The sequence below is a fragment of the Streptomyces sp. DSM 15324 genome, from assembly GCF_001514285.1.
In the GTDB taxonomy this organism is placed as follows: Bacteria; Actinomycetota; Actinomycetes; order Streptomycetales; family Streptomycetaceae; genus Streptomyces.
Map to the genome: position 1 here is coordinate 1 of NZ_KQ949038.1, position 57671 is coordinate 57671.

The 57671-nt window shown below is 70.1% G+C and carries 44 protein-coding genes; 23 read left to right on the plus strand and 21 right to left on the minus strand.

Going from position 1 to position 57671, the window contains the following annotated elements:
• Positions 1–231: 231 nt before the first annotated feature.
• From AQJ58_RS36170 to AQJ58_RS36185, 4 genes are all read right to left on the minus strand, one after another.
• The gene (locus AQJ58_RS36170) at positions 232–1203 is read right to left on the minus strand and encodes a TniB family NTP-binding protein (RefSeq protein ID WP_067258497.1); all 972 of its coding nucleotides are present in this window, start codon (positions 1201–1203) and stop codon (positions 232–234) included.
• A 116-nt stretch (positions 1204–1319) separates the two neighbouring features.
• On the minus strand, positions 1320–3422 hold the full coding sequence (locus AQJ58_RS36175; RefSeq protein ID WP_067258192.1) for a Mu transposase C-terminal domain-containing protein: 2103 nt from the start codon (positions 3420–3422) through the stop codon (positions 1320–1322).
• On the minus strand, positions 3419–4129 hold the full coding sequence (locus AQJ58_RS36180; RefSeq protein WP_067258195.1) for a TnsA-like heteromeric transposase endonuclease subunit: 711 nt from the start codon (positions 4127–4129) through the stop codon (positions 3419–3421). The genes AQJ58_RS36175 and AQJ58_RS36180 overlap by 4 nt, the downstream gene beginning before the upstream one ends.
• A 210-nt stretch (positions 4130–4339) precedes the next feature.
• Positions 4340–5734, minus strand: coding sequence for a TniQ family protein (locus tag AQJ58_RS36185; RefSeq protein WP_067258198.1), 1395 nt, complete (start codon positions 5732–5734; stop codon positions 4340–4342).
• 213 nt (positions 5735–5947) lie between these two features.
• On the opposite strand from AQJ58_RS36185, the gene AQJ58_RS36190 reads away from it, so the two are divergent.
• Positions 5948–6532: a hypothetical protein gene (locus AQJ58_RS36190; RefSeq protein ID WP_067258201.1), complete on the plus strand. Its 585-nt coding sequence runs from the start codon at positions 5948–5950 to the stop codon at positions 6530–6532.
• Complete coding sequence (locus tag AQJ58_RS36195; RefSeq protein ID WP_067258203.1) at positions 6526–7950, plus strand: hypothetical protein; 1425 nt, start codon at positions 6526–6528, stop codon at positions 7948–7950. Before AQJ58_RS36190 ends, AQJ58_RS36195 begins: the two co-directional genes overlap by 7 nt.
• A 99-nt stretch (positions 7951–8049) precedes the next feature.
• Here AQJ58_RS36195 and AQJ58_RS41975 read toward each other — a convergent pair whose 3' ends face one another.
• Complete coding sequence (locus tag AQJ58_RS41975; RefSeq protein WP_234360408.1) at positions 8050–8334, minus strand: hypothetical protein; 285 nt, start codon at positions 8332–8334, stop codon at positions 8050–8052.
• A 596-nt stretch (positions 8335–8930) separates the two neighbouring features.
• Positions 8931–11294, minus strand: a complete 2364-nt coding sequence (locus AQJ58_RS36205; protein WP_079079437.1) for a Helicase associated domain protein — start codon at positions 11292–11294, stop codon at positions 8931–8933.
• A gap of 147 nt (positions 11295–11441) precedes the next feature.
• On the opposite strand from AQJ58_RS36205, the gene AQJ58_RS43600 reads away from it, so the two are divergent.
• The 13 genes from AQJ58_RS43600 to AQJ58_RS36265 all read left to right on the plus strand — a co-directional run bounded on the left by AQJ58_RS43600 (position 11442) and on the right by AQJ58_RS36265 (position 29130).
• On the plus strand, positions 11442–11627 hold the full coding sequence (locus tag AQJ58_RS43600; protein ID WP_159056374.1) for a hypothetical protein: 186 nt from the start codon (positions 11442–11444) through the stop codon (positions 11625–11627).
• Positions 11628–12563: 936 nt separating this feature from the next.
• Positions 12564–13523: a hypothetical protein gene (locus AQJ58_RS36210; RefSeq protein WP_234360409.1), complete on the plus strand. Its 960-nt coding sequence runs from the start codon at positions 12564–12566 to the stop codon at positions 13521–13523.
• Between the two features lie 66 nt (positions 13524–13589).
• Positions 13590–14501, plus strand: coding sequence for a hypothetical protein (locus AQJ58_RS36215; RefSeq protein WP_067258213.1), 912 nt, complete (start codon positions 13590–13592; stop codon positions 14499–14501).
• A gap of 8 nt (positions 14502–14509) precedes the next feature.
• On the plus strand, positions 14510–15535 hold the full coding sequence (locus AQJ58_RS36220) for an ImmA/IrrE family metallo-endopeptidase (RefSeq protein WP_067258214.1): 1026 nt from the start codon (positions 14510–14512) through the stop codon (positions 15533–15535).
• A gap of 146 nt (positions 15536–15681) precedes the next feature.
• Positions 15682–15963: a DUF3892 domain-containing protein gene (locus AQJ58_RS36225; RefSeq protein WP_067258217.1), complete on the plus strand. Its 282-nt coding sequence runs from the start codon at positions 15682–15684 to the stop codon at positions 15961–15963.
• A 247-nt stretch (positions 15964–16210) separates the two neighbouring features.
• Complete coding sequence (locus AQJ58_RS36230) at positions 16211–17527, plus strand: anti-phage 6A-MBL system MBL-fold protein (protein WP_234360410.1); 1317 nt, start codon at positions 16211–16213, stop codon at positions 17525–17527.
• A complete protein-coding gene (locus AQJ58_RS36235) occupies positions 17524–20061 on the plus strand; it encodes an anti-phage 6A-MBL system cap2_3 protein (RefSeq protein WP_067258222.1) in 2538 nt (845 codons plus the stop codon). Before AQJ58_RS36230 ends, AQJ58_RS36235 begins: the two co-directional genes overlap by 4 nt.
• Positions 20058–21158, plus strand: coding sequence for a patatin-like phospholipase family protein (locus AQJ58_RS36240; protein WP_067258224.1), 1101 nt, complete (start codon positions 20058–20060; stop codon positions 21156–21158). Before AQJ58_RS36235 ends, AQJ58_RS36240 begins: the two co-directional genes overlap by 4 nt.
• 220 nt (positions 21159–21378) lie before the next feature.
• Positions 21379–22482 (plus strand): hypothetical protein, encoded by a 1104-nt coding sequence (locus AQJ58_RS36245; RefSeq protein ID WP_159056375.1) that lies wholly within the window; start codon positions 21379–21381, stop codon positions 22480–22482.
• Positions 22483–22647: 165 nt separating this feature from the next.
• The gene (locus tag AQJ58_RS36250) at positions 22648–23520 is read left to right on the plus strand and encodes an endopeptidase (RefSeq protein WP_234360411.1); all 873 of its coding nucleotides are present in this window, start codon (positions 22648–22650) and stop codon (positions 23518–23520) included.
• Positions 23521–23555: 35 nt separating this feature from the next.
• Positions 23556–28037: an AAA family ATPase gene (locus tag AQJ58_RS36255; RefSeq protein WP_234360412.1), complete on the plus strand. Its 4482-nt coding sequence runs from the start codon at positions 23556–23558 to the stop codon at positions 28035–28037.
• Between the two features lie 112 nt (positions 28038–28149).
• Positions 28150–28464 carry a hypothetical protein gene (locus tag AQJ58_RS36260; protein ID WP_067258234.1) on the plus strand — a complete coding sequence of 105 codons (315 nt, stop codon included), beginning with the start codon at positions 28150–28152 and terminating at the stop codon, positions 28462–28464.
• 51 nt (positions 28465–28515) lie between these two features.
• Complete coding sequence (locus AQJ58_RS36265; protein ID WP_159056376.1) at positions 28516–29130, plus strand: hypothetical protein; 615 nt, start codon at positions 28516–28518, stop codon at positions 29128–29130.
• Here the strand turns inward: AQJ58_RS36265 and AQJ58_RS36270 are convergent.
• Positions 29115–30341 carry a hypothetical protein gene (locus AQJ58_RS36270; RefSeq protein ID WP_067258240.1) on the minus strand — a complete coding sequence of 409 codons (1227 nt, stop codon included), beginning with the start codon at positions 30339–30341 and terminating at the stop codon, positions 29115–29117. The genes AQJ58_RS36265 and AQJ58_RS36270 overlap by 16 nt on opposite strands.
• Before the next feature lie 4 nt (positions 30342–30345).
• Positions 30346–31455, minus strand: a complete 1110-nt coding sequence (locus AQJ58_RS36275; protein ID WP_234360413.1) for an ImmA/IrrE family metallo-endopeptidase — start codon at positions 31453–31455, stop codon at positions 30346–30348.
• A 642-nt stretch (positions 31456–32097) separates the two neighbouring features.
• Between AQJ58_RS36275 and AQJ58_RS36280 the strand changes: the two genes are divergently transcribed.
• Complete coding sequence (locus AQJ58_RS36280) at positions 32098–33192, plus strand: hypothetical protein (protein ID WP_234360414.1); 1095 nt, start codon at positions 32098–32100, stop codon at positions 33190–33192.
• Positions 33193–33256: 64 nt separating this feature from the next.
• Here the strand turns inward: AQJ58_RS36280 and AQJ58_RS36285 are convergent, their stop codons facing one another.
• The 8 genes from AQJ58_RS36285 to AQJ58_RS36315 form a co-directional block, all read right to left on the minus strand.
• Positions 33257–35005: a UvrD-helicase domain-containing protein gene (locus AQJ58_RS36285; RefSeq protein WP_067258244.1), complete on the minus strand. Its 1749-nt coding sequence runs from the start codon at positions 35003–35005 to the stop codon at positions 33257–33259.
• Positions 35002–36885 carry an ATP-dependent nuclease gene (locus AQJ58_RS36290; RefSeq protein ID WP_067258247.1) on the minus strand — a complete coding sequence of 628 codons (1884 nt, stop codon included), beginning with the start codon at positions 36883–36885 and terminating at the stop codon, positions 35002–35004. The genes AQJ58_RS36285 and AQJ58_RS36290 overlap by 4 nt, the downstream gene beginning before the upstream one ends.
• Before the next feature lie 104 nt (positions 36886–36989).
• Entirely contained in the window at positions 36990–37136 is a 147-nt protein-coding gene (locus AQJ58_RS43605) for a hypothetical protein (RefSeq protein WP_159056378.1), read from the minus strand.
• A gap of 135 nt (positions 37137–37271) precedes the next feature.
• Positions 37272–38339, minus strand: coding sequence for a hypothetical protein (locus tag AQJ58_RS36295; protein ID WP_067258249.1), 1068 nt, complete (start codon positions 38337–38339; stop codon positions 37272–37274).
• 88 nt (positions 38340–38427) lie between these two features.
• Positions 38428–39573 carry an ATP-binding protein gene (locus AQJ58_RS36300; RefSeq protein ID WP_067258251.1) on the minus strand — a complete coding sequence of 382 codons (1146 nt, stop codon included), beginning with the start codon at positions 39571–39573 and terminating at the stop codon, positions 38428–38430.
• A gap of 34 nt (positions 39574–39607) precedes the next feature.
• Complete coding sequence (locus AQJ58_RS36305) at positions 39608–41833, minus strand: hypothetical protein (protein WP_067258254.1); 2226 nt, start codon at positions 41831–41833, stop codon at positions 39608–39610.
• Positions 41830–42543, minus strand: a complete 714-nt coding sequence (locus AQJ58_RS36310; protein ID WP_159056379.1) for a TnsA-like heteromeric transposase endonuclease subunit — start codon at positions 42541–42543, stop codon at positions 41830–41832. Before AQJ58_RS36310 ends, AQJ58_RS36305 begins: the two co-directional genes overlap by 4 nt.
• A gap of 187 nt (positions 42544–42730) precedes the next feature.
• The gene (locus AQJ58_RS36315; protein WP_067258257.1) at positions 42731–43741 is read right to left on the minus strand and encodes a TniQ family protein; all 1011 of its coding nucleotides are present in this window, start codon (positions 43739–43741) and stop codon (positions 42731–42733) included.
• Positions 43742–43976: 235 nt separating this feature from the next.
• Here AQJ58_RS36315 and AQJ58_RS36320 point away from each other — a divergent pair, with 235 nt between their 5' ends.
• A complete protein-coding gene (locus tag AQJ58_RS36320; protein ID WP_067258260.1) occupies positions 43977–46295 on the plus strand; it encodes a DEAD/DEAH box helicase in 2319 nt (772 codons plus the stop codon).
• A gap of 69 nt (positions 46296–46364) precedes the next feature.
• Here AQJ58_RS36320 and AQJ58_RS36325 read toward each other — a convergent pair whose 3' ends face one another.
• On the minus strand, positions 46365–46757 hold the full coding sequence (locus tag AQJ58_RS36325; protein ID WP_067258262.1) for a hypothetical protein: 393 nt from the start codon (positions 46755–46757) through the stop codon (positions 46365–46367).
• A gap of 662 nt (positions 46758–47419) precedes the next feature.
• Between AQJ58_RS36325 and tap the strand changes: the two genes are divergently transcribed.
• Together tap and tpg are read left to right on the plus strand one after the other, a co-directional pair.
• Positions 47420–49522, plus strand: coding sequence for a telomere-associated protein Tap (tap, locus tag AQJ58_RS36330; RefSeq protein WP_067258265.1), 2103 nt, complete (start codon positions 47420–47422; stop codon positions 49520–49522).
• A gap of 6 nt (positions 49523–49528) precedes the next feature.
• Positions 49529–50083, plus strand: coding sequence for a telomere-protecting terminal protein Tpg (tpg, locus tag AQJ58_RS36335; RefSeq protein ID WP_067258266.1), 555 nt, complete (start codon positions 49529–49531; stop codon positions 50081–50083).
• A 95-nt stretch (positions 50084–50178) separates the two neighbouring features.
• On the opposite strand, the gene AQJ58_RS36340 is transcribed toward tpg, so the two are convergent.
• The 3 genes from AQJ58_RS36340 to AQJ58_RS36350 all read right to left on the minus strand — a co-directional run bounded on the left by AQJ58_RS36340 (position 50179) and on the right by AQJ58_RS36350 (position 52176).
• Complete coding sequence (locus tag AQJ58_RS36340; RefSeq protein WP_062032346.1) at positions 50179–50370, minus strand: hypothetical protein; 192 nt, start codon at positions 50368–50370, stop codon at positions 50179–50181.
• A 148-nt stretch (positions 50371–50518) separates the two neighbouring features.
• Positions 50519–51169: a hypothetical protein gene (locus tag AQJ58_RS36345; RefSeq protein WP_062032349.1), complete on the minus strand. Its 651-nt coding sequence runs from the start codon at positions 51167–51169 to the stop codon at positions 50519–50521.
• A gap of 203 nt (positions 51170–51372) precedes the next feature.
• On the minus strand, positions 51373–52176 hold the full coding sequence (locus tag AQJ58_RS36350) for a hypothetical protein (RefSeq protein ID WP_234360415.1): 804 nt from the start codon (positions 52174–52176) through the stop codon (positions 51373–51375).
• Between the two features lie 435 nt (positions 52177–52611).
• Here AQJ58_RS36350 and AQJ58_RS36355 point away from each other — a divergent pair, with 435 nt between their 5' ends.
• The 4 genes from AQJ58_RS36355 to AQJ58_RS36370 all read left to right on the plus strand — a co-directional run bounded on the left by AQJ58_RS36355 (position 52612) and on the right by AQJ58_RS36370 (position 55881).
• Entirely contained in the window at positions 52612–52881 is a 270-nt protein-coding gene (locus tag AQJ58_RS36355) for a helix-turn-helix transcriptional regulator (RefSeq protein WP_067258270.1), read from the plus strand.
• Positions 52882–53051: 170 nt separating this feature from the next.
• Positions 53052–53915 (plus strand): DUF6083 domain-containing protein, encoded by an 864-nt coding sequence (locus AQJ58_RS36360; protein ID WP_067258272.1) that lies wholly within the window; start codon positions 53052–53054, stop codon positions 53913–53915.
• A 2-nt stretch (positions 53916–53917) separates the two neighbouring features.
• Entirely contained in the window at positions 53918–54394 is a 477-nt protein-coding gene (locus tag AQJ58_RS36365; RefSeq protein WP_199844768.1) for a hypothetical protein, read from the plus strand.
• Positions 54391–55881 (plus strand): UvrD-helicase domain-containing protein, encoded by a 1491-nt coding sequence (locus AQJ58_RS36370; RefSeq protein ID WP_067258504.1) that lies wholly within the window; start codon positions 54391–54393, stop codon positions 55879–55881. Before AQJ58_RS36365 ends, AQJ58_RS36370 begins: the two co-directional genes overlap by 4 nt.
• A gap of 196 nt (positions 55882–56077) precedes the next feature.
• Here the strand turns inward: AQJ58_RS36370 and AQJ58_RS36375 are convergent, their stop codons facing one another.
• The gene (locus tag AQJ58_RS36375; protein ID WP_067258277.1) at positions 56078–57118 is read right to left on the minus strand and encodes an NAD(P)-dependent alcohol dehydrogenase; all 1041 of its coding nucleotides are present in this window, start codon (positions 57116–57118) and stop codon (positions 56078–56080) included.
• Positions 57119–57671 lie beyond the last annotated feature (553 nt).

Below are 57671 nucleotides of genomic sequence, written 5' to 3' on the forward strand. Positions count from 1 at the left end.
TGACGCTCGAGGGAGGGCTTGTTGGTGTACGGGGCGGCGGCTGGCCTGGTGTGTTGCTGGTTTGTTGAGAGGTCGGGTGACCGGTTCCAGCGGGGAGGTCGGGGTGTGTGAGCTGGGGTTGTGTGTTGTGTGCTGAGCCTGGCTTGGTTCGTCGTAGGTAGCTCTAGCGTGAAAAGGGTCGGCTGGTGTTTGTGCTGGTCAAGGCTGTTTGTGCTGGCCGGGGTGTTGGGGTTAGCGACCTCGTGTGCGGGGGCGGTGGTGGGTTTCGGCGAGGTGGTCGAGGCGGATGGTGTCGAGTGATTGCTTGGTGATGCGTTCGGTGCCGTCGCAGATGGCGGTGATGGCGGCTTGGCGGATGAGTCGGGTGAGGGATCCGATGCGGCCGGCGGTGCGCTGGTGGAGGTAGGTGGCGTGGCGGGGGAGGGTGCCGTTTTTGTGGTGGGTGAGGTCGAGGTTGTTTTCGATGTCGGTGATGACGTCGCGGAAGGGTTCACGTGATCCGTGGCGGGCGGGGAGGGGGCCGCAGGTGATGAGGGTGGCGCGTCCGGCGAGCTGAGCGCCGCGGGTGCCGGAGAAGAGAGGTGTATCGGTGACGTCGATGCCGGCGTAGACGAAGGTGGCCCGGAGGCGTTCGGTGAGGTCTTTCAGGAGGTCGGCGGCCTGGGCGCCGGTGGTGGTGCGGGGGTTGAGGCGGTGGATTTCGTCGATGAGGACGAGTTGGACACCGGCTTGGCTGTAGGTGTGGCAGACGGCGTCGGTGATCTGGGTCTGGGTCATGCGGGTGGTGGTGGGGATGCCGAGGTAGCGGGCGAATTCGGTGATGAGGGTTTTCGCGGTGGCGCCGGGCGGGACGAGGACGTACGCGACGGGTATCGCGGCGTGTGCCGATCCGGGCGGTGTGGGGTTTTTGCGGGTGTGGGCGAGGTGGCAGGTGCGGCCGACGTTCAGGAGGGCGGTGGTTTTGCCGGCCGCGGCGGGTCCGGTGACGATCAGCGAGGGCCGTGCGGTGGCCTGTTGGTGGCGGCCGAGGATCATCAGGGTGCGGACCTGGGTGGCAAGTTGGCTGATGGCGGGGGTGCGGATGGTGACGAACGCGGAGTGGTAGGCGAGGCGTTCCTCCGGGCTGCGGGGTGGCTGGCCGGGCCGGGGCGGGGTGACAGGTTCGGTGGTGACGAATCGGTGCCAGCCCTGCCAGGTGGTCAGGGGCCAGGACGGCTCGGCCGCACCGCCGCCTGCGCCGGTGGCGGCGTTGTGGGCCCGGGCGGCGTTCGGACTGGTCTCGCCGGCACGGGTGGCGTGGTCGGTGCGCGGGCGGGGGGTTACCACTTGTCGGCTTCCTCGTGTGCGTCGTAGAGCCCGAATCCGGTGGCCGGGGCGAGGGTGTCGTCGTCGGGGAGGTCGTCGAGGTCGTCGATGCTGTCGTCCTCGTGCCGCTGCGCTGGGTCGTCGGCGCTCTGGCCGGTGTCGTGTTCTGGGCGGCGGGCTGTGGGGAGGGGGATGGCGGTGGTGCGGGCGATGAGGGCCTGTTCGGTTCTGGTGGCGTGGCCGCTGTGGACGCGGCGCATGAGCTGGTCGAGGGCGTCGGCGAGGTCGGCTTCGTACTGCTCTGTATCGCCGTGGTTGTCGTGCAGGGCGAGTGTTCTGATGTGCTGCCAGGTGTGGTCGTTGAACGGCTGGTGGACGTGGTCGCGGTGGATCCACGGGATCTCGGTCAGTTCGCCGTCGGGCAGGCGGATCCAGATCTGGCGGACGTCGTGGGGGTTGTGGTGGATCTCCCATTTCCCGCCGCGCGCCGTGATGGGGGAGGGCTGGCCGCGGTAGGGGGCGAGGAGGTCCGCGTCGTAGGTGCGGTGGTGGATGCGGATGCCGGAGGCGGTGATGGCCTGCCAGCGCACGGGCAGCAGCTCGAGGTAGTCGTGGCCGGTCAGCGGGACGGGGACGTGTCCGGCGACGGCGATGAGCGCGGCCCACATCTGGTTCGGGGTGAGGGCCTTCTTCGGCATCATCGGGTGGCGCAGGCCTTCGTGGGGGCGGTGGTGGTAGTGGACCAGCCATTCGTCGAGGAGGTCCTGCAGGTGGGGGACGCTGTAGCAGGCATCTTTCTCGGTGTCGGGGCCGCGGCGGGTGACGTCGGATCCGGTGTAGCCGGGCAGGTGCTGGCAGAACAGCGCGTTGATGGTGCCGAAGGCGCGCTCCACGATGCCTTTGGCGGTGGGCGCGAACGGCGGGGCGGGCTGGACGCTGATGCCGAGGGTTTCGCAGGCGGCGGTGAACGCGCGGGAGACGAAGACGCGGCCGCGGTCGACGACGATCGTCTCCGGCAGGACGACGGGCCGGGCCGCGGCGCCGGCCAGGCGTTCGTCCAGCGTGGCCAGCTGTTTGTGGGGGAGTGCGCGGGCGTGGTCCATGCGCAGGATGTTGGGCCAAGTGGGGCGGGCGGGGTGCGGGACGGCCATCTCCGCCAGCAGCAGGGCCGCGTCGACGGCTTTGGTCGCGCTGGGGCACAGGACGGCGGCGAGGATGGCGCGGGTGGCGACGTCGATGGCGATGGTGAGTTCGGGGCGGGCGAGGGTGCCGTCGTCGAAGAGGGCGAGGACGTCCAGGCGGGTGGTATCGATCTGGACCTGCTCGCCGGGCCGCAGCGCGGTGGTGGGGGTGAAGGCCCGTCCGTCGAAGCTGGCGGGAATGGCCCGGACAGGCCCGGTGGGCAGTTCGCTGGGGCGGGCGAGGGTGGTGACGAGCCGGTACAGCGTGGCCTGGGACGGTGCGGGCACCGTGCCAGGCCCGTGCCGGTCTTCCAGGATGTGGTTGATCAGGGGGAACAGACCGTTGATGGTGCCCTTGGAGCGGCCGCGCCGGCGGCGCAGCGCCTCGCGGACGGCGGCGACGACCCGTTCGTCGGCCCGCCCGGTGGGGCTGGGGGCGCGCGTGCTGCGGTGGTCGAGGAGCCCCCACAGGCCTTGTTTGCGGTAGGCGAGCCGCATGCGCTGGACCGTGGTGCGCGAGACGCGGCCGAAGCCGAGCGCGGTCAGCTCCTGGGCCTTGGCCTGCTCGCGCTGGGCCAGTGTGTGCTGCTCGGGGTCGTACTGCGGCCGCACCGCCCCGTCACTGCCCAGCCCGCCGGCAAGGCCGCATTCAACCTCTCTCACGTGCCGCTGCCAGGCCAGTGCCTTCTCGCGCGCCGCGGCGGGGGCGGTCTCGAACAGCCCCCACTGCGGGGCCGGCTGGGGCACCTCGGCCCCGATGACGGTGAAGCCGGGGTCGGCGAACAGGTGCCCGGCGAGTACGGCCTCACCGCCGCCGTCCGGGCCGATGAGGTGGATGTCCTGCCCGGCCAGGGCGACCACCTGCCACTTCACGCCGCGGAAGCGGACGTGAGTCCCGACCCTGAGCGCCGGTCGGGCGTTGCGCCGGGCGCTCACCTGCGGCCTCCCGTCCTGTCCAGGCCGTTTCGGCTCTGGGCCGGGCCGACCAGGACCTGCTCGTGGAGGGGGGTGTCCAGGTCGGTTGTCAGCTGTCTGTGCCACAGGGCGTGGAAGAGGGCAGGGAGAACCTCGATGGGGTCGCCGGCCGTTTCCGCGCCTTGGAGCAGGGGCCGGGGGTGGGCGAATGCGTCGAGGACGGTGGGCATGAGGCCGGGGCGGCCGGCGTTGCGAGGGTGGCGGTACCCGGCCAGCCATTTCAGATTGGCGGCGAGGATGTCGTCGAGCGGGGCGAGGCGCTGGTAGGTCCAGCCGAGGTGCGCGCATGCTTCCGCTACGGCCTCCGCGGCGTTCAGGGCGCGTTCGCCGCCGGCGTCGGGGTGGCTGGGGCAGTCGGCGAGCAGGGCGGTGCCATCGGTATAGCGGGCGAACAGCTGCGGAACCCAGGAGCGGACCTGTCCGCGGTGGTTGCGCCACAGCAGTCGCACCGGCCGGCCCGCCAGCCCGGTCACCTCCGGGGCGCGGTCCAGGACCATCAGCTGGAGGCGCATCGCGTTCGACCCGGCCGCCACGTGCCGTCCGGTCGTGGCCGACCACCACAGGCCCGGTCCCCACCGCCGCCCCGGGATCGCCGGGAACGCGGAGACGGGCGGTAGGCCCTCGAAGGCCACTGCCAGGGCCGCGTCCGCCCATCTCTGCTGGACCATCTGCCCGAGAGGGTCGAGGAAGACCGCCTCGAAGCCGCTCCCACACGGTGCGGCACGCCCTGGCTGGCCCCCGGGCCGGGTTTCTGCTGCGTTGATCACTCGCGCCAGCCAACTCCTGCCCGGCCGCGCGCGCCCGCGTTTTCAGTATTTCTGCCACCGACGAGTGTTGTTATCGGCCAACAGCCAACGCGCCCGCTACGAACACGATTCTCAGCCGCCGTCTTCCTGGCCGGCCGCGAGCATGGTCATCAAGGCGTCGGGAGACATTTCCGCCCACTGGGCGACCTCTTCCAGGGGCATCCCGGCGTTCACCGCGGCCAGGGCGGTCCGCTTCCAGGCATTGTCGATCAGGGCGGCGCTGTGGCGGAGGTTGCGCAGAAGCTGTTGGGCGACGTCGGCGGTCGGTCCAGTCTGCACCCCGCGCAACTGGAGCAGCTGTTCCTCGGCGCTCTCGATGGTGCTGGTGATCAGCGCACGCTGTTCGGCGGGCACCGCCGCGCGCCACATCCTTCCCGAGCCGGGCGCTTTCTTCTCCTTGCCCAGCACCCGCAACTGCCCGGCCATGGTGGCGGGCTGGTGTTCCTGGCGCAGCCACCAGGGGTCGTTGTCGTATCCGGGCGGTCCGCCGACCCCGCGGCGGATGCGGATGACGCTGCCCATCCAGGAGGTCAGCGGTCCGCCGTAGTCGGTCGCGGCCAGCGGCCCCAGCCACGGCCGGCCCACCCGCTCACCGAGCCGGCGGCAGAACATCCCGTCGGCGGGCAGAGCCCGCGGCCGCCCAGCGCCGCTGTCGGTCCACGCCAGCTGGGCCATGGCCGGGTCCAGCAGCGCATCGGCGACGGCCGCCACCTCGGGGAAGACGACCGTGTCCCGCCCCACGGTCCGCCAACGGTCCAGATCCGTCCCGACGTTGCCGCCTGCGACCTGGTGCAGGCGCTGCGGCCAGATCGTCTCCCGCTCCCAGTGCAGGGCCTGCTCCCACCACCGGGCGACCACCGCGTGCGCCAGCGCGAATACCCTCTCCGGCTCTGCTCCGGCCCGTGTTGCCCGCCGCGCCACCCCGGTCCACCGCTGCTGCGCCGCGGCTACTTCCGGCACACCCCGCACGTCCAGATACTCGTGGGGCTGATCGGCGTCCGCGTCCAGGAGCCACCGCCCGTGGCGGACACACACCCGCTGCCATCGCGGCGCGTACCGCACCACCCGCACGGCCGTCCCCGTACGCCGGGCCGTGCACAGGCGGCAGCCGAAGGCGACCGGCCCGGCGACCGCGCCGCCGGTCCGCCACGCCGCCGCCGGCACCCCGGTCTTTCCGGCCGACAGCTTGGAGTCCTCCTGTCCCCACGATGGCAACGCCCGCGCCAGCACGTCTTCCTCGACGCCGCACAGGCCTGCCAGGAGCTGCCGGCCGGGCGCGTTCAGCAGCACTTCGGCGTCGGCCCGTGCGCCCCCGCCGTCGTGGCCCGGCGGGTAGTTGCGCCACTGCCAGGACGACCGCAGCACCTTCGCTTCCATCCCGTAGCGGCCTGCGATGCGGCAGATTAGCGACGAGGTCGTCTCCCCCTGCAGGGGAGCTGTCCGCAGGAGGCCGGGATGATGGGTCACTCCGCCACGGTCTCGTGTTCGCCCTGCCGGGCGGGCGTTTTCGCAGGAGCCGGCCGGTCCTCGGCCCGTCGTCTGCTTACTTTTCACAGGCCGTGGGTCTCCCTTTCCTGGAGCCGGCAGGCGTCGGTGTGGCGGGGGATTGGCCCGTTCGAGCGCATCGTGATGATCCGATCGCACTAAGCTACGCCTGTGGTGGTTGGCGAAGATGCTCAGGTGAAGGGCTTCTCGGGGGCCCGCAGAGCCAAGCAGTGGCTCGAGGGCACGATGCGCATCTTCGGCGCGTACGCGAACACGGACTCGGAGTCCTGTGGCCGTCGGCTGACTCTGTCCTGGCCGTACGGAGGCCGGACGTTCTCCTTCGATCTGGGGGGTGCCATGCGCGGTGACCCCTACCAGAACGACATGTTCTGCGCGGAGGTCAAGAACTACGCGCAACCCAGCGACCAGGGAACCCAGTTCGACGAGTTTCTCGCCAAGTGCTACGTGGCCGCCCAGGCCCAGCACCATCTCAGCGATCACTTCATGTGGATCACCTGGGCACCGTTCCGGGCGAACTCCTGGTCCACCCTCAACTCACCTGACCAGGTGGAGACCGCGGTCCTTCAGCACAGCAGCCGTGTTTTCGGCACCAGCGACCCCGAGGAAGCCCGAAAACTTCTGGACGCTGAACTCGTCCGGTCGGTCGCCGCCCGTCTGTGGCTGATCGTGCTCTCGGACAAGCAGGAAACCCTCCTGCCGCTCAAGGACTGGGCAGCCATTGTCGCCGCCGAACTCACCCGCAGAGAGGGCTCGTGGTGAACATCGTCGAGCAGTCGATCTCCCAGGCCATGGACGAGCCCGACGACCGGTTGATGTTCACCCAGGTCAAAGACGTAGTCGCCCGGCACCTGCGCCGTATGGACCCCGGTGCAACCGTCACCAAGACCGAGTTCTTCAACCACACCCATGTCCCCGACATGGTCTTGGAATGGCCCGGCAGGCCCCGCACACCGCGCCGGTTCATCTACCTGCGCACCACATCCGACCAGCGCGAGCTGGAGGACGACCTGCAGCGCCTTCCCCGTGCCGACCGGCCGGTGCTCCTGGCGCTTGGCCAGCTGCCCACCGCACGGCAGCAAGGAGATCTTCCCTCGCTGCCCGGCAGCAGCACCGCGCTGCTCCTCGACGCTTCCGCGCTCGGCGCACTCCAGCCGGCCGACGACTCTCCCGGCATTCCCCGTCTGGTGTCCCGCTCCGTTCTCGAAGGCGGCCGCGGCACCCTCGACAAAGCGGCGACCGAGGAGTTCCTGAACACGGTCGTCCAGGGAGCCGAGGCCGCCCGTGCGGGAGAACGCGTTCCCACCCGCGACGCCGTCGACGCCCTCACCGCACGGATGACCACCGAGGTCGCCGACCGGATGTCAGCCTTCCTCGCCGCGCTCTGGCAGGGCGGCGGATCCACACTCGCCAGCTTCCCCGCACCCCAGCGAGGCGTCGGCCATCTCGACGAGACGGCCCTGATGTACCTCCTGGAATCCGAGGACATCACCGACTCCGCATTCTGGAACCGGGTCGTCCGCATGATCAGCCTCCCTATCCTGCTGCGCACCCCGGCCGCCGGCACCGGCAACCTTCAGCACCTGATGCGTGAGGCGATCCAGCTCTGGACCAGCCGCGTCTGCATGATCGTGCCCGGCATGGCTGACGCGGACATCAGCCCGTGGCGCTGGGCGGTGAAGGCCGGCCAGCTGATCCTGCAGACCCCGCGGTTCCATGTGCTCGTTGCCCAGGCCCGGCGCCAGCTCCCGCCCGGGCAGGAGCACGACCTGCCCCGCCTCGACGAAGTGAGGAACAGGGCCGACCGCTTCGGCATCCCGCTGACTTCTCTTCGAATGGTCGTGACGGACCGCCACGTCGGATACGGCGGCCCCGGAGACGACATCTCCCACGACGCCCAACTCGACGGCATCAGTGACGCGCTGGGACAAGCCGAGGGAGTCATCGAAGCCGATGCCCGCATCCCCTCCGGCGAGACTCTCCAGTGCCTGTTCGGCACCGGAATCGCCAGCGCCCGCGGCGCACGTACCCAGGTACCGCTGGACGCCCTCCTCGGCACGACAACGCGCCTGCTCTCCGATCTCTCAAGTGATGAAGCCGAGAAGATCACCCAGCTCCTCGGCGCCCAAGGCCCACCCCCCGACCAGCCATGGAGCCAGCCCAGCTTCGACGACGTATAGGACTTGCGCGGGGCCGCCGACAGCGCTGTGGGTGCTGTCACTAGCCGGTCGGCCGCCGCGGGTTCCAGTCCGGAGGCGAAAGTCCTCCCGCCCCCGCGTCTATGCGGATGCTGGTGACTGGTTGGCACTGTCTGAGCCAGCGGGTGGGGTCTCGGACGGTAGCCCGCCCGGTGGTGGGTCGGGTGGCGGCTGGGGGACGGAGGCGGGGGCTGTGGCCTGACGGTAGTTGATGATTGCCTGGATTCTTTTTTCGGGGTCGGTGATTTCGTCGAGGGCGGCTGCGAATTTTTCGTCGACGATGTTTCCTTTGCGCTGGCGGTTGTGGTCGAGGATCAGGCTGGTGAGGGGGATGGCGAGGTATGCCGCGATGACGATCGCTCCCACGGCCCACCAGGGCGCGCCGCCCAGAGCGCCTGCAAGGACGGCGGGGAGCCCGGCCAGGAGGCCGGCGACGGGTGCGAGGGAGGACGAGTTCATCGCGTGGATGCCCTTCCAGCACGCGACGGTTGGGCCGCCTCATGCCTGAACGAGTCGGCCTGGGCCGGCTGGGACGGAAAGAGGCGGCACGTGTGTGCCGGGGGGTGAGGGCATGCCGAGGGCCGGCGTCGCTGTGAGGCGGGCCGGTGGTGTTTTACGGCAGGCTTTTCACCACCCCGGGAGGGAATTTCATTGATCCCGGGGTGTGTTTCAGATGGCTTGTCTGGCGGTTTTTGCGGGGGACGTTTTCTTCGGCTTTTTGGGCAGGGTGGGCTATATGTATCAGCTAACAAAAAGAATGCTTATAAAGCCCCTGAGCCGATTCATCTGTCCTCTACCGCACCGCCTTTCTCTACTCGCTGGCCGCGTGCACCCTGTTGCGGGCACGCCAGACCTGCCCACCAGTATCGCCCATCGCGCCGCCTTCCAGAGCCTGTTCGGGAGCTTTCGTGGGCGAGGTCGTGCGCTTGGCGGTGGTTCGGGGCGGCGTAGAGGCGCTGAGCTCAGGGTTTCATGTCCGAACTGCTCCAGCCCTCGGTGAAGCTGGCGGTGGTGAGGAGGTGTTGTTGGTCGGGGTGGAGGGTGCTCCATTGACTGCGTTGGGCGTTGGCCCAGTGTTGGAGTGTGTCCGGGACGGGTTCGTTCCCGCTGGTCGTTGCGCGGTATTGCTGCCAGGTGCGGTGCCAGGTGTAGGGCCAGGGTGGGTTCCACCACGGGTCCAGGGCGGTGAGCGCCTCAATGGTGGTGGTGGAGAGGACGCCGGCGCGGGCTTTGCGGCGTTGCTGGCCCAGCCATCTGCCGAGGGGGAAGCTGTCTTGTCGGGTGTGCTTGTCCGGGGTGAGGTGGCCGTGTCGGGCGGCGTAGGCGCGTGCGTGGTCGAGTCCGGGGCTGGCGGGGTAGGAGCGTGTGGCCGGGGCGGGTTGTTCGCCTACGACAGTGTGGGGTGTGATGCCGAGGGCGGTCAGGAGGTCCTGCTGGCCGGGGTGGAGATGCTCCCAGGACTCCTGCTGGACACGGATCCAGCGGCAAAGGCCTCGGGGGAGGTTCGTGGCCGGTACGCCGTCGGCACCCGTAGCTGCTGTGCGGAGGCGGTGGTAGGCCTGCTGCCACTGCAGGGACCAGGGCGGATTCCACCACGGATCGATTGCGCTCAGGGCCTCGGCTCGGGTGGGGGAGAGGCGGCCCTGACCGGCGCGTCGTCGTTGCCAGGCCAGCCACTTCCCCAGTGGGAACCCGTCGAGGACGGTGCTGACGGGCGCGGCGATATGGCCGTATCCGGCGGCGTAGGCGCGGGCTTGTGCGAGCGCGGTGTCCAGAAGATCGGCCTCGGCGCGGGGAGCCGGTGGTTGGGCGGCTCGGGCTGTCTCGGCGGTGATGCCGATCTTGGTCAGCAGGCGGTGCTGCTCGGGGTGGAGTGTGCCGTAGCCGGTGCGCTGCCGTTCCAGCCAGTTGGCCAGCTCCTTCTCAAGGTCCGCAATGCCGGTACCGCCGCCGGCTGCGGACTCTGACCGCTCGCGTACGCGAGTCCAATGGCGTTGCCACTCCAAGGACCAGGTCGGGTTCCACCAGGGGTCGAGCGCTGCGAGGAGCGTGCTGACCGGCCATGTCCCGCCTGTACTGCGATGGTGCTCCTTCGCCTGGTGGCGCTGTTCGCTCAGCCACCGCCCCAGCGGAAACCCCTCAGGACAAGCTTTCAGGGGCGTGGCGAGGTGGCCATGTGCGGCGGCGTACGTGCGTGCGTGGGCCAGCCCGGGGCCCGTACCGCAGAGCTGGCCGATGATCTCGTGGGGGCAAGAGGCGGCGGTCTCGGCGGTGATGCCGATCTCCGCCAGCAGACGCTGCTGCAGCGGATGCAACTGCTTGTAGCCGGTGCACTGTACGGACAGCCATGTGGCCCAGCCGTCACTGCCGTCCGGCCAGCTCCCTTCTGCGGCCCCTTGGCGCCGGTCTTGGGCATGAGCGCGGATCAGGTGCCAGGTGCGCTGCCACGCCAAGGGCCACGGCGGGTTCCACCACACGTCGATCGTGTCGAGCACCTGAAGGTGCGCTGGTTCGTCCTGGCGGCGGGTGAGGCAACGCTGGGCAGCGAGCCATTTCCCGAGCAAAAACCCCTGGTGGGAGATGTTCTTGGTGGCCAGGGCCAGGCATCCGTGTTCGGCGACGAAGGCGCGCGCACAGGCAACAGCCATATCGATGCCCGCTGTCCGGCTCGTTCGGCGCGGGCGTGCGCTACCGGCAACCTGGGCCGTGATGCCGATGTCGGCCAGCAGACGGCGCTGTTCGGGGTGGAGTGAGCCGTAGTCGGTGCACTGCAGGTACAGCCACTCCCCGGTCAGCACGTGGGTGTCGGGGAAGCCGTCGGCGGCGTTGAGGGGGCCGTGGCGCCTGACGTGGTCGCGGGCGCGGTAGTAGGAGCGCTGCCACTTCACCGACCAGGGGATGTTCCACCACGGATCCACCTCCTTCAGGGCGGCGGCCTTTTCTTCGGGCAGGGCCAGGGCGTGGGCCTGCTGGTTGTGCACCCATTTCCCCAGGGGGAAGGAACCGACTCGGGTGTCGCGTCGGGTGGCGAGGTGGCCGTGCTGGGCGGCGTACGTGCGCGCGTGGGCCAGGCCGGCGGCGAAGGCCCCGTCGGCGTGCACGCTGTGGCCCCGCAGCCGTTTCTGAGCCGGCAGACCCTCTGTGCCCGCGGTCTGCCGACGCTGGTAGCCCGCGAGAACGTCGGCGAGAGGCCGGGGCCGGAGCGCCAAGGGGACCTGCCACAGCCGCTGTTCGTCGTCTCCACTGCCGCCCCCGTACGGATGCACTGGTACGTCCAGGCAAACAGCGGTCCGTGGGTGCAGGCGGCCAGACGCTCGGTGAGCCACGGACGCCGCAGGCGATGGCCCAGCTCGCTGGGCGCACAGGGCACATCAGCCAACCGGTAGGGGAGGTGACCACCACTGTCAGCCGCGACACGGAGCCGCCAGGCCGGGCTGGCCAGAAGCGTGGCGAGGGCGACGGTCTCGGGGTAGGTGACCAGATCCCGCGCCAGGATCCGCCACCGCTGCGGATCCTCGCCCGCGGGCATGGCCGCCTCCAGCCGCATCGGCCACAGGCGCTCCTCGGGCCACTTCTGCGCCCACCACGAGGCGGTGACCGCCTCAGCAACCTCGAACGCCGAAGCAGCGACGGGGGAGCGGCGCAGCAGCCTGCGGTGATCGGCCTGCGCCTGGACCACCTCCGGGCATCCGGCCAGCCCCACGACATGGCCTCCGCTGCCGGGCACGCTCATCAGCCAGCACCGGTGGCGTGGGCAGACTCGCTGGTGCGCCGCCAGGTACACGCGGGCTGGTGCAACGCGACCGGTCCGCGCAGCCACACAGCTCGGGCACGCCGGACCCCAGGCAGCAACCGTCTCCACCCCGTTGTGGAGCCGCGCCGCCGGCCTCTTCCCCGAGGGGCCCAGCGGTTCCTCCCGCGTCCAGGCCGGCAGCGCACGGCGTATGTCCACCTGCGGCACACGGCACAGCGCCGCGACCCGGTTGTGAGTTCTTGGGTTCCGTCCGTTCGCTAGACAGCCGTGGGCTGCTGTCTCAGGTCTGAGCTGGAGACTTCGTGGTGTGGGCGACGTGCCGTCTGAACAGCGCAGATTGTGATAGGTGAACTCATGGCCAGTGGTGCGCAGGGCTGTGGGCTGAGCGTTCGTGAATGAGCTGGAATCTCGGAGATATCCCGAGAATCCTTATGGCTCTGGCGGCATTTGTGCAGGTCAGAGCGGCTGTCTATGTCGTGCACGTTGTGCTGTTCAGCACAGCATGCAGGCGCTCAAGGGGCCGGGATCCGCAGAAAGGGTCCGCAGGCCGCCTGCAGTTGTGGTGGCTTGTCCGATTCGCCGATGGGGCTGGCGCCTCAACGCGGGTGTGCTCGGCCCTTCTTGAGGCGCATGCGATCGCCATGCCGTAGGCGGCTCATCCTGACTACCCACGCCTTCACGGTCCCGGGTTCCTGGCGAGGTGTCAGGGTGCTTACTGGCTGCGGGGGTACTTCCTTGGTCTGACCGGCGCGTGTTGCCTGGTGTGGGGGAGGTGACAGGTGTATGCAGGCAGGAAGCCTGGGGGGCTACATGTTCTGGGTGGATCGGGGGTGTGCCGGTAGTGGGTGGCGCGTACGAAGAGCTGTCGCAGACAGGTCAGTTGGGGTCGGAGACGTTCGAGCTGCTACGGCGTCTGGTGCATCAGGTCCGCCGGTCGTCGGGGTTCCCTCCGCCCGAGGGGTATGCGGAGTGGAGTGATGACGCGGCCTACGACGTGATTACGGCCATGCTGACTCGTGAGGGCGCCGGGCAGCGGTTCGTGACCAGTTGCTTCGTCCAGGCCGCCGACGAGGCTTCGCTGGAGCGGCTGTTCCTCGCGTCGATCAAGAACTTCCTCATCGATGAGGCGAAGAAGACGCCGCGGGGCAAGCTGCGGCGCCGCATCGCCCGGCTGATGGGCGCCGACGCCTCCTTCTGCCGGATGCCCGGCTCCCCGCCGCGCTGGATGCTGAGCGAGCACCCGGAGGGCGCGGTATGGCAGGGCGATCCGGATGATCTCGTTGCCGAAGCCTGGCGCGTGCGCGGGGTGGGGATCACTCGCTGGAACCATTCCGGGCCGACCCCCGCGCAGACGGTCCATGCCCTCATGGTCATCCTGACGCAGGTCCTGCGGCATGCGCGGGGCGCGGTGCGGGAGGAGGACCTGGCCAAGGTCCTCGAGTCCCGGTTCGAGCTATTGGCGCCGGCACGCTCCAGCTCTCTCTTCGCCGACGAGGAGGCACTGGCCGAGCCGGGCGAAGCGAGCACGGTGACGGAGGCCGACGCCGCGGCAGCCGGGGGCGGCGCCGCCGACATCTGGCAGCGGCTAACCGCCAACGAGCGGCAGCTGCTGCCCTACCTGGACGAAGGCGCCCATCACGCGGCGCAACTGCTGGAGGTCGGGCTGGCTCAGGCCGAGGCTGTTCTGGCAGGCCTGAAGGCAAAGCTCTGGCTTGCCCTGTCGGACGACAGTGACCGGACGGCAGTCATGGGCGCGCTGCTGCGTCGCTGTGCGGATCCGCCCCCTGAACCGCCCGTGTGACGTCGTCCGTACTGAGTGGGAAGAGAATGCGCTGATGGACCACAGCCACAGAGAGGGGGAAACAGGATGAACGCTGCCCACAGCAGTGCCTATGAACGACTGGTGGCCGCCGCGGCTGGGCTGAAGGTCCCGGACGCCGTCCGGGAGGTCGCCACCGCGCCGCCGCGGGATCCTGAACCCGGTCAGATCTGGCGGGCCGTGTGGGAGCGCACCATCCAGCTGCTGGTGATCACGGCGGTGGACGACGACACGGTGCACGCCATCCCGGTCTCCTTGGAACGCTACGCCGACGCCAGCACGCTGCTGCTGCCCGCCGAGGCCTCCACGCTGGAGCAGCCGCTCGCCCTGTGGTGGGGATTGAAACAGCCGGTGCCCTGGTGCGTGCTGGACCGTCAGGTCAGCCAGCTGACGGTGCCTCTGGCTGCCTCCCTGCACCCTGATCTGCCGCACACCGCGCCGCCCGGGGCACGCTGGGGCAGCGCCCCGCCGTCACCCGCCGTGGCGGATGCTGAGTACCGGGGTGTCTTGACGGATACCTTGGCGAGGCTGAGCGCCGCACGCTGGATGCCGGAGGGATCCGGAGCCCTGCCGCAGCTGCTGCAACAGCGCGGTGTCACCGTGGCGCAGCTCGGCGCGCAGCTGCAGCTGCCACCCGCCCAGGCCCTGCCGTTGTGGCGCGGCCAGTACCCGCTCACTGCCGACCAGGCCGAGAAGCTCGCCGTCTTTCTCGGCCTAGGGATGGACGAGGTCCTCGCTGCCAATCCCGCACTGCCGCCCGCCGTGGTCAGCGAGCTGAACCGGCCGCTGCGCCGCAGCCAGCTGCGGGCCCTGGCCGCCCGGCATCTCGAAGACGAACACCGGGCCCGGCTGCGTGCCGCCTACGGCATCGTCACCCTGGCGGCCCGGCAGGAAGACCGCACGCACATTAACTGGGCGGCGCGCACGGACGGCTACTTCGAGCTGCGACTGGGTCAGTAGGGGTTGCCGTGGTCAACTACGTGCTTGCGGCCGCCGCCCGCACTCAGGCGACCGCCATGCTGGAGGAACTGGACACACAGCGGCCGGATGCAGCCCAGCGCCTGGCCCAGGGGGCTCTCGCCGAGATGCAGACCTGGCCGGAGCTGACCGTCCGGCGCGTTGCCGAGTCCCAGACCGGCGCGCGGTGCAGCGTCGCCGGTGCCTACGAACCCGGACCGCTCCCTCAGATCATCGTCGCCGACTCGGCCAGCCACGCCCGACGGGACTTCACCGCCCTGCACGAGCTGGGTCATCATCTGCAGCAGAACAGCTTCGCCCTGATGGACGCCTTCGACCGCCAGCCCGACGGCGGTGTGCTGCTGGAGGACGCGGCCTGCGACGCGTTCGCCGCCGAGATCCTGCTGCCGGCCCCGCTGGTAGAGCATCACTTGGCCGCCGGCGGGCCGACTGCCCCCGACCTGGTGGAGCTGTGGCGGGCCAGCGGAGCCTCCCGCATGGCGGTGTGCGTCCGAGCCGTTCAGCACCTGCCCGCTCCCGGACACGTCCTCCTCCTGGATGCCGACGGCAAGGTCGCCTTCGCCGCCTCCCACGGCCTTCCGCCGCTGCGGCGGGGCAGCTTGCAGGGCGACATTTCCACCATCGCCCAGGCCCGGGCCGGCCAGGGCCGCGCGCACGGGCGCACCCAGGTCCGCTACCGCGACGGCATCCTGGGGCGGGAACTGCATGCGCAGACCGCGCCGATGGACGGCTATCTGGTCGCGGTCCTCGTCGCTGACTCGGCGCCCTGGCGCGCCTTCACGCCGCCCACGAAGGACACCGGCCCCCAGGCGCGCGAGTACATCTGCGAGCACTGTGGCGAGGAGTACCGCTCCTTCGACCCCGCCTGTTCCGCCTGCCGCGTCCCCAACTGTCCCGAGTGCGGCCGCTGTGCCTGCCCGTCGCGCGTGAGTGAACGCCTGTGCCCGGGATGCTTCATCCGGCATCCGCTGGCGATGTTCGCGGACGGCGCCGACCGCTGCCTCGACTGCTCCTGACGTCCCGTCGGCCCCTTGAGGACACCCTCGTTTCTCTACCCGCGAGTTACGTCGTCCGTCCCGGGCGAAGCACCCCACACCGGGGTGACGGGACCTGGCGCCGGCTCCGGGGCCCCGTCAGGCGAGGCCGGCAGAAGAAGAGAACGATGGCCATCCAGATCACCGCGGTCCGCCTGTCCGGCGGCACCACGCACCAGCACATCACCCGCCTGTGGTGGACCAACCCGGAGACCGCCAAGAGCGGCGACAACACTCGGGCGGAGATCGTCACCTGGATCGAGGACGAAAAGGGCCAGGCGTACACGAGCGACGCGGGCGGACACCGGGCGAAGGTCGCCGTGGTGACCCCGCCGCGTGGCGAGAAGTACCTGCAGACCCACGCCGACGGGGTGTGGACCAACAACCTCCTGGCCCTTCCGCGCCGCTGAACAAGCCCGGACGCCCTGGGCGAGAACGGGCGAGTCGGCCGCGCCGCCTCCGGCGTGCGCGGCCCCGGCTGCCTACGGATCGCGCAGACGGCACGAGCCAGCCGCGTTCGAAGTCCGCAGTTGGACTGACCGGCTGTGCCCAAGGGCCTGCCCGCACGCTGCCTGATTACGGCGGCTTGTCAGTGGCGCGTGGTAAATCTCGCGTGGGTGAACTTGTACGGGTTTCCCGCTAGTTGATCAATATCGAGTGAAGAGGCAGGACATGGTCGAGACGGAACTTCCCGGACAGGGGGTGGTGTTCTGGCCGGTGGGCACGGGCGACTCCACCACGATCGTGCTGGGCGACAACCTGGTCATGCAGGTGGATCTGCGGGACATGAAGGCGGCCGACGAGGACGACGCGGTGGTCGCCGCCGTCATCGACCGCCTGGAGGAGACCCTGCCGCAGCCCGACGGCAAAACGCCCTACCTGGCAGTCTTCGCCCTGACTCACGCCGACAAGGACCACTGCTGCGGCTTCGGCGACCTGCTGGAGAGCTCCATCCTGATCGGGGAGATCTGGGCGACGCCCCGACTGTGGCGCGAACTGTCAGAGGACAAGCCAATGTGCGAGGACGCGCAGCGCTTCCAGGACGAGGTCGAGAGGCGCGTGACCGCCACCCTCAAGGCCATCGAGGACGGCAAGGAGCCGGCCAGCGGAGACCGGGTGCGCATCATCGGCTACGACGAGGACCGCGAAATGCACTCCTACGCCGAGTTGCCCGATGAGTACTTCACCTTCCCCGGTGACGTGATCACCAAGGTCGACGGCCAGGACGTCGCGGACTGCTTGGAGGCGTTCGTCCACGCACCGTTCAAGGACAACTGCGCCGGCGACCGCAACGACACGTCTTTGGCCCTGCAAGTACAGCTGAAGGCCAGTGACGGCACCGTCGGCCGGCTGCTGTTCCTGGGAGACCTCGCCTACCCCATCATCAAGATGATCTTTGAGAACAGCGAGGCCGCGGGCAACTCGGACCGGGTGGAGTGGGACGTGCTGCTCTCCCCGCACCACTGCTCCAAGAAGGCCATGTATGCCGATGGCGAGGACGGTGAGGAGGAGCTCAAGCAGGATCTCCTCGACCAGCTCCAGGCGCATGCCGACGCGGACGCGCGGGTGATCTCCAGCTCGCGGCCCTTCCGTGACGAGGACGACACCGGCAACGACCCGCCGCACCTGCTGGCCCGCGACGCCTACGAGTCGATCACCGCCTACCCGGTGCTGTGCACGGGGGAGTACCCCTCCAAGGAGGAGCCCCGTCCGGTGGTCTTCGCTCTGGAGCCCGGTCTGGGCCTCGAACTCGTCGACGTCACCGACCTGGAGAACAAGTCCCAGGTGCTGAAGGCCGCGGGCGGGGGACGCCGGCTGCTGACAGCGCTGGGTACCACTCGCTTCCCGGCCGCCTCCTTCACCGCCACCGGCCTGCCGCACCAGCGCGGCACGGACGCCGCGCGCGCCGGTGTGCAACAGGCGAGGGGCGACAAGGCCGAGCCGGCGGTACAGATCGGATTCGGTGACGCGTGAAGGACCGCACCGCCCTGGAACTCACCGAAGGCCAGCAGCTTGCCCTCGACCAGCTGCACCAGATCGTCGAGGCTTCCCAGGGAGCGGTGGCGGCCACGCACGTGGCTGCCTGCGACGATCGCTCCGGGTACCTTGAGGCCCGCATCAGCATCGGCTGCGCCAACCTGCCGCGCACCCCAGGCGGCCTGCACCTGCGCAGCGTCGAGGCGGTCACCCTGCTGATCCCCCCGGACTTTCCTTTCGCCGTCCCCAGCGTGCAGACCCGGCACGCCCGCTTCGCCGGCGCGCCGCACGTCAACTGGGGCCGCCACCTGTGCCTGTACCGTTCGACGGCGACCGAGTGGGATCCGGCCGACGGCATGTACGGATTCATCAACCGCCTCTTGGACTGGTTCGAGGCGGCGGCCGCGGGAGAACTGGACCGGCCCGGCGAACCCCTGCACCCGCCGAACGCCCTGACCGACCGCAGCGCAGGACTCCTTGTGATCCGCCACGACGCGCCCGTCGCACGGTCGGACGGGCCATGGCTGGGCGCCGCCGTACTGCACCAGGTCAACGACACCAGATGCGACGTGGTGGGCTGGATTGCCGTCGAGGACCCCTGGCCCAGCAGCCTGGAGCAGTTGCGGGAGAAGGCCGCGCTCCCGGCCGGCGCCCGCGCGTTTCTCGCCCCGGCAGTCGTCACCACGCAGCATCTGACGTTCGAGTACCCGCTCACCGCGCGCGAACTGGTCGATGCCCTGGCCCGCGACCACATCACCCCACGCCTGCTGCTGGGGCTGACCGGTTTCGTCGCGGACCACAACCGCACCTTGCTCCACCCCGAAGGCGATGCACCCGCCGAGGACGACGTAGACACCCCGGCCGCGCCAGTGCATCTGCTGCTGGGCACCCCCTCGCGGGGCATCGCCGGTGACGGCCCCCGCCAGACCCACCTGGTGGCCTGGCACCTGCCCGACTTCGCCGACCGGATCGGGCGCCTGGCCGCAGACACCGCCTTCAGTGACCACCCGCAGCTGGCCGAACTCGGCGACAAGGTTATCCAGTTCGGCACTGAATGGCTCGACGGCCTGCGCACCTGGTGGATGCGCATCTACGAGGCCCGCCCCGAGGTCACGGTCCGCCGCGACCACACCACCCCCGCGGCCTGGCTGTGGGGCAAACGCATCCTAGTCCTGGGCGCCGGCGCCCTGGGCGCCCCCGTCGCCGACATGTGCGCACGTGCCGGCGCCGAGCACCTCACCGTCGCCGACCGGGCGCTCGTCCACCCGGGAATCCTGGCCCGCCAACCCTATGCGGATGCCGACATCGGCCGCGCCAAGGCGCGAGTCCTGGCCAGCCGCCTCAACCGGATCGCCCCCCACGCCACACAGGTCGAGGCACTCGTCGGCGACATCACCACCCGGCTGTCCGAACTCGATCTACACACGTTCGACCTGATCTGGGACTGCACCGCCAACCGCATCGTCCGTGCCCACCTCGAACGCGCCCGCCGCACCGACGCCGCCCCCTGGCCCCACCTGGCCACGCTCATGATCGGCCACCATGCCACCCGCGGCATCGCCGCCTTCTCGCCCCGCAGCGCCACCGGGGGCGGCGCCGACGTCCTGCGCCGCGCCGCGCTGGCCGCACATACCGACGCCACTCACACCTTCGACGACCTGATCGAGGACTTCTTCCCCACCAAGCCCCCAACGGAGCTCTTCCAGCCCGAACCGGGCTGCTCGGACGCCACCTTCACCGGTTCGGCTGCCGACGTCACCGCCCTGGCCGGGCAACTGGTGACCGGCATCCTCCACGCCGTCAACGCCCCCGCCGACCGGCACACCATGGCTACGCTCATCATCCGCACGCCCGGCGGACCGACCGACGCCCAGCCCGTCGGCCCACGCTGGCTGACCTGGCCCAACGACGCTCTCGCCACCGACGAGGCCACCGGCTACGACGTGCGCATCACCCCCGCCGCGCTGGCCGAGATGCGCGCGGAAGCCCGCCGAGGCGCCCGCGTGCGGGGCCCGCGGGTGGAAACCGGCGGCACCCTGCTTGGCGTCGTCGACGATGCCACCGGCGTGATCTTCGTCGACGAGGCCACCGGCCCGCCTCCCGACTCCCTGCTGACCCAGGCCTACTTCCGGCACGGCCTGGACGGGGTCAGCGGCCACCTCACCGCCCGCCGGGAAGCGACCGGCAACATCAGCCGCTTCCTCGGCATGTGGCACACCCACCCCCACACAGCCGCACAGCCCAGCGACACCGACCGCACCGCCATGACCCGTCTGACCCTGCCGCTGGACGACGCCCCCGCCCGCGCCCTCGTCCTCATCGCCGGAGGACCGGATGCCGTCTGGCAGAAGTGGCTCGCCACCGGTGGCCGCCCCGACCTCTACGCCCACCTTGCCACCCGCACAGCCTCCTCCGCCGCCGAGCCACCCACACCGGCACCGCCCGCCCACCTCGGCTCCATGACCTGGTGGCCCGGCGGCTACACCACCCGCCCCCACAACCCCGTCCCACGCAAGGGCTCCCGCTCATGACCCGCACCATCGGCCTCGCCCTGTCCGGCGGCGGCTCACGCGCGGCCGCCTTCCACCTCGGCTGCCTGCGCGCCCTTAACGACCGCGATCTCCTCGACCGTATCCGTGTCGTCTCCGGCATCTCCGGCGGATCCCTGCTCGCCGCCCTGTGGGCCTACGGCCCGCGAGACTTCGCCGACTTCGACGCCCACGCCACCGGCCTGCTGCGCTCCGGTCTGCAACTGGACATCGCACGCCAGGCGTTCAAGCCTTCCGCGGCCGCCCGCAATCTCACAGCGGCCACATGGGCAGGAGCACGCCACCTGTTCACCCGCACCACCGACATCAGCGTCGCCCGCCCCGCCAACCGCACCGACGCGCTCGCCGCCGTCCTGACCCGCAAGGCCTTCGCCACCGCCACCATGGCCGACGTCACCCACCCCGGCCTCGACGTCGTCCTGACCGCCACCGACCTCGCCACCACCAACGCCGTCCGCTTCGGCAGCGCCCGCAGCGGCTGCTCCCGCTACGGCACCATCACCGAACCCATCCCCGTCGCCACCGCAGTGGCCGCCTCCGCCGCCTACCCCGCCCTCCTGCCAGCCTTGGAACGCACCTTCACCTTTCAGCACCGCGACGGACACAGCCAGCAGCACACCGTGCTGCTCACCGACGGCGGCGTCTACGACAACCTCGGCCTGTCCGTCCTGGAACCCGGACGCTCACCGCACCACACCCAGCACGTCTACGACGTGCCCTTCATCATCGCCTGCGACGCCGGACTGGGCGAGCTCGCCCTGAAGGCACCCCACTTCATGGCCGGACGCCTGAACCGCTCCTTCGCCACCGTCCACCGCAAAGCCCAGGACTCCGCCCGCTCCCGCCTGCACGAATGGGCCGCCAGCGGACGCATCGACGGCTTCGCGCTGGCCTACCTCGGCATGAAGGACAACCGTCTGCCCGCGCCGCCTGCCGACCTCGTCCCGCGCAGCGCGGTAGCCACCTACCCGACCAACTTCGCCGCCATGAGCCGCACCAACTTCGAGGCCATCACCACCCGCGGCGAACAGCTCACGCGCACCGTCCTGCCCATGTACCTGCGCCACTTCCAGCACTGAGGCCAGGCAGCACAGACTCCCCACACGCCGAACAACGCCGAGCGCCGCGCCGGACGTGTGGCTGCTCCCCCCTCGTGACACCTGGGTGGCTGCAGGGCGGGGAGAATCGGACGTGACGGCTTGCGAGACGCCATAACGCGGGCGCACCGCATCGGGGAGGAACACGACGTTGAACACCGTAGGGGCCCGGGTGTGGCAGTTTCGGGTGCAAGGGGCGATGGTGACCGCCACACAGGTCGGACGGGGTGACCTGGGGGTGGGGCTGGCCAGGCTCATCCACATCAACGCGCTCGCCTGCGATCTCAACCGGGTCGTCGACTACCGGACCAAGCAGCTCGAGGTCCGCCTTCTGGCCAGCTATCTCGATGCCCCCAGCGCCGGTGCCCCGCTCCAGGTTGATCACCGGGCATTTGTGGCGAGCTCGCGGCACATCCGCGGCTTCGTCACCGAAAGCTCAGGGCTGGGCATGCTGACGGCGGCCAGCGAAGCCCTCTTCGCCTGGGACAACGCGGCGCACGCCCTGCACAGTTTCGACGCGTTGCCCGGCGGCATGCTGTCGGGCTATCAAAGCGGCGGTGTCAGACCGGACTTGCTGTTCCATCTGCCTGGCGGCCGCGTCGCGGGAGAGGCCCGGGGTCGGCATCGCCGCGCCAAGACGCTCCTACCGACGCGGCCGCTCGCCGAGCAGAAGAGGCGACTGCAGGAACTCGCTCTCTGGTCGGCGTCCCACCGCGACCACGCCTACTTCATGAGCTGGGTCTGGATCGGTCGCTCCGGCGTCGCCGTGGACATCTTCCTTTCTCAGGACCAACGCTGGGACGGTGCACTGGACGCCCGCTGGAAGCGGCAGAGCGCAGGCGACCAGTGGCGCTTTCCGGTGGAGGAGGACCCCTTGGGGCAGATGCCGGACGGCGATCCCGAACCGCCGCCCGCCACGCCATCCACCACGGACGCGCTGCAGCTGGTGATGTCGGTACCCGTTGCTGCCCCCACACCGCCCAGGGCCGACCCGCTCTCACGGACCGGCCGCATGGTACAGCGGCTGTACGACACCGCCCCCGAACTCGACGCGGAACTCGCAGACATTCCCCTCCGCGGCACCTGGGTGCCCGCCGACGCGCTGGGACCTGCCCAGTACGAGGTGCTGCTGGCCGTCCTGGCCGAACAGCCCCCACCTCAAGCCGGTGTCCGAGAGCGACTCGCACGGGCCGAAGGCCGCTTCGACGCCTGCCTCGACGGGCGCCTGCTCACCGTCGTGCGCTCAGCAGCCCAACCGCCACCAGCCTGGCAGGACTTGGAACAGGTGCTGTTGAGCCCGGCGTGACACACCGGGATACCACTGGTCCATAACGAGGCTGGGGCGAGGAGGCAGTGGCCATGCGACGGCCGCCGTAGAGTGGGCTCCTCAACCATGCCGGTGAAACGGGCGGTTGGGTAGGGACGCAGGCGCAAGTTGGCGGGGGAACGGGTGCAGCAACACATTGTCGGAGTGCATGGGATCAAGCAGGGCCGTACGTCGCGGCGCGAGCTGATCAAAGAGTGGAACAAGGCACTGAACCGCGGTATCACCGCCCTGCACGGGCAGGACGCGGTGCGCACTGACCCCCGCCTGATCCCCACCCTGGAGATTCCGCACTGGTCCTCGCTCCTGGCGCGGGGCGCGGACCGGCTGGGCCCGTCGGACTTCTTCCCAGACGACTCCACTGCCCTGACCGCCGATGAGGAAGCCTTCATCGTCGAGGCACTGGACGATCTGCTCACGCCGCAGGAGCGGGCGCTGGCCGAGGAGCTGGACCCGACGACGCTCGGGCTGCCGAAGCTGCCGCCCAGCGTCACCCGTCGCGCCATGGTCTACGACCGGCGTACCCCTGACAGCGTCGTCGGCAAGCTCATCACCCGTCTGCGTGAGGTCCGCTTCTATCTCAAGCACCCCAACCTCGCCTCCAAGGTCCACGATCACGTCCTCAAAGCTTTCAGTGACGACACCGCCACCGTCGTCATCGGTCACTCCCTGGGCAGCGTGATCGCCTACGACCTCATCAGGCAGGAGAAGATTGCCGCTCCCGGCACGGCCGGAACCGCTGTGCACACGTTCGTCACCTGCGGCTCGCCCCTGGGTATCCCCGCCGTGCGGCGCGCCATGAACATCCCGGAGCCGGAGCTGCTGGCCATGCCGGCACACATCAGATGGCTCAACGTGTACGACCCGGACGATGCCGTAACCGGCGCAGCCGGTCTGGCTCTGGGCGCCCGCAACGTCACTGACGTCGAAGTCGACAACGGCAACATCGATCCCCACGCCGCCCAGGCGTACCTGCGCACCCTGCCGGTCGCGCGGGCGGCCACCCACAGCTGGTCATGACCGAAGAACACGTCCCGTCCACGTTCCATCGGCGCTTGGTCGTCATCGCCGTCAGCGACTACGACACCGGGACCCTGGCCGAGCGGGAGGCCTTCCGCGCCGGCATCAGCGCACAGGTTTCGGTCGTAGAGGACTGGTGGGCCGGCGAAGGCCTGGAAGCAGAGCGGCGCTTCACTCCTGCAGCCCCGCCCAAGCCGCTGCTCAGCGTGCACGATCTGCGGTGCTTCCTGATCGACCAGGACCTGGCCGACGCCGACGACGACGAAGCTCTGGTCGTCTACATCACCGGCCACGGTCTCGCTCCCCGCGGACGGCAGCATTTTCTGCAGCTGCCCGACACTGATGAGACCCGCCCCCTGGGCACTGCGTTCCCCACGGCCGAACTCATCGCCACCGCCCTCGACTCCCGCGCCGGGCACGTCCTGGTGATGGTCGACTCCTGCTTCTCCGGACGCCTGACGGACGAACTCCAAGACACCCTCAAAGCATTGGATGAGGACCGCCGAGCTTTGGGATCCCTGGTCGTGCTGACCGCCGGCAACGAAGATTCCAGACCCCGGCTTCAGGCCTTCACTTCACTGCTGGCCGCGATCCGCGCGCACTGCGAAGACCAGACCAACGGATACGCGCGCTCCCATCTGAGCTGGGAAGACTTCCATGCGATCCGCGCCGCCGTCTGGAACCGCACCACCATGGCGGACATCCACCGCATCTGGCCCCCGGGCGACAGCGTCAGCCTCCAACTCGCTGGCCGCGCGCTGAGCCCCTGCCTGCCCAACCCCGGCTACACCGACACCACCCTCCTCGAGGACGCCCGCAGCCAGGTCGGCTGGAACCGCGCCGACCTGGACGACTACTGGATCTCCCGGGCCACCGGCCAGATGTCCGGCTCCGGCCCGGGCTGGTACTTCACCGGGCGCGCCGCCCTGGTCAGCCGCATGATCGAGTTTCTGGACGGTGACGACGGCGTCCTCATCGTGACCGGGTCCGCCGGCTCCGGTAAAAGCGCGCTGCTGGCCCGTCTTGTCACGCTCAGCGATCCCCGATTCCGGGCCGACGACGCTTACCGGCCCGTCCTCGACGCCATCCCCGAACACCTTCACGTTCCTGAAGGAGCCGTCGACGCGGCAGTACTGGCCCGCAACACCGACCCGCACGAACTGTCCGCGGCGCTCTACGAGGCCCTCACCGGCCGCCCGACACCGGCCGGTCATGATCCGATTGAGGAACTGCGCGCCTATGTCCGCGCCTTCGTGCAGCGCAACGGTAGACCTCTCACCGTAGTGATCGACGGGATCGACGAAGCCCGCAACCCGCGCCGCATCATCACCGACGTCCTGCGCCCGCTGGCCACCCTGAGCGCCGACGGCCAGCCCCTCATCCGGCTCCTCCTCGGCATCCGCAGCCCCGCCCCCGCCGGCCCCGACTCTTCCAGTGCCGACCCCGCCAGCCCGAACGGCGGCGATCTCCTGGCCCTGCTGCAGCGGGCAACCGACGCCGGCCCGGCAGTGCGTACCGACGACCTCACCGCACAGGACGACATCGCCGCCTACACCGCATCCCTGCTGCACGCCGACCCCCAGGCGGGCTCGCGCCTCCTCGACCGCGACGACGACCGCATCAGCCGTGTCGCCACAGCGGTGGCCGAAGAGGTGACCCCCTCCTTCCTGGACGCCCGGCTCGCCGCCCAGCAACTCCACGCCCGCACCCTCCTGCCTCAGCCCACTGACCTGGCCTGGCGCCGCCAGCTGAGACAGGGAACGCACGAACTGCTCCGCCAAGACCTCGCCGACGTAGCCCTGCACGGCGACGCAACCCCCGACGAACTCCTGGCCGTCCTGCGCGCCACCGCCTTCGCCCAGGGGGCGGGCCTGCCCTGGGCCGACATCTGGCCAGCCGCGGTGAACGCCCTGCATCCCCCCTGCGACGACGCGGCAGCCGCCATCCGCCAAGTGGTACGTGACAGTCGGCTGACCGGATACCTGACAACTGCCCAGGAAGACGGCAGAACCGTCTACCGCCCCATCCACGAACGCGTCAGCGAAACACTGCGCACCGCACCCCACACACTCCTGGCCCCCGCCGACACCTCTACTACACCCACCCAGGACGGTGCCGGGACAGCCGACACCACCACCGCTCACCGGCAGCTCACCCAGGCCTTCGCCCGGCTACTGCCAAGGGCACCGGAGCAACCCCCGCACCCCTACCTGCGACGGCACCTGATCACCCACGCCGCACTCGGAAACACAGTCGACGACGACCACATCCCGGCCCACTTCCTGCCCTGGGCGACCCGCGACAACGTGCGCGGTTCCCTCGGCCTGCCCATCACCGCCACCGATCGCATCCGGAACCTGGCCGCGTGGGCCCGCATCGAGCCCTTCGTCGGCGACGCACCCCCCGCCTCCCGAGCCGACAGCCTCGCCCTCGCCCAGCACACCGGCAGCACACAAGCACACACCCCGACGCGCCACCCACAACTACGCCCGCGCTTCAACCACCTGCATCTGCCCACCAACATCCTGGCAGGCACTCCCGCCAACCCCTACGCACTGGCCACCTTCCGCACCACCGACGACTCCGTCGTGCTGGCAGCCGCAGACGAGCGGGGCAACCTCACCCTGTGGGACCCCCTCTCCGGCAGCCCCTTCGGCACCGCCATGGAAGGGCTGGGGCCCCATACCCGCGCGCTCACCGTCCTGGACGACCGCCGCGGGGAGCCCTCCCTCATCGTCGGAAGTGACGCCGGTCTGTGGCGATGCGACCCCCAGACCGGCGTGGCCGACCCCCTGCTGGCAGGGCGCATCCGTGCCGTCACTACTGTCAACGACGGTGCACGCCGACGGAACCGCCGTGGCACACACGGATGGACACTCCTTGCTGTCGCCACCACCGAGGACCTCCTCTTGGTGGACCCCCTCACCGGGCACATCCAGACACAACGGCCCCTGCACAGCATCGGCCGCCTCCAGAGGCAGCAGGATGTCGGCCGGAGGTACCGCGGGCCCCTCGTCCACGCACTCGCCGTGATCCCCGTGCCGGGTGTCGGTCCACTGCTCGCTATTGCCCAGGACGGCAGTTACGTCCCCATCGTGGATGCCCTGACGTTCGATGACGCCGGGGAACTGCCGTGCACGGGCAGGGGCGCCTCCGCCGTCGTCGGCTTCGCCACACGTGACCGCGAACCACGGCTGGTCATTGCGTCCCGCTCCACGAAGTCCGTTCGCATCTGGAACCCGCTGACCCGAGCCCAGCACCCACACCAGCCGATCCGGCAGCCCGTGGCGTCCCTGGCCTTGCACCCCGGCCCCTACGGCGACCCCCTGCTGGTCACCGGCAGCAGCGTGGACGGCGCTCTCCACGTCTTCGATACCGCCTCCGGTGTACTCGTTCGCCAACTCCCCACCGAGCACACCAAGATGATCCGCGGCCTGACGGTCTTCACCGGCCCCCAAGGCCAGCCCCTCCTGGCGTCCGCATCGTTCGACCGCACCATCCGCCTGTGGGACCTTCAGGCGCCAGCCGCCGACAGCGAGATCGATCATCCCTCGGCAGAACACGTCGCCCTCCTGCCGCACCCATCCGGGCCACCCAGTCTCATCAGCGGTGGCCGTGCCGGTGAGATCACCGTGCGCTCCGTACAGACCGGCCGGGCAGCACACGTGTTGACCACGCCCGACGACCGCCCCTACAAAGACGTCACCGCACTGACCGCTCTCGAACCCACACGTGACGGCCCCGAACGCATCGCCATCGGGTACGCGGACGGAAGCGTCGAACTCACCACGGAAGCAGGCTCACGGCGCGTCCTGCTTCCCTCGCGCTACTCCAACACCAGGGTCCGGGCGCTGGCCCGCTTCCCCCACCCGGAAACCGGGCAGCCCGTCCTCGCCGCCGCCATCAGCGACTCCCGCGTCGAGTACCTGCCCATTGACGGCGGCACCCCCCACTTGCCGACACTCCGTGCCGAGGCGGTCGTGCGGGCACTCGCCGTACTGCCCGACACCAGATCACCGGTGCTGGCCATCGCCACCACCCGTGCCGTGCGCCTGCTGTACCCCGGCCACGCCCCGCACATGGGTTTGCCCCAGCGCATCGGTGCCGTGCGCAGCCTGACCGTCGCCGGCGGCGGCCTCCTGGCCACCGGTGGATCGGACGGTGTGATCCGGCTGTGGGACCCATTTGCCCCGCGCTCAGAAACCCATGTGCCGCTGACCGGGCACCAGGGCCCCATCACCGCCCTTGCTGCCCTGCCCCATCCTGACGCCGACCGTGACCTGCTCGTCAGCGCCTGCTCGGACGACACCAGCATCCGTGTGTGGGACTACCACACGGGACAGGAGGTTCTCCGCCTGGTCACCGGTGCACCGATCACTTCGCTCGCCGTGCTCCCCGTCGGCTCCGTCAACCGCAGCACCGCCCCTGCCGTCATCGTCGGCAGTCCCACGGGAACGGCCGCTGTCACCGTGCACCTCCAGCCTCCGAGGGGCGGCACCACGCTCGAGGATGCCTGAACTGCCCCAGGCACCGTTCTGGTAGGCATACGGTGCGGCGGCAGCGCACTCCCGCTGCAGTGTTGACATCTGAGGCATGATTCGCGAATCATGAATCATGCCTCAACGGGACGTGGAACGGCTGCGTGAGGTGTCCGTGCGGGTCTTCGGCAACCGCTACCGGGCGGAGCTGATGTGGGCGCTGGCGTCTGCGGGCGAGCGGGGCGTGTGTCTCGGAGACCTTGCCGTCGCCCGCGACGCGCCGGCGAGCGTCTACCAGGCGCCGATCCGGTCCCTGGTGGAGGCTGGCCTGGCCGAGCGGCTGCCGAGGACGCCGGGGGAGCGGCGCCGCTGGTACCGGCGCAGCGACAACGACCTGCTTTGGCAGTGTCTTGAAGGCCTGTTGAGCTGTTTGGCAGAACAGTCCGTACCCGTGAGAGTTGGATAGTCGGCGGGGCCGCTGCGTGCGGCCGGAGCCCGATGAGGCAGGGTGGAGGCCATGGTGACCTTGGCGAACTCCGTGATCGGCCGTTCCGTGCGGACGGCTTCGGCCACCCTGCTGGAGGCGGGCACCCAGACCAAGGCCGCCTCCCTGCAAGGCGCCGAGGCCCTGTTCTTCCACCGGCCGGACGCCGCCGAGCACGCCCGGCGCCGGCACGTCGGCGCAGAGCGGCTGGACCGGATGGCAGCGCTGGAGACCCTCCTGACCTTGCCGGTGGGCATCCCCGTCCCCCTCGCCTCGCTCGAGGCCGGCCAGCGGCGGGCCGTACGCGCCCTGCCCGCGGGCGCCGCGGACCGTGACCGCACGACGGTGACCCGGCGCGCGGTCCGGCCGGTGCGTGTGGACCTGGCCGTGGTGCGCGCTGCCGGATGGCGCCAGGGACTGCGGGACGCGGGCCGGTTCGCGCCGTTCTGCCGCCGCGCCATGCTGCTCACCCGCCGCCCCGCCCACCTGGAAGAGCTGCTGGCCGAGGCCGACTTCTACGGCATCGGCGTGTTCCTCGCCGCCGAGCACGGTGTGGAGATGCTGCTCGCGCCGGAGGAGTACCGGCCGCAGCGGCACACCGCCGCCGCGTGGTGCTTCGCCGAGGAGCTGTATCAGCTCCTGCGCTGATGGTTGGCCGCCGCCTGCCCGTTCGCTCCGTCCGCCACCGAGACCGGGGCCGCCAGCGCCCACCGCCTCAACTGCTGGGGCACCTTGAAGGCATCCGGCTGCCGCAGTCGCGCGTTCACCAGCGGATACCGCTCCACCGCCGCGCGGCAGCGCTCGTGCCACCACTGCTGGCGCGCCAGCCCGGGAGTGATCGCAGTCAGCGTGCGCAGCCACTCCATCAGCACGGCCACATTGTGCGCGGCGGCCCGTGCCGGCCGTTCACCGGCATTGCTGGCGAATTCATCCAGCGCCCACACCCCCTCACACGCCGCGCAGCCACAGACGGGAGCCTCCGCACCGGCGAAGCGGTCGGCCAGGGTCTTGCCGAGGAAGAAGTCCATCAGCTCGGCGAACAGCACGTGCGGCGACGTCGAAAAGCCCTTGCTGGTCTTGGCCTTCTCGCCCGGGGCCACGATGTGCCGCAGCCGGCTGCCGGCACCGAACGCTGTGAAAGAGGCTCCCGCGGCCAGCGCGCCGAAGGCCGCCAGATCGGTGCGCAGCAACGCCGCTCCCGGCACTTCCTCGATCACCCGCCGCAGGTGGTCGACGGCCCGTGCATGACGCGCGAGAGGGTCCATCTGCCCGCCCAGCATGATCGCCTTGGGCCCCTTCACCAGCCGCAGACAGGCGATCAGCTGCCGCACCGCGTCCTCTTCCCGCAGCCAGCCCACATCGACCGGCGCCGCGAAGACGACCTGCGCATCGTCCAGGTCGGCCACCCGCCGCACCGCCGCCTTGAGTGCATCGGAGTCCTCGGCGTGGATGTAACCGGTCGGGGTCACCGGCGCGGTAACGCCGGCCGCCCGCTGCTCCGCCAGCGACACCTCGAGCGGATCGTCGAAGGCGAAGGTCTCCTCCGACGCGGGCGGGAACGGCTCCTCCTCGCTTGCCGCCCGCACCTCGTACACAGCCGGATCGACCAGCAGGGGCCCGCCGAAGTGTTCCTCCTCGCGCAGCCGTTTCGCCTTGCGCAGCGCGTTCTTCCCGCACAGCACCAGCCCGCTGCGGCCCGCATCAAGCTGTCCGCGCAGATAACCGACACGGGCAGGAGACACCTGCAGCAGCATGCGCCCCTGCAGAACGCTCAGCGCACCGGACAGGGCCTGCGGCGCGTCGGGAGGCTCGGTGAGATCGGAGCGCGGACGCGGCAGCGGAGCAGACGGGTCGATCATGGCCTCACCTTCGAAGCGGCTCAGGGGATAACGAGCGGTCGCCTGCCACATACAGGCGCTTGAAGTCCTCGGGCAGCAGGCGGCAGCATGCGGCCGCCTCGTCGATTGCCAGGCCCAGGTCGGACAACAGGATGTCCACCAGTGCCGGGACGCGCGTGGGCCGCTCCGGCTCCACCTCGACCGGTTCGGCCGTGCGGTAGCCGAGCGCCGACATCTCCACCATCACCGTGCGGTACTGCCATTCGGTGATGGCGTTCAGGGTGAGCGCGCGCCGCAGCAGCGCGCTCATCGACACCCGCCAGACGCGCTTGAGCTCCGCCAGCCGCGCCAAGTCCACACCGTCGGCGAACGCCCGCCGGATATCGGCAGCGGGCATCAGGAACTCCGCGGCGAACGCGTCGGCCTGCTTCTCCTGCTCGCTCGACGTGCCGGGCGCGGGGTGCATCACCAGATGGCCCAGCTCGTGCGCGACACTGAAGCGGCAACGATCGCCCGGCGCGTGGTCGTTGACCAGGACCAGCGGGACCTGGGGGTCGTCCCACTGACTGACCGCGTCCAGCAGCTCACTGCCGAGACTCCGCATCACGACCAGGCCGCCGGCCTCCTCGATCGCGGCGATCACATCCGCCACCGGGCCCCTGGGCAGGCCCCAGGCGCGGCGCACCTGGCGGGCCGCATCCTTGGCCGTCGTGAAGTCGTCCAGGAGCACGCGGGAGAAGCGGTGCGGCACGTCCGCTGCCGCGGCGGCCTGCACGAGGCCCGTCACCTGCAGCCGCACCAGGGCGAGTTGGGCGTGGATGCGGCGCAGCGCCGAGGACGACAGAGAGGCTCTCTTACGGTGGTGGATCAGTCCCACCCCCACCCCGCTCACCCGGGGATCCAGGCACAGCAGGTCTACTGGGTAGCCCAGGGCGGCGGCATACAGCTGAAGACGGTCGTCGGCGACAACAAGGCGTCCCGATTCCGCGCGGCTGACGTATCCCTGGGACACCACCGCGGCCCCGGCAGGCGCGGCCTTGGTCATGGCGGCGGCCACGTCGACCTGCGTCATGCCCCGCGACTCGCGCGCGAGCGCGAGCATGCCGGGATGCGCCTGGAGGTCACCGGACGCCATCACACCCCACCACCTCAGATCAGACCTCAAAACATTAACACGGAATATTCCGGGGCTGATTCGGCTTCCTGGTGGGCTCCGTCACAGCCAACAGCCCTCTGCTGAAAGACCGATGAGGGGAACCGGCCACCGGCCGCCCCAGCGATCCGATCAAGGCGGCAGGCGCGCGGCCCCAGGGGACCCGCACCTGCGATCGACGGCATGATCTGCGCGGCCGGCCCGGCAGGTCGCAGCGGCCCCGGGCCGACACCATGATGTGAATGCTTGTGCAACGCCCGGGAGTTGCGGGATGAGCAACGCGACAGTCCACGACGGTGCTCCTCCGCCACCCGGCAGACGCCGACCGAACAGCGGGCGGCAGGCCCGACCACCTCCGGGAAACCTGACTGTCCCAACATCGCGGTACCGGCAGGGAGGGCCGCACGCCGCGACGGCTCATCCAGCGCTGGTACAGGCTCCGCCCCCAGGCAGCCCACCGCCGCGTCCCTCTCGTCCACGCCTGGCTCACCGCAAGGGCGTAACCGCACCGGCGTACACGATCGCCGCTGCCGCAGCGAACGGTTCGAATCAGACCCCCCAGCCCCTGTGGCGGGAGTAGCCTCAATAGAGGTCGAGCGCATCGACCCAAGCCGGGGCTGGCCCATGAACAGCCCCACACCGGCAAAGGTGCCCGGGCTTCGTGCACGGCATGGGCTGCATCAACTGCGCGCACCACCAGAGCTGTTCAGAGCGATCAGCAGATCCGCATGTGCCCGCCTTCCGCGCACCCGGATCATGGGCCCGGAGCGCAGAACACGAGGCCATGCCATGAGCAAGGATCACGCCCGCAAGCGCCGGGCCCGGCGTACCGCGCAGAACACCGGATCGTCCTACACCTCCGCCAATGCCGGAACCCTGCACACTCACCCCGCCCCCACACTGGTGCCTGTCAGTGGCGCACCGTTCGGAGTGGCCCACACCGCCGACATGGCGGCCGCCTCTGCGGCCATCGGCGCCGGGCTGGCTGACTGTGACCCGTGCCGGGCCTCCGCCATGGCCCGGCTGATGCTGGGGGACTCACTGGTCCTGGCCGTGCTGGCCGCCTCCCTGCCGCTGGTGCCGAACCGGGAGTTCTCCACCGTCACCCATGTCTTCTGGGAAGAGGTCCAGCCGCACGCACACCACCCGTACACCTATGTCTTCACTGCTGGTCTGGGGGCGGTCGAGCGCCAGAACCTCCTCGAGGACCTGATCAGCATCTGGACCATGGTGGTCCCGCATCTGGGCGGGGGCGGCAGGACGTTGGCAGGGGCCGACCTCACCTCCATGATCATCAATCTGGCCCCGGCACCGCCGCCGCTCTACCGGGTCGGCCGCACTGGCTTCGTCCCTACCCCGCACGGACCGTTCCCGGCCCTCACTCTCGCGTCACCGGACATGAGCGGCAGCATCCAGGAACTCGCCGAACGCTATGGCTTCCCCTGTTATGCGTGGGACACGCTGCCTGACGTGAGCGCCTGGGTCCTGCAGCAGCATTCGGCGACACTGCGCCCCTGGGGCGTACGCCGGGGCGACGGTGGGCAGAGCCTGGTCCTCGGTTCCGTGGAGCATCCTACCGAGGCGACGAGCGAGTGGATCGACGCGGCCGAACGTGCCGGCTCGGTAGTGGTGTTGGGCCTGTGGACCGGAGACTTCACTTCGCTCATCCATGCCGTGCAGGCACAGGAGATCTTCGCTGTGCGAGCACGACTTGAGTAACCCGTGCTCGCGGGGCCCGGGGCGCGAATGATCTGCATCGCGTGCTGGCCGAGCGCATCAGGGCTCACGCGACGCGGAGCGGCACGTGGTACCCGGCCAGGAGTTGGGCCAGTGCATCGGTCTCCTCCTGGGGCAGGGCGATGGCGGCCAGGCGGCGGGCGCGGGTGACGGCGACGTACCAGACGCGCAGGACCTCGTCGGTGGCCGGGTCTGCGGTGGCCCAGCGCTGGACGCTTCTGGCATCGGGCAGCAACAGCAGGACGCCGTCTGCCTCATCGCCCTTGAGCTGGTGGACGATGTTGGTGTGGATACCGGTGGCCGCCTGGAGGCGCGACACGGTGGGTTTTCCGGCGGGGCGGCCCCTGCCGCCTTGCGGAGCAGCCCCGGGCAGAGGGGGCCAGGCCTTCATGGCCTGCCAGACCTGCGGCCCCCATTCCCGGTGGGGCGCAGGCAGGCTGTGCAGGAAGGCGAACGCCGTGCGGTTGACCTGTCCGGCCGAGAGACGGTGGCCGGTCATGATGCGGTCGGGGCCGCCGCTCTGGCCCGGGTACCAGTAGCCGAACAGGACGCGCACGGCGACCGCGCAGGCCCGGGCGAGGTCGTCGCCGCTGGCGTCCGGGGTGTGGGTGACGGTGCGGGCCCAGGCCAGGCTGGTGATGGCTTTGGTGTTGGGCTTCTCCCGGGTGATGCCCGGCAAGGTGGCGTACTTGTAGGCGGTCACCAGGCAGTCCTTGGCCGGGACGGCGTACTCCTCGGCCAGCGTGCGGAAGGCGTCGACGATGCCGGCACCGGTCGGGGCGTGCAGGTGCCGGCTGCCGGAGTCGGCGAACCGGGTGGGCAGCACGAGGACGGGGATGTCGTCGTCGCGCACCACGGAGGTGTCCGGCGGCCGCTGCCCCGTGCGCAGGGTGGACGCGAGCCGGCAGATGACGGGGGAGCTGCGCCAGTTACCGGTCAGGCGGTGCGGGGCGGGAGAGAGCTGAGCGGCGAAGGACTGGAGAGCCTGGGGTTCGGCGCCGCGCCAGGCGTAGATGGCCTGGTCCGGGTCACCGACGAGGACCAGCGGCAAGCCGGCGTCGTGCAGCAGCTGAAGGATCGCCAGGTCGGCGGCGGAGCAGTCCTGCGCCTCATCGACGACGACTTCCGCGAACCGGGAGAGCAGCGGGGGCAGCAGAGCGGCGGCGGTCTTGGCGTGGCGCAGGTTCCACAGGGCCAGGACCCGCGCCTCGTGCCCGGTCAAATAGCCTTCGTCGCACCACGACTTGCGGGTCTCGAAGATCTTCTTCTCCCACTGCGCGCGGCTGTAGGAGCTGTCCTTGAGGAGCTGGCGGGTGTCGTAGTCGAGCTTGTCCCAGGCAACCGCCTCGCGCGCCTCGTTGTGGGAGGGATCTATCGTCATGGGGAAGCGGTGCAGGTTGATCTCCCGGTCCGTGCCCTGCACCGGGGCCTTGATGCTCGCCCAGGATTCCAGCAGACGGGGCGCCGGCTCGGCCGCCCGCCGCGGCTTGACCAGGAATTCCCACAGGAACGAGTCGAGCGTGCCGATGAAGTGCGGCGCCTGGACCAGATCGGCGCGGCCCGCCGAGCGGCAGCGCCGGGCCATCTGATCCCGCGCCACCCGCGTGAACGAGATCAGTGCCCGCCCCTTACGCAGCCGCCGCCGGGGCGACTGCAGATGCCGGTTGGTGATCACATGCGTCTTGCCCGCACCCGGGCAGGCGGCCACGTAGGCAGGCGCGGCCACGGCCATGGCGGCCTGCTGCTGCTTCTCGGCGTCGGCCCGCACCGGATCCCTCTGCTCAGGCGTCGTCATGGCGCGCCCACTGCAGGCGTGCTCGTGTCCTGGGCGGTGATAAAACGGATGGCACCCGCCAGGTACTCGGGCACCGTGAACGGCACCACCCGATCGGCCAGCACGTCGGCGAGTTCCTGCGCGAACCGGCCCTTGGAGATCTCGGTGCCCTTCAGGATTTCTCCGTCCGTTCCGGTGACGGTCCGGCTGGTCTTCGGGACGAACAGCTCCCCGAACGCCAGGGCGGGATCCGTCGCCTCAACGACCTGCTCCCAGCGGTCCTGCGAGTGCGGCGCGCAGCGCAGGAACGCCGCCCGCAAGGCGGTGATGTTGTTCTCCGCCCACAGGGCCGGCTCCAGCGTCCTCGGCGCCGCGGCCAGGTGCAGCTCGCCAGGAGAATGCCAGCCGCGCGGCAGCTTCCGCAGCGACTGCAGCCGGGGTGGTTCCGGCTGATCGGGCGCCACGTCCGTGTCGGTGATCAAGGCAACCCGCCGGCCCAGACAGATGCCGTCAACGGGCGCCAGCAGCACCCGCAGATAGACCTCGAACCCGACCCCGTCCACGATCACCCGGGTGGTGCCGAAGAACCGTTCCACCGCCTCGAACGCCTCCCGCTTCGCCGGCGCATCGGCGCCCTCGTCTGCGGCGAGGACCCGCTCGGCCAGAGCCGGCAGCAGCAGAAGCTCGGAAATACCCTCCACGAGGATCGCCCGCGACGCGAACAGCAGAGCACTCTTCGTGGCATCGAGATAGCGGTCCAGATGCCGCACCCGGTCCGGGCTCAACTGCAGCCGGGGAATGGGCAAAGGCCGCGCCTGCCAGCCGTCCGACAACTCACCCGGGCAGCGCGCCATGACCACCAGGTCCTGAACGCTCGCCGCGGCCGACAGGATGGGGGAGTGGGTGGTGACCACCACCTGCAGATGCCCGGCCGGCTCAGCCGGGTCCCCCGACGGCTGCCGGCGCGAGGCGCGCGCCCGCCGCTGCAGGTAACGCAGCAGCAGGGTCTGCAGCTGCGGATGCAGGTGCGCCTCGGGCTCCTCGACCAGCAGCACGGTCAGATCCGCCTCCGCCGCCGCGTCCAGCTCGGCCATCACCGTGGCGATGAACAGGGTGTTGGCGTAACCCAGCCCCGAGGCCGACAACGGGAACGGCGCGGCGGAGACATCACCCAGCAGCATGCGCAGCGACCGGGCGATCGACGCGAATGTCGGCTCGGCCAGGGCCAGTTCACTCGCCTGGGGATGCGCGCCGACCGTCAGATCCTGCAGCGGCTCGTTGATCTTCTCGCTGACCTTGACCACGTCCGAGTCCGCAGCCACCTTCTTCAGCTCGGTGCCGATCCGCTCCACGAAGGCATCGACCTGCTCGTCATCGCCCAGCAGCCCGCGAAGGATCATCCGCACCCGATCCCCGCCCGCCGAAGCCAGCTCCCGCTCGGCATCGCGCAGCGCTGGCAGATAGACATGCCGCACACCACCCCGCGCCGGAGGGTCCCCCGTGACCGGAAGGCCCGCGCCCTGCGCCCAGACGGTGCTTCCACGCCGCCCGCCCGTTTGCGGCGGTGTCCAGGACACCTGCCACCGGGCGGTCCGGCTGTCAGGAGCCCCCAGGGGCAGCAGCGCCTCCAAATACGCGCCGCTTTCCCGCGGGCCGATGCCGGCCACGTCCAGCTGCAGGCTGGGGCCGCCCTGCGCGGCCGCGGTGGTGAGGACATCGGACTCCTCGAAATACCGCACGCGCCGCCCGTCCAGGGGGTCCGTGAGCAGCCGGAGCGCGTCGATCACGGACGACTTGCCCGCGTTGTTCTCCCCGACCAACACCGTCACTTCCGGCCGCAGCGGAATCTGTACCCGCTCACACGACCGGAACCGCTCCACCAGCACCTCGGCCACGTACACCGCTCGCCCCCATCCCCGGCATATCACTCTGAGTAATAGCGATCATCGGATAATAGTGGGCATTGTCTGGTGCAGCGTTCAGAACTCGTCGTAAACCAAAACGGTCAGCGCAGATGACGGCCCGCGCCACAGGAGTGCCGGCTGCCGTGGGCCGGGCCCAGCACCACATGAGCCGCGAACCGGGCATCCAGGAGGAACGCCACGTACATCACCAGGCGCTGCAGGTAGTCGTCCCCGAAGCCGATCCGCAACAGCGCCGTGCCTGGTGATGCCCGTCGGCAAGACCACCCTCGCTTCCGGCAGGCGGGGGCTGGTCTGTGGGGAAAGGACCGGCCCGGTAGCTGCCCGAGACAGCGGTCACGGGTGCCGTGGGGTGTCTCATGCGGTCAGAACTCGTCATCGTAAGGATCGGTGAGGAGCCCGAGTTCTGGATCGTAGTGCAGCGGGGACTGCACATAGCCGTTATGAAACTGCCAGCCCTGGCGCAACACCGCCCTGACCGGCGCGAACGCGAGGTTGCCGACCCTCCTTCCGGCACCGAGCGTGGGAACCGCGGTCTGCCCGGGCTCAAGCGAAGGGATCTCCACGATCAGGCGGTGCCCGAGACCCGGCACATAGACGTGCCACGGCGCCAACTGCGCCGGCAGGTACCCCGGGTAGGGCCGCTCCTCGATGACCCTTCCGTCCAGCTGGAGCTGGCGGCGCAGGATCTGCGCCAGCCCCGGCCGGTCGCTGCCGCTGGCCGGGATCACACGGTGCACCACCCGGGACTCCACACCCGTGCGGCGCAGATGCCCGCAGATGTCCTGGCTGGGGCCCACGGACTCGCGGTACACCAGCAGACCGCAGGAGATCGCCATCCACGTGAACAGCAGGGCGCGGAACTGCAGGTGCTCCGGCAGAGAGGGGTCATCGGCCTGCACCGGCCAGAAGTCGGGCTCGGCGTAGACTTCCTCGTGGAAGGCCAGCCCTCCGTGGATCATCAGCATGGTCGGCTCGGCGATGCCGGCGCGCACACCGGCTGCCGTATCCGTCCACCAGGACCACCAGGTGCCGCCATCGTAGGAAGGCCCCCAGGAGACGGCCCGCAGCACCACCCCCCTCTCGATGCTCACCGGCGGCTCTTCCCACACCATCAGTCCGGACGGCGAGGGCACAATGCTGGCGATCTGGGCGATGCACGGGATACCCGTCAGCCTGGCGACGCTCTCGGCGGCTTCCCGGGTGAGGTAGAACAAGTCCGCTTTGCGCAGCCGGCGGCTTTCCGCGTTGGCCAGGGCGGCAGCCTGATCCTGCACCCGCTCCAGCGCCGCCACGGCGGGCGGCATCAAGAACGTCACGCCCTCCTGCTGCAGCATGTCCGCCCACAGTTGGGGCGCGTTGTAGTGAAGGAAGTCCAGTGTCTGCAGCCACAGGGCATGCACGTCCTGGATGCCGGTCCGGTCCACGCTCATAGCGGGCTCGATCCTCGAGAGGGGTGCAGGCGAAACGGTGCTGACGCGAGGGCGGTTGTGGCCTGTGCCGCCCGGTGCTCACGGGTGGTCAGTGCCCGGGCAGGACCTCTTCCCGGCCGATGCGGATAGCCTCCAGGTGCTCAAGGGTGATGTCCTCGGTGCCGTCGAGGATCCCGGCGACGGCGGCGCCGCAGATGAGCTGGGACAGGTAGAGGAAGTAGCCGCCGGTCCGGTCGTGCAGGTACTTGGCGTGCTGGATGAGGGCATCCTTGCTCAGCTTGCGCATGCGCAGGTTCTTCTCGTAGCCCTTGAGCACGGCCAGGAAGGGGGCCTGGTCCTCGGAGTCGTCGCTCCAGGGAAGTGGGTCTACCCAGGTGACCGGCAGCAGGCTGCGCACCTTCTGTTCCTTGGCCACTGCCGCCCTCAGCCCGGCGGCGCTGGCCTTGGGCTGCAGCCGCTGCTGGGCGGTCCACAGCGCCTCGTCGCGGCGGTCGCAGCCGTTGCGGGCGGCATGGACGATGTCGGTCGCGCCGGTACCGCAGAAGATGGTGGTGATGCCCAGCCGGGTGCGCAGGAAGTCGAAGTAGTGCAGGATCGGGCCGAGTTGGCCGGGGGAGACCCGCTGGATGTCGTCGACAAGCAGCAGGCGGGTCTGTTTGCGCTCCAACACGGTGCGCACGGGCAGGGACAGGTCGGGGATGCGGCGCAGCTGACGGGCTTCCCCCTCGCTCTTGGGCTCGGGTGTCAGAGCAAGGAAGGAAGCGATCTCCCATATCCAGTTGAGTTCGTTCTCCGGGTCGTGCGGGACGGTGATGTGCACGACCGGGACCCGGTCGTCGAAGTGCTTTTCGACCCTGCGCTGCAACTCCCGGCCGATGAGCCGCAGCAGGTACGTCTTGCCGGTGCCGGCCGGGCCGTCGATCACCATGTCCAGCAGGCCCTCGTACCGGTTGCCGTTGACACCGAAGGTGCCTCGGGCCCGCAGCAGACAGTCCTTCAGGAACGCAGTGTCGATCATCAGCAGATGGCGGTGGTAGTCCACCCGCGGGTCGTCCTCGTCGACTTCCATGTCCGCGGGAGCGCAGTCCAGCAGGTCGGGCGGTGCGAACTCGGTGCGCACATATCGGTCCCAGCCTTCCCAAGAGAAGATCCATGAGGGCAGGGGCGGCGTGGTGCGCACCAGGTGGGCGATCTCGGCCCGAGCATCGGATGCGGCGGGCACGGTGGTCTTCATCAGCTCTCCTCGGTGGGTGAAGCGGGACGCGGGTTCATGCGGGCGCAGCGGTGCCGGCAGGCGGCGGGTCGTCCTCGGAGTCGGCCGGGGCAAATGAGGGCAGGGTGTAGCGGCCGTTGGAGACGTCCCGGGCCGGTATGGGCAGCGAGGGGGCGGCCGGAACGGTGTCGGGGTTTACTGGCGTGGCCGGCGCTGCGGAGTCGGAGGCGTCGACGGTCTCGGGGCGGATCACGCCGCGGAACGGCAGGCGGGGCTCGGCCGCCTGTCGGGCGGTCGGCCCGCGGCGGGTGCGGCGGTGGCGTTCCTTCACAGCCAGGGTGATAGCTACCTCGGCCTCGCGGCTGCCTCCGCCCAGCGCCCATTCCTCGGCGGCGTCCTGCCAGTGATAGTGCGTCCACGGCAGGTCGGCCAGCATATGCCGGTAGAGGAACTCCACCGGGATCCACCTGCCGCTCAGCCGATGGTCATACAGCCAGGCGACGTCGGGGTAGTAGGGGTTGTAGCGGGCCTCCCACCGGCCGTTCTTGTGCGCGAGCCCGGAGTCGAGACCCTCCAGGCCCCGCAGCCGCCCATCGAGGGACCGGTAGGTGCGGTTGTCGATCTGGACGCCCTTGTCGGTGACCGTCACCCACGCCGGCACCAGCAGCTTCCGGTTGTCCTCGGCCGTCAGCTGCCTCGGCCGATAGCCGTAGCTCGCCACCAGCAGGTCGTACATCTGGTTCGGGGACAGCACCATCCCCGGATACAGAGGGCTGCGCAGCCCCTCGTGCGGCTGCTGCTGGTAGTCGAGCGCCACCCATTCCTCGGCCGCCGCCTGCATTTGGTTGATGCTGAACAGGCGCTGGCGTTCGATGCCGTAGCCGCGCTGCTCGAAGCTGCGGCCCGTCCACCCCTTCACGTACTGGGCGAAGGTGTCAGCGAAGCCGTGGAAGAAGGCCTCGGCCAGCGGCTTGTCGGTGGGCGTGTCCTTGCGCGCGTATTCGATGCTGATGCCCAGGAAGCTGCACACCATCTTGAAGTGATCGCTCAGATACGGGCTGCCCTGGTCGATGACGATGGTCCGCGGGTGGATGACCGGGCGGGCCGCGACGGCCTCGGCGAAGCGGGCGTCGGCCGCACACAGCTGGCCGTAAGGCAGGGCCGAGTTGCGGGCGGCGGTGAGCGGGTCCCAGCCGGGCCGCATGGGCAGCGGGGCGAAGCACTGCGCCAGCAGCAGCACTAGATCGAACGCCTTGGTGGCGCGGCCGCCGATACGCCTGCCGGGCGGCCCCTCCCCGGTCACCGTAGGAACGATCATGAGGGCCATGCAGGAGCGGGAGGCGACATCGATCGCGGCGGTCAGCTCGGCCGAGACGGCACGGCCGTCGTCCCCGATCAACTTGATCTTCAGCGGGGAGGTGTCGATCTGCACTAGCTGACCCGGCCGCAGCGCCACCGACGGCGTGTACGGGCGCTGCGGCTTGCTGTCCTGGCGTGAGCGCCGGCGCGTGGTCTTCTTGAGCTGCTCGGTCAGCCCGAGCTCCTGCATCCGGGTGTAGAACGTCGAGCGGGGCAGCAGCAGCCGCTCCGCCTCCCGGGGATCCTCCAGCTCCCGGCGGTAGCGCTGATGGATGAGGGTTTCCACGTCCTCGTACACGCGGTTGACCCGTCCGCCGGACTCGCGGGCGTGGCGGGCGGTGACCTCGTGCATCAGCGTGATGACCCGCTTGTCGGTGCGGCCGCCCGGGTCGGGGGTGCGGGTCCTGCGGCCGTCGTACAGCAGCACCAGCGGATTCTCGTCGGCGGCCTTCCAGGCGCGGCGCCGGTCATCCAGCGCCCGCCAGCTGAACTCGATGCCCGCGGCTGCGAGTTCAGCCGACTTGGCCTGGCAGCGCTGCTTGAACGTTGTGGTGTCCGGGTCGTAGCCGGGACGTGCCGTCGTGCAGCCGGGCCGCAGACCGGTCTGGAGTTCCTTCATGTGCTCGTGCCACCACAGTGCCTTCTCCCGCTCTGTGGGGGTGGCGGCCTCCAGCAGCTCACCCAGCGCGGGCAGATGCCTGCGGGCCACGTCCTGCCCGTTCTGGTCGAGGACAGCGAAGTCCGGGGCGCCTTCCACCTCCCGCCACAGCGTGTCCACCGGCGCGACATCACCCGACTGCGGCCGCAGGGTGATCTGCCGCCCCTTGAAGGCGCTGACCTCCCACACGCCACCGCGCCAGCGGACCATATCCCCCAGGCAGACCCGGTCGGTCTCGAACCAGCCCGACACCTTGCCCGTCATCGCCGCCCCCTCGCCGCCCAGACCGGGGAGAAGGGCAGCAGCGGCCGACCCCAGTCGATGTCCAGAAGACGGCGCCAGATCAACCGGTACACATGGTCGAAGCCGAGGAACTCGGGCACGCCGCTCGCCGCGACGCCCTCCTGCAGCGGGCGCGGCCGCCGAAACGCGGCCAGCAGAGCCCGCTCATGCGCCTGATCGCAGACAGCAGGCTGCCGGAAGTCCGCCACCAGCAGCAGATTCTCCCGCCGCACCCCGTGCGGCACCGCTCGCACGCACACGTCCCAGCCGGCCTGAGCGGCAACCTCACGCAGGGCGGCCAGGCGTTCGCGCCACTGCGGGCCCATCCGGTGCGGGGCTAGCACCACGGCCTGCCGCTGCTGGTCGCGGGTCAGGGCGATGAAGTCCGGCCGCCACCGGTGCCGGATGCGGCCCTGCTCCCAGTGCAGTTCGACCGGCTCCCCGGCGAACCGGCTGATGGCGGGATCGAAGTCCAGCTCGGTGGCCACATAGGTGCGCCGCTTGGACCCGCACACCACCAGCGCGCCCGTCGTCGCCGACCACCAGTCGGTGAGCTTGCCCTGCCGGCCGTGGTAGGCGACCGGGTCCGTGGGCGGCTGGCGCTCCTCCAGCGCCACCCCCCACAGCGCCTCGGGTGCGACACACACCAAGCGGCCGTCGTCGTCGAGATGCCACGCTTTCACCTCACGCACCGGAGCCTCCCTCGTCTCCCGGCCGGAGTCGGCGCCCCGAACCAGGCCAGGCCGTGGCGCCAGCCTGGCCGTCTCCCGCCCGCAGTGGTCAGCGCACCGAAGCGGGCGTCACTCGAACGGGTGATGCCTGCTTGACGAACCCCCGGCTCTCGCTTCGGATCAACTCGCCCTTCACGAAGGTCAGTTCTCACACCATGCAGGAGCGCTCGCGCAACGAGCCGGACGACTCGGCGAGTCGGCTGTGCCCCACGGCCAGCACCCGCCGACGGCGCCGATCGGCTCCACCGGCACCGTCGGCGAACGGGGCCGCAGCGGGCTGAGCGTGGTGATCCAGCCACTGCGCCAGCTCGTCCCAGCCGTCCACGTCCTCCAGCCCCCAGCCGGCCATCAGCTGCTGCACTTCCCCCACCCACACCGCCCGCGCGGCACGCGTGCGCTCGCCGCGCTGCTCGTAGCGCAGCATCTCCCGCGCCAGCTGGACGGCCTCCGGATAGATCACCAGTGGGCCGGTGCGCAGCTCCCGCGCCTCCAGGCCCACCCTCCAGGCTCGCTGCGTCCAGCTCCACAGGTCCGGCGTACGCTCCCACCAGCGCGCCACCACCTGGAAGCCGTCGGCGAACAGCTCCGCTCCCGCCGCGCCGAAGCGGCCCTCCAGCCGCAACCGATCGGCGTGCGCACGCACCACCTCCGGCAGCCCCTCCAGCCGCACCACGTGCGGGTCCTGGCCGCGGTGGTCGTCCGTGAATCGCCGGTGACGCAGGCACACCCGCCACTGGTCCGGCCACACCAGCCACGCCGCCTCACGCACGCCCCGGGCAAGGGCGCACAGGTCGCAGCAACGCACCACATGCCCCTCCCGCACCTCGAACGGCCACTGCCAGCGCGCCGGATCATCTCCCGGCAGCAGAAAACGGTCCTGGAGGTTGGTCAGGGCCAACTGCAACCGGTGCGGCGCCCGGCCGGACAGCACCGCCAGATGATCCAGTGCCGCCCGGTTGACATACAGCTCCGCCAGGGCCGGCAGACGCGGACTGACCGGTTGGCGGCCCGTACCCACCCGGTCCAAAAGATCCCCGAGCTCCAACTCGTGGGCGTGCGCCAGGCGATTGACGAACGAGCCGGTCGACTCGTCGGCCAGGCGCGGCACGGGGACCCGCAGCCGCAGGCGCGGTCCCCATACGCCCGCCCTGTCTGCCATCACACCTCCCACGCCACCCACCAGGACCGCACGCGCCGCAGACCGGCCGCATGCCGCCCGGTCGGACCCTGCGTGCAACGAAACCTCCGCATCACAGTCCCGACCGCGCACGGCCGCAAGTCCCAGTCACCCGTTCGAGTGAAGTGCGGGCGTCTGCGCACTGCAGGACGGCAGGCCCCCCTTCCACCCTCGAAGGGAGTCCTGACTGCCTCAAAAACCCGAAAGGAGCACGGCTATGGCCGAGTTACTCCGGTTGCGCACCCCACTGCGCCCGTTCCAGCAGCAGGCGGTCGACAACTGCGTCACCGAGTTCCTCCTCGGCGCGCCCCGCTGCCGCATCGACTCCCCGTGCGGCAGCGGCAAGACCTTCATCGCCCTCAACGTTGTGCACCACATGGCGCCCACAGGCACCTCCGTGAACGTCGTGCCCACGCTGGAACTGCTCGAGCAGACCGCACGCGAGTGGCACAAAGAAGGCCGCCCCGGCCGATACCTCGCCCTCAGCGGAGATCCGGACCTGCCCAAGGACCCGGCTCTGCGCGGCATCCTGACCGCCGTCACCACCCCCGCCGCACTCGCCGCAGAGATCTCCCAGGCCGACGGCCCGGTCAGCGTCTTCGCGACCTACCACTCGCTGCGAAAGATCGCCGACGCCCACCGGCTGTTCCACATGCCGCCCTGGGACGTGCTCGTCTGCGACGAGGCCCACCGCACGGCCGGCAACCTCGCCAAACCCTGGGCGCTGCTGCTGAACAGCCAGCAGATCTTCGCCCACCACCGGCTCTTCGTCACCGCAACCCCCCGCAACTTCGAGTCCAGCCCGGGCCAGGACCTCCCAGTCAACATCGAAGTCGCGTCGATGGACGACCTGAACCTCTACGGGCCGGTCGTCTTCCGCCTCTCCCTGGCCGACGCCATCGACCAGGGGCTGCTGGCCGACTACCGCATCGTCGCCATCGAGGTGGAAGACGCCGACCTGCGCGCCATCCTCAACCGCAATCCGATGCTCGCCGCCGACTCCGAAGGCCTACGCATGGCGGCCGCTGAGGTCGCCCTGCTGCGCGCCATGCACGACTACGACCTACGACGCGTCCTGGTCTTCTCCCCTCGGATCAAAGCCGCCGAGGTCTTCGCCGAGACCCTCCCCGAGACAGCTGCCCTGATGCCCAAGCGGATGCAGGGCCCGCTCCAGGTCGGCACCGTCAACTGCGAACAGAGCCGCTACGAGAGGCTCACCCAGGTCAGCGCCTTCAAAGAAGCATCCCTGACCTCCAGCGACAAAAAGCCACTGCGGGCCGTCCTGACCAACTGCATGATCTTCGCCGAAGGCGTCGACGTCCCCGCCATCGACTCCGTCCTGTTCACCAGCCCCAAGACCAGCACCTACCAGATCGTCCAGGCCGTCGGCCGGGCCCTGCGCCCGCTGCCCGGCCAGACCAAAGTCGCCCACATCATCATCCCCGTCTACAAGGCCCCCGGCCAGGACCTCGCCGACGCCGCGAAAGGCACCCGCTTCTACCTGCTGCAACAGGTCCTGTCCGCCCTCAAGCTCTACGACGAGCATGTCTTCCACCGCGTCTTCTACCTCCGCCACCCAAAGCCCACCGACCCCCTGCACCCGGTGGCGCGCCCCGAACGCGCCGACGAACTCATCCCCCTGCTCAGCCTGTACGCCGAAGACCCCCACAACAGCATCTGGGAACTCGGCCTCGAAAGCGCACGGCGCTACCGCGAACAACACGGCCACCTGAAGGTCCCCAGCAGCTACTGCGGCCCCGACCGCTTCTATCTCGGCTGGTGGCTGGGCAACCAGCGCTCCCTGCGCATGAACCACAGCCTCAAACCCGAACGCATCGAAGCCCTCGACGCGCTGGGCATGATCTGGGAACACCCCCGCACCAGCATCGAGCACCGGCTGGACATCGCCCGCGCCTACCACGCCCAGCACGGCCACCTCGCGCCCGTCCCGGGGGAACGCTTCCGGGGCATGGACTTCGGCCGCTGGATCAACACATGCCGCAACAAGGCCCGCCGGGGGCAACTGCCCTACTGCTACCAGCGGGCCCTCACCGAGATCAACCCCTGGTGGAACGCCGGCTGGGACAAGCACGGCCACTGGCGGCGCATCTACGCACGCGCTCTCGCAGCCGCCCGCCGCGGCGAACTGACATTTCCCGACCTCGCCCCCGACAGCGACGACCGACCGCTGGAGCATTGGCTCGACAAGCAACTCCAAGTCCTGCCCAGCCTCAGCTCCGCTCAGCACAACCTCCTCGGTGCCCTGCCGCTCCACCACCCGCTCGCCCTGCTGCTGCGTCCGCCTCGTAGCCAGAGCGAACGCGCCTTCGCCCATGGCCTGCGCCACGCCCACGCCTACTGGCGCGCTCATCAGCACCTCAACGTCCCCTACGACCAGGTCGTCTGGGACCGCGGCAGCTCCTTCCGCCTCGGGGAATGGATCTCTGACAAACGTCTGCGGCCCTACCGTCTGACCCGCGAACAGCTCGACGCTCTCGAAGCACTCGACATGCGATGGACGCGAACGCTGGCATAAACCAGTCGCCCCCCAGGCAAACCGGGCACCCGTTGGGGGCGCGGTAACGTATGGGTGGCTACGCCCGCTTCATCCGCGTCGATCACGCACAGCACCATGAATGATCATGAGGTCGTGGGCGGACCACGCACCGTGGCAGGTGTCGCACACGGTCATGCGCCAGCCTCCCGGCACATCGTTGCGGGTACGGACGCCGCCGGGTGCGCCGCAGAACTCGCAGGTACGCACCGACTCCGCCTCTGCCGCAGCCACCGCGTCACGCAGCGAGGAACGGTCGGCCCCCTCTGCCTCCACCTGAACCCGCAACCCGCCGAGCTTCTCCTTGAGGCCGGTGAGCACATAACCGGGGTCAAGCGTGCACAACTGGTGGTGCAGGCGGATCAGGAGCTCCTGCCAGCCCGGCCCCACCGCATGGGCGCGGGCAGGGATCTGCACCGGTGCCACCGCGCTCTGTTCGTCCATCCCACCATCGTCCTGCACTCCGCCGGGGACCAGGCCTGCGGCACACCCCGTGGGGATGCCTCCCCTCGCAAGACGAGAGGGCTTCCCGCTATGCCGGGCTGGCGTCGCGATGGACCAACCCCGGGCCGTAGGACGTTGGTGGCCCGGAAGGCGCCCAGCGCGTCGAGTGGCTGAGGACGGCGATGCGCGTGCAGGAGATGGCCCGGGCGAGGAAGGAGAACGTCGCGCGGGCTGTCCCGGCCACCCTCTACGTCAGCGAGCGCACCGCCCACCGTCTGCTTCGGCAGGTCCCGGACTGGGACTGGTGCCGGTCCCGCCGATGGCGGCCACTGCCACCGGTAAAGAGTCCGCAGCCGCAGCGGAACCGCCGGGCGTGCCGCCGATGCTGTGGCGATGATCGCGGCTGCAGCGTGGTCCGAAAGGCTGGCGGCAGCGACCGTGCCGCGCCCGCGACGGGGGCGTGCCGGTCATGACAGGAGAGCTTCGCCCGCCACTGGCCATGGCGATGAAACCTCGCCGATGACTGCTCAGGCTTCGTCGAGAGGAAGCCACGAAGTGTCCGGACGTCGGTGCGCCGTCCCCCAACTCCACACAGTCAATGTGTGTTTGGCGTGCGATCCGATGTGTGTTCCATGTAGGGTTGGGGGGTGGAGGTGACTCTCGTGTCTGATGAGCAGAACGGGCTCTTCGCATCGGTCGATGCCCTGCTGGAACAGGCGGCGGCCCCCGATGCCCTGCCGGCCCCCGCCGAACGCAAACGGCTGCGCGAGGCCGCAGGCCTGAGCCAGGACCAGGTCGCGAAGGCGCTGGATGTGCGACGCGAGACGGTGACCGGCTGGGAGGCAGGCCGTACCGACCCGCGCCCTCCCGCGCGGGCCGCCTACATCCGTCTCCTCGACGGCCTCGCTGACCGCTTCCCCGCTCCCCAGCCGCCCTCCGACTCGGTGCTAGAACCTCGTACCCGCCCATCCGCCATCTCGCAGCCGCATGCGCCCACATCGCCCGTCCTGCCCGCGGCAAGCCCGGCGACCCCGGTCCGGGCGGTGAGCGCGCGCCCGCCGGTGGCCAGGAAGACAGCGGCCACGCCTGCAGCGGACGCGCGCTTCGCCCACGGACCGCTCGCCGTCGTGGACGGCGACGGCGCGGCCTACTGCGCGGACGGCCTGGTGCTCGACTGCCCGCTGACCGACCTTCCGGCACTCGTCGACTGGGCGCTGGGCGAGGCGAAGCTGGGTGCTGCGCGCCTGCACCGCTCGGGCAAGGACACTGACCCGCTGATCGTGCTGACCACCTCTGCCGTTCAACGCCTTGGTCTGCCGACCGTGTTGGAGGACCGGCGTGGCCTGCGCCTGCCCGACGACCACCCGGCAATCAAGCAACTCACCACGTCTTGGTGGAAGCTGACGAAGCGGGGCTTCGGCCCGTGGGCGCGGGTCTACCGCACGGCCGACGGCGCGCGCCGCCAGTGCGTGCAGTTCGCCGTCGTCCCCTGGGGTGCCCTCGACACCCGATCGTGGGGCACGGCCGACCAGCTGCCGCCGGCCGAACTCGCCCGCCTGCTGGGTACCTACGCCAGCCGCGTGCTCACCCCGTGCGGCTCCACCGCCGTCACCGGACTGGAACTGATGACCGCACTGCGCCCGCCCACCCGCGCGGTGAAGGACCCCGCCACCGGCAAGTGGGTGTCCGGCCCGATGCCCGGCTCACTGAGTGAACCGGTGGAGTGCGCCCCGCCCGAGGCCCCCGACGGGCATCCGGCCGTCGCCGCCCTGTATCCCCGCTTCCACCAGCGCACCCCCGACCAGGTGCTGGACGAAGAGGCCTACCAGTGGGCGAGGCCGCTGACCGACGAGGAATGCATGAAGCCCAACGTCGTCGGCATCGACGTCAACATGGCCTTCGCCGCGGCCGCCAACAGGCTGACCGTCGGCCTGTCCGCCCCCGTCCACGTCCACCGCCCGGTCTTCGACGCGAAACTGCCCGGCTCCTGGCTGGTCGACCTCTCCCACATCCGTCTCGACGAGCGACTGCCCAGCCCATTCACCCCGCACGGCGAGCCGCCCCAGGGCCCGGCCTGGTACGCGACCCCCACCGTCGCCTACGCCGTCGAACTCGGCTACCCGGTCACCCCTATCGAGGCCTACCTGCGCTACGAGCACGGCCCCTACCTGGACGCCTGGTACACCCGGCTGCGCGACGCCTACATCGCCACCATGGCCGATCTCGGCATCACCCCGGGCATGCCCGAGGAACAGTTCCTCGCCGCGATGGCCACCCACCAGCACACCGATCCCGTCCTTGCCGCAGTGCTCAGCGCCATCAAGGCCACCGTCAAGGGCGGTATCGGCAAACTGCGCGAGCGGGCCCGCAGCGGCGGCTGGCGGCCGGGCGAGCCCTGGCCCGCCCTCGCCCGCCCGACCTGGCGCCCCGACATCCGCGCCGCCGTCATCGCCAGCGCCCGCACCAACATGCACCGCAAGATGCTCAAGCTCGCCCACCACGCCGGCCTGTACCCGGTCGCGATCCTCTCCGACTGCGCCGTCTACGCCTCCGACGGCCCCAGCCCCCTCGACTTCCTTCCCTACCAGGACGGCAAGCCGCTGCCCGGAGGCTTCCGACTCGGCGTCTCACCCGGGATGGTCAAACACGAGGGCACCCAGAGCGTGCTGTGGGCCGAGGGCCTGCTCGAGGAGCACGGCCCGGACGTGAACATCGCCCGGCACATCAAGACCGGCACCGTCTCCGGCCAGGACGAGGGGGAGTAGGCACCGATGGGCATCCTCACCGACAGCCTCGACAAGGCCGACGCCGCACACTTCACCCGCCCCCTGCCGAAGTCGGCCCAGAAGCAGATGCAATACCTGGTCAAGCAGACCAAGGGCACCAAGGCCGCAGCAGACCTGCTCGGCGTCACCCAGCGCACCGTCGAGCGCTACCTCACCGGACAGCTCAAGCAGCCCCGCCGCGACCTCGCGGACCGGCTCGCCGACGAGGTCCGCAAGCGGTGGCAGCCCCGCGTGCGCGAGAGGGCAAAAAAACAGGCCGCCACGACCGGCGGCATCGTCATCGACACCCGGGCACGCTTCGGATTCACCGCCGCCCCGGGCACCACCGACGACCCGCGTCTGCGGCCCATCACCCAGGGCCTGCCGCCTGCTTACGCCGCACGGCTCTTCGACGCACATGCCGCCGGAGCCGCCGAGCAACAGCTCCAGGACATCGTGGCCGAAGGGCTCCAGGAGATCTACTTCAAGGACCGCGGACGGCGCGCGCACGGCCTGCTGGTCGACTTCACCGACATCGACTACCTCGACGTCGACTACTGACAGGGCGGTGTTCCTTCCGCGCGCCCCGGCATCTGCGCCTGAGTGCTCGATCAACTGTGCGTGGCAGACGGCCGGGTACGTCCCCGCTGGCCGGCTCAGGGGAGTTCCTCCCCGTACCGGGCGAGCACCACGCGGAGCGCGTGGGCCCTGGCGTCGCCGCGACCCTGCAGGCGGTTTTTCCGGGGGCGCTTCCACCGGGTGAGCCTCTGCTCCTGCTCACTGCCGAAGGTCAGGCTCGGCCGTAGGTGGCCGGCGTCTGTGCCGAAGTCCGTGAGCTGCTGGAACATTGCCTCCCCCTGATCGCCTCGCTGGCTCAGTTGGGCGCCTGCGCACGGGTTCTCGCAGGCGAGCAGGGATGCTCTGAGCCGTTCTCGACGAGCCGAGTGGCAGAGAGCCTTGAAAAGTGTGCGTCACGCTGGAGGGCCTGGCACAGCTTCAGCTGTCGGTGCCTTCGGGCTTCTCCTCGGCCTGGGGCGCAACTGCCGGCTCCGGCGCGTCGGGCGCGGTGTAGAAGACGGAGGAGCCCTGCTTGGTGCGCTGAGCCTGGCTCTTGGCCACGAGTCCTTCGAGGGTGACGCGTACGACCTTGGTCTTGATGCCGCGTTCGGGATGGGCCTGGTCGAGCGTGGCGGAGATTTCCGCGGCGGAGCGCGGTTCGCTCTGCTCGGTGAGGTGGCGGCGGATGAGTTCTACCAGGGTGGGCTGGGTTGTCTTGGCAGCAGGTGCGGTCTTGGCGGCGGGCTTCTTGGCGGCTGGCTTTCTGGCCGCCGGGCTTGCCTGCGCGGCGGTGGCCTTCCTCGCCCTCCGCCTGCCGCTCGGTTCGGCGCTGGGGTTCTGCCGGGGGGAGGGCACTGCGGTGCTCTCGGGCGTGACTGCCGACTCGGCTGGTGCTTTGGTGATGCCGAGCGCCTGCTGCACGTTCACCAGCACGGTGTGGTCCTGCTGCAGGGCGGTCAACTGCTCTTGCAGGGCCGTGATTTCCGCACCGACGCGTTCCTGTTCCTTGAGATTGTGTTCGAGGTCGTCGGTCACCCGGGCGATGTACTGCGATGTCAGTTCGGTAGTGCTGGTCGTGCTCTCGGACATGGTGCTTGACCTTTCCTCGTGTGCGGCCGTGAGGGTGGCGTCTGTGGGCCGTTCCTGACCGGGCAGCGTTCCTGGCGGCCAGTGCCGACGGTGCCGCAGAACGGATGCCACCGCTGCAACAACGTGCCTTGGCGTAGTGATGGTACGGACCGGCGGAGCCGGTTGTTCCCTCTCAGGCGACCTTTCTCGGCCCGAGGCCGGCCTCAAGGCAGTGGCGCCTGGCATCTGCGGGACGGTACTGCTGGGCGGGCTCGTGCACGGGGTTGGGGCAGTTGCCAGGACACCTCGTCGGTCTCCCGGTTGTGCTGCCAGGCTCTCAGTGTGCAGGTGGCAACCAGCCGGTCGAGAAGCTCTCCGGTCTGCTGCGGTGAGTGCCCGCACAGGCGAGCGAGAACGTCCATGTCGGCGCTGTGTGCGGCATTGGCGCACATGTGCGCGGCCACTACCAGGACGGTCAGCCGCAGGGCAGGCGGCGCGGGAGGCAGGGCCAACGGGGCGGGGTGCAGCGCCCAGTGGGCGGCGCGGCGGCGGGCGCAGCGACCCAGTGCCTGGTCCAGGACCGCGGCATCGAGCAGCCGCACCTGCATGAGCGGCGACCTCACATCCGGCGGCTCCAGCCAGCCGGCGTGGGCCAGTTCCTGCCACAACTCCCGGTGCCCGCGCAGGCGCATGCCGCGCAGCAGGCCCGCCGGCAGCCGCACGTGCCCGCGGGTGTCGGCGCGCAGGGCGCACTGCAGCCCCAGCAGCCGGGCGGCGGGGGAGGTGAACCGGGGCAGCGCGGCGCCGAGGTAGGTGAGCATCTCCCGCACGCGCACCCGCTCGTCGAACTCCGTACCCAGTCCGGTGCGCGCAGCAGACCGTGGAGGAGCCGCTGGCTGCGGCCGGGGGGAGCTGAGCAGGGTGTCCGGCACCACGGCGGTATGGCTGGTCGCCGCCGCACAGGCCGCGCAGGTGTCGGCCAGCCGCCAGGTGCGGCCGCCGCGGTCGCCGGTGAGGGCGAGCAGCACCGGACCGGCGCACCCGCGGCGGCGGGGATGCCACGCGCAGCCCTGCGCCCGGCACTGACAGCTGCGCAGATATGCCGGCAACACGTCGGCACGGGCGTGGCAGGCCAGATGTGCCAGGGCGACGGATCGTGCGGAGGATGCCTTGAGGGGAGAGGTGTGGGCGGTGCAGGAGGGGCAGACAAGCAGGGGGCCGCCCGCTTGCGGACGCAGTTCCACTGTCCAGATGCGCCGCACTGCGGTGTGCGCGCCACCGAGCCTCATGGGCTGTCGTTCTCCCGTCTGTCCGCGTCATGGCGGGGTTCACCGTGGCAGGCCCCCGAGACGCACGCACCGTAGTGCAGATTCCCGCACTTCGGATTTCGCCCTTCTCCCGCCCTGGCGAAAGTGCAGAAACCCGCACTGACGGGGCAGGGGTCTGCACCGTCGGATGGTCGGGTGACGATCTTGCCGCCCGACCCCGACCCCGACCTCACTGCACTGCGCGTCGTGCTCGCGCGCCTGAGGGCCGAACGCGGCTGGACCTTCGACCAACTCGCCGACCGCAGCGGTCTGGCCCGGCGCACCCTCATCGACCTCGAACACGGCCACACCACCGGCAGTGTCACCACGTGGCACACCCTCGCCCACACCTTCGACGTGCCCATCGAGCACTTCCTGGGCGCCCTGTGCGACGACCACACTCCGCCCGGCACGGCCGGCTCCTGAATCCTCGCTCCGTCCCGGCGTGCACCAGTCACGAATCACCCGATCGGGCAATCAGGCGTAGAACAACCATTCGCGACAGCGTTCATGCGTGCGAGCTCGTTGGGCTGGCCGGGGGACATACTTCCCAACACGTTGCTCACGCCTGCGCGTCCCCTGGCACGGTCCCTGCCATGTGCCTCACGCCCACCCCTGCCGGCCGCCACTGGGACGGCAGCCCCAGCGTCACCCGACGCCCCCGCCCGCTGCGGGTGACCGCCACCAGCCCCAGCCGCCTGCTGCGCGCCGGCCAGCACAGCCGTTGCCGCCGCTGCGGCAACCGCATCGACCTCTACCCGCGTACCGACCAGCGGCCCATCGCCCTGCACCCCGCCGAACTGACCGCTACCCAGGTTCCCGAATCGTGCCGCTGGCACCTGAGCGGCGGCATCGCCCACCCGCACGGCGACGGCAGCGCCTGGTGCCGCATCCCGCACGCCGTGCTCTGCCCGCGCCGCACGCCCACCTGCCGGCCCCACCCCTGCCTCGAGACGGTCCGCCGCCAACTCGCCGTCTGCACCCGCCGTCTGATCGACACCGGCGCCTTCACCCCCGCCCTGCCCACCAGCGGCAGCGCACCCGGCGCCGACACCGACGCACCTGACCACCCCGTCGTGCAGATGCTGCTGTGCCGTTACCTTGCCGAGCGCCCCGTCCAGCGCCTGCGCTGCGTGGCTCAGACCCGCCACCGCCACCGCTGCACGAATCCGGTCCTTGCCCCCACCGGCCCTGCCGGGACCTGGAGGCTGCTGCCCACCGACCCCCAGCGAGGCCAACTCGCCCTGCCCAACACCCTGATGGCCGTCTACGACCTAGGCCACCTCCCCTACGGCGAACAACTGCGCTGGCGCACCCAACACTGCCCCGCACACGCCGCCACCCGCGGCGTCGCCGACCTCGCCCTGACCGGATGGCAGCCCTTCGACCCCCTCCTGCACGCGGCGCACATCCACACCTGCCTGCCCCACCCCCCGGCCCGCCGACACGGCAGGAGGTGACGATGCCGCATCACGCCCTGGAAATCGTGCTCACCCGGCCCCTGACCCCGGCGGCCCTGCTCCGCGCCGCCCGCGTGCTGCCGCTCGCCGCCAACCACGACGCCACCCGTCTGATGGCCCTCGTACCTGCCAAGACCCCCCACCGGGCGGCCCGCCGACTGCGCCACCGGCTCGGCGCACGCCTGCCGATCGACGTGATCACCACGCATTACCCGGACGCAGACCACAAAGTGCTGCTCAATGTCGCCTTCCCACCCGCCACGCACGCTGCCCTCGAGGCCGCTGCCCGCCGCACCCAGCAGACCCCGGAACGCTTCGTGGAACTGGCCCTGCACCGGGCCCTGGCCGAGCACGCCGACCAGGAGACCGACCGCCTCGACCGGGCGGTACGCCAGCTGCTGGCCCACACCACCCCCGCCTACCTGCTGTCCGCCGTCGGGCACGCCCTGACCCACACCCCCGGAGAGGCACCGTGCTGAACCCCACCGACGAACAGAGGGCCGCAGCCGATGCCTTCCACGCCGGCCAACACCTGGCCCTGCAGGCCGGAGCCGGCACCGGCAAGACCACCACCCTGACGCTGCTCGCCCACAGCTCTAAGCGCCGCGGCCGCTACCTCGCCTACAACCGGGCCATCGCCCAGGACGCGCGCGCCCGCTTCCCGACCACCGTGCAGTGCAAGACCGCCCACGCCCTGGCCTACGCCGCCATCGGCCATCGCTACACCCGCCGCCTGAACGCACCTCGTCGTCCGGCCTGGCAGACCGGACAGGCCCTCGGCCTGACCAAAGCCGTCCGCATCGGCGACCGCGACGTCTCCCCACGCGCCCTGTCCAACGCGGTCCTGCGCACCGTGACCCGCTTCTGCCACACCGCCGATGAGGCCATCACCCGCCACCATGTGGCCCGTCTGCGCGGGCTGGAAGACAAAGACCTCCACAGCGAACTCGCCGCTCACATCCTGCCGTTCGCCCACAAGGCCTGGGCCGACCTGCAACACCCCGACGACGGCGCCGTCCGCTTCGACCACGACCACTACCTCAAGATCTGGGCACTCACCCAGCCCCGCATCCACACCGACTTCCTGCTGCTCGACGAGGCCCAGGACACCAACCCCGTCGTCGAGCAGGTTTTCCTCGCCCAGCGGGAGCACGCCCAACTCGTCATGGTCGGCGACTCCGCCCAGGCCATCTACCACTGGCGCGGCGCCAAGGACGTCATGACCGCCTTCGACGGCACCCAGCTGACCCTGTCCCAGTCCTTCCGCTTCGGCCCAGACCTCGCCGCGGAAGCCAACCGCTGGCTGCACCTCGCCGACGCCCCCATCCGCCTCACCGGCACCACCACCGTACCCACCGAACTCGGCCCGCTCACCAGGCCCGATGCCATGCTGTGCCGCACCAACGTCGGCGCCATGGCCCAGGTCATGAAACTGCTCGACACCGGCTACCGAGTTGCCCTGGTCGGAGGAGGAGACAGCCTGCGCGCGCTGGCCCTGGCCGCCCACGACCTCAAGGAAGGCCGCCGCACCTCCCACCCCGAGCTGGTCCTGTTCCCCTCCTGGGGAGACCTGCAGGACTACGCAGTCCACGACCCGGCCGGCCGCGATCTGCAGCCGCTGGTCGACCTCGTCGACAGCCACGGCACCGACGCCATCCTGTCCGCCGTTGCCCAACTCGTCCCCGAACAGCAGGCCGAAGTCACCGTCTCGACCGCACACAAGGCCAAAGGCCGCGAATGGGCGCGGGTGAAAATCGCCGACGACTTCGCCCCGCCCAAGGACAGCGACCAGTCGGACGCCACCGGCCGCGCCATTCCCGGCCCGATCGACGACGGCGAGGCCCGCCTCGCCTATGTCGCCGTCACCCGCACCCGCCACCGCCTGGACATCGGAGGCCTGTCCTGGATTGAAGATCACCCTGCCGCAGGCCTCTCGCTGCCGCCGCGGACAGACGGGCGCACGTAGACCTCGGCCCACGGCGTGAGACGTCTGTGCATCGGGTCCCCGCCAGACTGATGAAGCCAGGTCCCCCGCACCGGCTGACGCACCGCAGTGCGATGCGGTTGGCGGAGGACCGGCAGCCGAAGGGCCGAATAGCCCAGCGGGGAACCTCCACCGGCCCGTCATCAGCCCCAACGGACAGGAAAAGGAGCGCAGTACCTCAGATGGTGGAGGCGTCGATCACGAAGCGGTAGCGGACGTCGCTCGCCAGCACCCTCTCGTACGCGTCGTTGATCTCGGAGGCATTGATCAGCTCGATCTCGGCGCCAAAACCGTGCGCGGCGCAGAAGTCCAGCATTTCCTGGGTTTCGTGGATACCGCCGATGAAGGAGCCCGCGAGGGTCTTGCCGCCGCCGACCACCGAGAAAAGGTTGAGCCGGACGGGTTCCTCGGGCACACCCACGTTCACGAAGACGCCGCCCGTCTTCAACAGCGACAGGTAGGCATCCAGGTCCAAAGGGGCGGACACGGTCGACAGGATCAGGTCGAAGGAGCCGCTCAGCTTCCCGAAGGTCTCCGGATCGCTGGTGGCGTAGTACTGATCGGCGCCCAGCATCAGGCCGTCCTCCTGCTTGCGCAGGGACTGCGACAGGACGGTCACCTCGGCACCCAGCCTGTGCGCGACCTTGACACCCATGTGGCCGAGACCGCCCATGCCGAGGATCGCGACCTTCTTGCCCGGGCCCGCGTTCCAGCGCTTGAGCGGGGAATACACGGTCACGCCGGCGCAGAGCAGCGGCGCGGCCACGTCGAGGGAGAGGCCATCGGGGATGCGGAGAGTGTACTTCTCGTCCACGACGATCTTCTCCGAGTAGCCGCCGTGAGTGGGCTCGCCGTCCTTGCCGAGCGCGTTGTACGTGCCGACCATGCCCTGGGCGCAATGCTGCTCCAGGCCCGCTTTGCAGTTGTCGCACTCACGGCAGGAGTCGACCAGGCATCCGACACCCACCCGGTCGCCGACAGCGAACCTGGTGACCCCGGAACCCACTTCGGAGACGACACCCGCGATCTCGTGGCCCGGCACCATAGGGAAGATCGCCTCGCCCCACCCCTCGCGCACCTGGTGGATGTCCGTGTGACAGATACCGACGAACTTGATGTCAATCAGGACGTCGAACTCACCGACCTCACGGCGCTCGATGGTGGTGCGCTCCAGGCGGGCCTTGGCGGCGGGGGCAGCGTACGCGGCAACGGTGGTCATGCCGGGGGGTTCTCCTCATGGTCAGCGGTCAGGAGCACAGGACTGCGGCGCCACCCCACCGCGCGCCAATGGAGACACGGAGGGGGGAAGCCGCTCCATCACGGCGTTGTAGAAGTCCAGAGCGATGGGAGTCTTCGGTCGGAACCTCGACACCGAAGAAGGCACTCGCGACCTCGGTGGTCGTGCGGAAGCCCTCGGCGTCGAAGCTTTTGTCCCTATGGCCAGCGACGCGATTGCCAGCCCCCCCGTCGCCGACGGCGCCGACGGTGCCGGACTGACCAAAGCTGCGGGAGCAGCGCTTCGATCATCTCAAGCCCGCTGTTGATCATGACGATTGCTTTCATCGCCATGCGATGTTCCTGAGTCCGCTTCGCAGCGACCGTTCGGGACAAGCATCCGTTCCGCATGAACGTGGTTTTGCATGGCTCTGTCTGCTTCCTCGAAGCCGGAGATCGTCATACGGGCGAGGTGGCGCCGATGAAGATGCTGACATCGGGCGAAGCTCTGAAACTTGTCCTGACGCGACTAGAAGTTGACACTTGGCGACTGCGGC

Bases quoted from the DNA above. Each gene is read 5' to 3' on its own strand.
- AQJ58_RS36180 (WP_067258195.1), bottom strand. From the start codon at position 4,129: ATGGTCCAGCAGAGATGGGCGGACGCGGCCCTGGCAGTGGCCTTCGAG.
- AQJ58_RS36215 (WP_067258213.1), top strand. From the start codon at position 13,590: ATGAACGCTGCCCACAGCAGTGCCTATGAACGACTGGTGGCCGCCGCG.
- AQJ58_RS36225 (WP_067258217.1), top strand. From the start codon at position 15,682: ATGGCCATCCAGATCACCGCGGTCCGCCTGTCCGGCGGCACCACGCAC.
- AQJ58_RS36240 (WP_067258224.1), top strand. From the start codon at position 20,058: ATGACCCGCACCATCGGCCTCGCCCTGTCCGGCGGCGGCTCACGCGCG.
- AQJ58_RS36265 (WP_159056376.1), top strand. From the start codon at position 28,516: ATGGTGACCTTGGCGAACTCCGTGATCGGCCGTTCCGTGCGGACGGCT.
- AQJ58_RS36270 (WP_067258240.1), bottom strand. From the start codon at position 30,341: ATGATCGACCCGTCTGCTCCGCTGCCGCGTCCGCGCTCCGATCTCACC.
- AQJ58_RS36275 (WP_234360413.1), bottom strand. From the start codon at position 31,455: ATGGCGTCCGGTGACCTCCAGGCGCATCCCGGCATGCTCGCGCTCGCG.
- AQJ58_RS36280 (WP_234360414.1), top strand. From the start codon at position 32,098: ATGAACAGCCCCACACCGGCAAAGGTGCCCGGGCTTCGTGCACGGCAT.
- AQJ58_RS36285 (WP_067258244.1), bottom strand. From the start codon at position 35,005: ATGACGACGCCTGAGCAGAGGGATCCGGTGCGGGCCGACGCCGAGAAG.
- AQJ58_RS36295 (WP_067258249.1), bottom strand. From the start codon at position 38,339: ATGAGCGTGGACCGGACCGGCATCCAGGACGTGCATGCCCTGTGGCTG.
- AQJ58_RS36300 (WP_067258251.1), bottom strand. From the start codon at position 39,573: ATGAAGACCACCGTGCCCGCCGCATCCGATGCTCGGGCCGAGATCGCC.
- AQJ58_RS36305 (WP_067258254.1), bottom strand. From the start codon at position 41,833: ATGACGGGCAAGGTGTCGGGCTGGTTCGAGACCGACCGGGTCTGCCTG.
- AQJ58_RS36315 (WP_067258257.1), bottom strand. From the start codon at position 43,741: ATGGCAGACAGGGCGGGCGTATGGGGACCGCGCCTGCGGCTGCGGGTC.
- AQJ58_RS36320 (WP_067258260.1), top strand. From the start codon at position 43,977: ATGGCCGAGTTACTCCGGTTGCGCACCCCACTGCGCCCGTTCCAGCAG.
- AQJ58_RS36325 (WP_067258262.1), bottom strand. From the start codon at position 46,757: ATGGACGAACAGAGCGCGGTGGCACCGGTGCAGATCCCTGCCCGCGCC.
- tpg (WP_067258266.1), top strand. From the start codon at position 49,529: ATGGGCATCCTCACCGACAGCCTCGACAAGGCCGACGCCGCACACTTC.
- AQJ58_RS36340 (WP_062032346.1), bottom strand. From the start codon at position 50,370: ATGTTCCAGCAGCTCACGGACTTCGGCACAGACGCCGGCCACCTACGG.
- AQJ58_RS36345 (WP_062032349.1), bottom strand. From the start codon at position 51,169: ATGTCCGAGAGCACGACCAGCACTACCGAACTGACATCGCAGTACATC.
- AQJ58_RS36360 (WP_067258272.1), top strand. From the start codon at position 53,052: ATGTGCCTCACGCCCACCCCTGCCGGCCGCCACTGGGACGGCAGCCCC.
- AQJ58_RS36365 (WP_199844768.1), top strand. From the start codon at position 53,918: ATGCCGCATCACGCCCTGGAAATCGTGCTCACCCGGCCCCTGACCCCG.
- AQJ58_RS36375 (WP_067258277.1), bottom strand. From the start codon at position 57,118: ATGACCACCGTTGCCGCGTACGCTGCCCCCGCCGCCAAGGCCCGCCTG.